This is a genomic window from Helicobacter sp. 13S00482-2 (assembly GCF_002272795.1).
GTDB lineage: Bacteria > Campylobacterota > Campylobacteria > Campylobacterales > Helicobacteraceae > Helicobacter_J.
Map to the genome: position 1 here is coordinate 57672 of NZ_MLAT01000005.1, position 57671 is coordinate 115342.

53 protein-coding genes (2 of these 53 cut by a window edge) are annotated in these 57671 nt (G+C 33.0%); 22 read left to right on the forward strand and 31 right to left on the reverse strand.

The window, feature by feature from the left end:
* From BKH42_RS03685 to BKH42_RS03715, 7 genes are all read left to right on the forward strand, one after another.
* Positions 1 to 1703 carry the end of a hypothetical protein gene (locus tag BKH42_RS03685; RefSeq protein ID WP_095295030.1) on the forward strand. The gene continues 4000 nt to the left of window position 1, outside the view, so the window shows 1703 of its 5703 coding nt (coding positions 4001-5703); the start codon falls outside the window, past its left edge; it ends in the stop codon at positions 1701 to 1703.
* Positions 1682 to 4633, forward strand: coding sequence for a hypothetical protein (locus BKH42_RS03690; protein WP_095295032.1), 2952 nt, complete (start codon positions 1682 to 1684; stop codon positions 4631 to 4633). Before BKH42_RS03685 ends, BKH42_RS03690 begins: the two co-directional genes overlap by 22 nt.
* A gap of 67 nt (positions 4634 to 4700) precedes the next feature.
* Positions 4701 to 5576: a hypothetical protein gene (locus BKH42_RS03695; protein WP_095295033.1), complete on the forward strand. Its 876-nt coding sequence runs from the start codon at positions 4701 to 4703 to the stop codon at positions 5574 to 5576.
* 447 nt (positions 5577 to 6023) lie between these two features.
* Positions 6024 to 6860: a hypothetical protein gene (locus tag BKH42_RS03700; RefSeq protein WP_095295035.1), complete on the forward strand. Its 837-nt coding sequence runs from the start codon at positions 6024 to 6026 to the stop codon at positions 6858 to 6860.
* A gap of 26 nt (positions 6861 to 6886) precedes the next feature.
* Positions 6887 to 7306 (forward strand): DUF805 domain-containing protein, encoded by a 420-nt coding sequence (locus BKH42_RS03705; RefSeq protein ID WP_095295037.1) that lies wholly within the window; start codon positions 6887 to 6889, stop codon positions 7304 to 7306.
* A gap of 266 nt (positions 7307 to 7572) precedes the next feature.
* Positions 7573 to 7776, forward strand: a complete 204-nt coding sequence (locus BKH42_RS09445; RefSeq protein WP_095295039.1) for a hypothetical protein — start codon at positions 7573 to 7575, stop codon at positions 7774 to 7776.
* A gap of 395 nt (positions 7777 to 8171) precedes the next feature.
* The gene (locus BKH42_RS03715; protein WP_095295041.1) at positions 8172 to 8366 is read left to right on the forward strand and encodes a hypothetical protein; all 195 of its coding nucleotides are present in this window, start codon (positions 8172 to 8174) and stop codon (positions 8364 to 8366) included.
* Between the two features lie 28 nt (positions 8367 to 8394).
* On the opposite strand, the gene BKH42_RS03720 is transcribed toward BKH42_RS03715, so the two are convergent.
* The 21 genes from BKH42_RS03720 to nikR form a co-directional block, all read right to left on the reverse strand.
* Positions 8395 to 9786 (reverse strand): phosphomannomutase/phosphoglucomutase, encoded by a 1392-nt coding sequence (locus tag BKH42_RS03720; RefSeq protein WP_095295043.1) that lies wholly within the window; start codon positions 9784 to 9786, stop codon positions 8395 to 8397.
* Between the two features lie 11 nt (positions 9787 to 9797).
* Positions 9798 to 12152 (reverse strand): tetratricopeptide repeat protein, encoded by a 2355-nt coding sequence (locus tag BKH42_RS03725; RefSeq protein WP_095295045.1) that lies wholly within the window; start codon positions 12150 to 12152, stop codon positions 9798 to 9800.
* Positions 12153 to 12170: 18 nt separating this feature from the next.
* A complete protein-coding gene (nuoN, locus tag BKH42_RS03730) occupies positions 12171 to 13664 on the reverse strand; it encodes an NADH-quinone oxidoreductase subunit NuoN (RefSeq protein WP_095295047.1) in 1494 nt (497 codons plus the stop codon).
* Position 13665: 1 nt separating this feature from the next.
* Complete coding sequence (locus BKH42_RS03735; RefSeq protein ID WP_095295049.1) at positions 13666 to 15228, reverse strand: NADH-quinone oxidoreductase subunit M; 1563 nt, start codon at positions 15226 to 15228, stop codon at positions 13666 to 13668.
* Between the two features lie 3 nt (positions 15229 to 15231).
* Positions 15232 to 17103, reverse strand: a complete 1872-nt coding sequence (gene nuoL / locus BKH42_RS03740) for an NADH-quinone oxidoreductase subunit L (protein ID WP_095295051.1) — start codon at positions 17101 to 17103, stop codon at positions 15232 to 15234.
* 2 nt (positions 17104 to 17105) lie between these two features.
* The gene (gene nuoK / locus BKH42_RS03745; RefSeq protein ID WP_095295053.1) at positions 17106 to 17408 is read right to left on the reverse strand and encodes an NADH-quinone oxidoreductase subunit NuoK; all 303 of its coding nucleotides are present in this window, start codon (positions 17406 to 17408) and stop codon (positions 17106 to 17108) included.
* On the reverse strand, positions 17402 to 17983 hold the full coding sequence (locus tag BKH42_RS03750; RefSeq protein WP_095295055.1) for an NADH-quinone oxidoreductase subunit J: 582 nt from the start codon (positions 17981 to 17983) through the stop codon (positions 17402 to 17404). Before BKH42_RS03750 ends, nuoK begins: the two co-directional genes overlap by 7 nt.
* Before the next feature lie 8 nt (positions 17984 to 17991).
* On the reverse strand, positions 17992 to 18576 hold the full coding sequence (gene nuoI / locus BKH42_RS03755) for an NADH-quinone oxidoreductase subunit NuoI (RefSeq protein ID WP_095295057.1): 585 nt from the start codon (positions 18574 to 18576) through the stop codon (positions 17992 to 17994).
* A gap of 10 nt (positions 18577 to 18586) precedes the next feature.
* Complete coding sequence (gene nuoH, locus BKH42_RS03760) at positions 18587 to 19576, reverse strand: NADH-quinone oxidoreductase subunit NuoH (protein WP_095295059.1); 990 nt, start codon at positions 19574 to 19576, stop codon at positions 18587 to 18589.
* On the reverse strand, positions 19573 to 22005 hold the full coding sequence (locus BKH42_RS03765) for an NADH-quinone oxidoreductase subunit G (RefSeq protein WP_095295060.1): 2433 nt from the start codon (positions 22003 to 22005) through the stop codon (positions 19573 to 19575). The genes nuoH and BKH42_RS03765 overlap by 4 nt, the downstream gene beginning before the upstream one ends.
* Positions 21998 to 24286 carry a 2Fe-2S iron-sulfur cluster-binding protein gene (locus BKH42_RS03770; RefSeq protein ID WP_219349827.1) on the reverse strand — a complete coding sequence of 763 codons (2289 nt, stop codon included), beginning with the start codon at positions 24284 to 24286 and terminating at the stop codon, positions 21998 to 22000. The genes BKH42_RS03765 and BKH42_RS03770 overlap by 8 nt, the downstream gene beginning before the upstream one ends.
* Positions 24256 to 26181 carry an FAD-dependent oxidoreductase gene (locus tag BKH42_RS03775; RefSeq protein ID WP_257874255.1) on the reverse strand — a complete coding sequence of 642 codons (1926 nt, stop codon included), beginning with the start codon at positions 26179 to 26181 and terminating at the stop codon, positions 24256 to 24258. The genes BKH42_RS03770 and BKH42_RS03775 overlap by 31 nt, the downstream gene beginning before the upstream one ends.
* Complete coding sequence (locus tag BKH42_RS03780; protein WP_095295065.1) at positions 26181 to 26414, reverse strand: NADH-ubiquinone oxidoreductase subunit E family protein; 234 nt, start codon at positions 26412 to 26414, stop codon at positions 26181 to 26183. The genes BKH42_RS03775 and BKH42_RS03780 overlap by 1 nt, the downstream gene beginning before the upstream one ends.
* Entirely contained in the window at positions 26411 to 27640 is a 1230-nt protein-coding gene (nuoD, locus tag BKH42_RS03785; RefSeq protein WP_095295067.1) for an NADH dehydrogenase (quinone) subunit D, read from the reverse strand. Before nuoD ends, BKH42_RS03780 begins: the two co-directional genes overlap by 4 nt.
* On the reverse strand, positions 27640 to 28437 hold the full coding sequence (locus tag BKH42_RS03790; RefSeq protein WP_095295068.1) for an NADH-quinone oxidoreductase subunit C: 798 nt from the start codon (positions 28435 to 28437) through the stop codon (positions 27640 to 27642). Before BKH42_RS03790 ends, nuoD begins: the two co-directional genes overlap by 1 nt.
* Before the next feature lie 14 nt (positions 28438 to 28451).
* Positions 28452 to 28961 carry an NADH-quinone oxidoreductase subunit B gene (locus tag BKH42_RS03795; RefSeq protein WP_095295069.1) on the reverse strand — a complete coding sequence of 170 codons (510 nt, stop codon included), beginning with the start codon at positions 28959 to 28961 and terminating at the stop codon, positions 28452 to 28454.
* Entirely contained in the window at positions 28943 to 29332 is a 390-nt protein-coding gene (locus BKH42_RS03800; protein WP_095295071.1) for an NAD(P)H-quinone oxidoreductase subunit 3, read from the reverse strand. Before BKH42_RS03800 ends, BKH42_RS03795 begins: the two co-directional genes overlap by 19 nt.
* Positions 29333 to 29498: 166 nt before the next feature.
* A complete protein-coding gene (locus BKH42_RS03805; protein WP_095295074.1) occupies positions 29499 to 30287 on the reverse strand; it encodes a histidinol-phosphatase HisJ in 789 nt (262 codons plus the stop codon).
* Positions 30284 to 30640, reverse strand: a complete 357-nt coding sequence (gene rsfS, locus BKH42_RS03810; protein WP_180673964.1) for a ribosome silencing factor — start codon at positions 30638 to 30640, stop codon at positions 30284 to 30286. The genes BKH42_RS03805 and rsfS overlap by 4 nt, the downstream gene beginning before the upstream one ends.
* Positions 30637 to 31200 (reverse strand): nicotinate (nicotinamide) nucleotide adenylyltransferase, encoded by a 564-nt coding sequence (nadD, locus tag BKH42_RS03815; RefSeq protein WP_095295078.1) that lies wholly within the window; start codon positions 31198 to 31200, stop codon positions 30637 to 30639. Before nadD ends, rsfS begins: the two co-directional genes overlap by 4 nt.
* Complete coding sequence (gene nikR / locus BKH42_RS03820; protein ID WP_095295080.1) at positions 31200 to 31661, reverse strand: nickel-responsive transcriptional regulator NikR; 462 nt, start codon at positions 31659 to 31661, stop codon at positions 31200 to 31202. The genes nadD and nikR overlap by 1 nt, the downstream gene beginning before the upstream one ends.
* Before the next feature lie 396 nt (positions 31662 to 32057).
* Here nikR and exbB point away from each other — a divergent pair, with 396 nt between their 5' ends.
* From exbB to crcB, 6 genes are all read left to right on the forward strand, one after another.
* Positions 32058 to 32495 carry a TonB-system energizer ExbB gene (gene exbB / locus BKH42_RS03825; protein ID WP_095295082.1) on the forward strand — a complete coding sequence of 146 codons (438 nt, stop codon included), beginning with the start codon at positions 32058 to 32060 and terminating at the stop codon, positions 32493 to 32495.
* Positions 32476 to 32856 carry a TonB system transport protein ExbD gene (gene exbD / locus BKH42_RS03830; RefSeq protein WP_095295084.1) on the forward strand — a complete coding sequence of 127 codons (381 nt, stop codon included), beginning with the start codon at positions 32476 to 32478 and terminating at the stop codon, positions 32854 to 32856. Before exbB ends, exbD begins: the two co-directional genes overlap by 20 nt.
* The gene (locus BKH42_RS03835; RefSeq protein WP_095295085.1) at positions 32822 to 33490 is read left to right on the forward strand and encodes an energy transducer TonB; all 669 of its coding nucleotides are present in this window, start codon (positions 32822 to 32824) and stop codon (positions 33488 to 33490) included. The genes exbD and BKH42_RS03835 overlap by 35 nt, the downstream gene beginning before the upstream one ends.
* Positions 33491 to 33580: 90 nt before the next feature.
* Positions 33581 to 34204, forward strand: coding sequence for a phosphatase PAP2 family protein (locus BKH42_RS03840; RefSeq protein WP_095295086.1), 624 nt, complete (start codon positions 33581 to 33583; stop codon positions 34202 to 34204).
* 70 nt (positions 34205 to 34274) lie between these two features.
* Positions 34275 to 34973: a uroporphyrinogen-III synthase gene (locus tag BKH42_RS03845; protein ID WP_095295088.1), complete on the forward strand. Its 699-nt coding sequence runs from the start codon at positions 34275 to 34277 to the stop codon at positions 34971 to 34973.
* A gap of 28 nt (positions 34974 to 35001) precedes the next feature.
* Positions 35002 to 35385 (forward strand): fluoride efflux transporter CrcB, encoded by a 384-nt coding sequence (crcB, locus tag BKH42_RS03850; protein WP_095295090.1) that lies wholly within the window; start codon positions 35002 to 35004, stop codon positions 35383 to 35385.
* Here crcB and BKH42_RS03855 read toward each other — a convergent pair.
* Entirely contained in the window at positions 35382 to 36095 is a 714-nt protein-coding gene (locus tag BKH42_RS03855; RefSeq protein ID WP_095295091.1) for an EI24 domain-containing protein, read from the reverse strand. The genes crcB and BKH42_RS03855 overlap by 4 nt on opposite strands.
* Before the next feature lie 122 nt (positions 36096 to 36217).
* Here BKH42_RS03855 and BKH42_RS03860 point away from each other — a divergent pair, with 122 nt between their 5' ends.
* Genes BKH42_RS03860 through efp form a run of 3 tightly spaced genes read left to right on the forward strand, consistent with a single transcriptional unit; the run spans position 36218 to position 38582 of the window.
* Positions 36218 to 37051 carry a peptidyl-prolyl cis-trans isomerase gene (locus BKH42_RS03860; RefSeq protein WP_095295093.1) on the forward strand — a complete coding sequence of 278 codons (834 nt, stop codon included), beginning with the start codon at positions 36218 to 36220 and terminating at the stop codon, positions 37049 to 37051.
* 28 nt (positions 37052 to 37079) lie between these two features.
* Positions 37080 to 38003 (forward strand): class II fructose-bisphosphate aldolase, encoded by a 924-nt coding sequence (locus tag BKH42_RS03865; RefSeq protein WP_095295095.1) that lies wholly within the window; start codon positions 37080 to 37082, stop codon positions 38001 to 38003.
* A gap of 15 nt (positions 38004 to 38018) precedes the next feature.
* Complete coding sequence (efp, locus tag BKH42_RS03870) at positions 38019 to 38582, forward strand: elongation factor P (protein WP_095295097.1); 564 nt, start codon at positions 38019 to 38021, stop codon at positions 38580 to 38582.
* Between the two features lie 472 nt (positions 38583 to 39054).
* Here the strand turns inward: efp and BKH42_RS03875 are convergent, their stop codons facing one another.
* Both BKH42_RS03875 and BKH42_RS03880 read right to left on the reverse strand, forming a co-directional pair.
* The gene (locus tag BKH42_RS03875; RefSeq protein WP_219349828.1) at positions 39055 to 39693 is read right to left on the reverse strand and encodes a hypothetical protein; all 639 of its coding nucleotides are present in this window, start codon (positions 39691 to 39693) and stop codon (positions 39055 to 39057) included.
* A gap of 250 nt (positions 39694 to 39943) precedes the next feature.
* The gene (locus tag BKH42_RS03880) at positions 39944 to 40618 is read right to left on the reverse strand and encodes a master DNA invertase Mpi family serine-type recombinase (RefSeq protein WP_095295101.1); all 675 of its coding nucleotides are present in this window, start codon (positions 40616 to 40618) and stop codon (positions 39944 to 39946) included.
* Positions 40619 to 40653: 35 nt separating this feature from the next.
* On the opposite strand from BKH42_RS03880, the gene BKH42_RS03885 reads away from it, so the two are divergent.
* Positions 40654 to 41397, forward strand: coding sequence for a TaqI-like C-terminal specificity domain-containing protein (locus BKH42_RS03885; protein ID WP_095295103.1), 744 nt, complete (start codon positions 40654 to 40656; stop codon positions 41395 to 41397).
* Between the two features lie 5 nt (positions 41398 to 41402).
* Here BKH42_RS03885 and BKH42_RS03890 read toward each other — a convergent pair whose 3' ends face one another.
* Both BKH42_RS03890 and tsaD read right to left on the reverse strand, forming a co-directional pair.
* Positions 41403 to 45302, reverse strand: coding sequence for an Eco57I restriction-modification methylase domain-containing protein (locus BKH42_RS03890; protein ID WP_095295105.1), 3900 nt, complete (start codon positions 45300 to 45302; stop codon positions 41403 to 41405).
* Between the two features lie 90 nt (positions 45303 to 45392).
* A complete protein-coding gene (gene tsaD, locus BKH42_RS03895; RefSeq protein ID WP_095295107.1) occupies positions 45393 to 46451 on the reverse strand; it encodes a tRNA (adenosine(37)-N6)-threonylcarbamoyltransferase complex transferase subunit TsaD in 1059 nt (352 codons plus the stop codon).
* Between the two features lie 81 nt (positions 46452 to 46532).
* Here tsaD and BKH42_RS03900 point away from each other — a divergent pair, with 81 nt between their 5' ends.
* From BKH42_RS03900 to ciaB, 4 genes are all read left to right on the forward strand, one after another.
* Positions 46533 to 47531: an agmatine deiminase family protein gene (locus BKH42_RS03900; RefSeq protein WP_095295179.1), complete on the forward strand. Its 999-nt coding sequence runs from the start codon at positions 46533 to 46535 to the stop codon at positions 47529 to 47531.
* A gap of 12 nt (positions 47532 to 47543) precedes the next feature.
* A complete protein-coding gene (hypF, locus tag BKH42_RS03905; protein WP_180673965.1) occupies positions 47544 to 49805 on the forward strand; it encodes a carbamoyltransferase HypF in 2262 nt (753 codons plus the stop codon).
* A gap of 57 nt (positions 49806 to 49862) precedes the next feature.
* Entirely contained in the window at positions 49863 to 50873 is a 1011-nt protein-coding gene (gene hypE / locus BKH42_RS03910) for a hydrogenase expression/formation protein HypE (RefSeq protein ID WP_095295111.1), read from the forward strand.
* A 69-nt stretch (positions 50874 to 50942) separates the two neighbouring features.
* Positions 50943 to 52793 (forward strand): invasion protein CiaB, encoded by a 1851-nt coding sequence (gene ciaB, locus BKH42_RS03915; RefSeq protein WP_095295113.1) that lies wholly within the window; start codon positions 50943 to 50945, stop codon positions 52791 to 52793.
* Positions 52794 to 52828: 35 nt separating this feature from the next.
* On the opposite strand, the gene BKH42_RS03920 is transcribed toward ciaB, so the two are convergent.
* From BKH42_RS03920 to rplI, 5 genes are read right to left on the reverse strand one after another with little or no spacing between them, the layout of a single operon-like run.
* The gene (locus BKH42_RS03920) at positions 52829 to 53824 is read right to left on the reverse strand and encodes a L,D-transpeptidase family protein (RefSeq protein WP_095295115.1); all 996 of its coding nucleotides are present in this window, start codon (positions 53822 to 53824) and stop codon (positions 52829 to 52831) included.
* A gap of 18 nt (positions 53825 to 53842) precedes the next feature.
* Positions 53843 to 54745 (reverse strand): GTPase Era, encoded by a 903-nt coding sequence (gene era, locus BKH42_RS03925; protein ID WP_095295117.1) that lies wholly within the window; start codon positions 54743 to 54745, stop codon positions 53843 to 53845.
* Positions 54745 to 56061 carry an HslU--HslV peptidase ATPase subunit gene (gene hslU / locus BKH42_RS03930; protein WP_095295181.1) on the reverse strand — a complete coding sequence of 439 codons (1317 nt, stop codon included), beginning with the start codon at positions 56059 to 56061 and terminating at the stop codon, positions 54745 to 54747. The genes era and hslU overlap by 1 nt, the downstream gene beginning before the upstream one ends.
* Before the next feature lie 24 nt (positions 56062 to 56085).
* Positions 56086 to 56628 (reverse strand): ATP-dependent protease subunit HslV, encoded by a 543-nt coding sequence (hslV, locus tag BKH42_RS03935; RefSeq protein WP_095295119.1) that lies wholly within the window; start codon positions 56626 to 56628, stop codon positions 56086 to 56088.
* A gap of 5 nt (positions 56629 to 56633) precedes the next feature.
* On the reverse strand, positions 56634 to 57080 hold the full coding sequence (rplI, locus tag BKH42_RS03940) for a 50S ribosomal protein L9 (protein WP_095295121.1): 447 nt from the start codon (positions 57078 to 57080) through the stop codon (positions 56634 to 56636).
* Between the two features lie 55 nt (positions 57081 to 57135).
* Between rplI and BKH42_RS03945 the strand changes: the two genes are divergently transcribed.
* Positions 57136 to 57671: the 5' portion of a SprT family zinc-dependent metalloprotease gene (locus BKH42_RS03945; protein ID WP_095295125.1), read on the forward strand. Its footprint extends 88 nt past the window's final position; 536 of the gene's 624 nt are visible here — the first part of the coding sequence; it begins with the start codon at positions 57136 to 57138; the stop codon falls past the right edge of the window.

Below are 57671 nucleotides of genomic sequence, written 5' to 3' on the forward strand. Positions count from 1 at the left end.
TTTTAATGCCAGAATTTTTTAATACTAATTACAGAACAGAAAATTGGTTTTACTATAAATTTAAAATAGTGCAACCTAAAAGAAAAAACCCTAATTCAATCGCTTGTCATTGTGTGAGCAATTATTGTAGTGGTTTCTGGGATGATATAGGGAAAATTTTTGGAGATTTTGAATTTAAATGTGAGTATCGTTATTATGCCATTAACGCATTAAAACTTTATCAGAATGCTACGGTTGGCTTAAATATATTGTTTCCAACGCCTTCAGATTATGAGATTACTTTTTTTAATAAAGAAAATCTGCCCATTCACACTCAGGAGATCACTAGAAAAGGATTAACTTCAGTTTCAGCTGGGGTGCTCCAAACACTTGCTTTTAATTACAAGATCAGAACTCCAGAACAAAAAGATCTGGATAAAAAAATTGAAGATAAGCAAAAAGAGATCGAAGAAGAAAAAGAACGTATAGCAAAACTACCTCCAATTAAAAAAGTAAAATTAATTCATGATATAAAAAGGTTTGATGAAGAATTTAGAGGAAAAAATCCTCCTGGTGGAGATTGGAATTGTCGTTGTACAGGCAGTTGTGATTGGGGGTGGCTTGTTAAGAGAACTTGGGCTTGTGATAGACAAGAACACCACTATTTTGTTGATTATGATAAAGATCAAGCACAAATTGCTCAAGAGTTAGAAGATATTCAAAAAAGAAATGAAGCAAGAAAGCAGGACTACAAAGATAGATTAAAACAAGCAAATGACAATACAAGAACTTGTAAAAGTAATTTAGAGAACAAATATTCTCTTTGTGAGGCAAACAAGCTTAAGTGGTTTAATGATTCTTTTATTGAGACACATCGTGTCAATAAATATTGGGGAAGCAGTAACTCGCAGCAACAAACCAATCCATATCCAGATAGAGTGATAAGAACAGTGGTTGATTATGAAAGCAAAGAATATGGAAAGATCACTACGATATGGGATCAATATCGTCCTTCTGAAAACTTTTCTATTTCTAATATTGATTGTCAAAAAATTACTGCTACTGGTAAAAATTTGTGCGAGTCAAAGTTTCCTGTTAGTGAACCTATATTTGAGAGCACAAATATTCTAACAAGAACCCATCAAGAAAACAAAGAATTGTATGATAGGTTAAATAATCAGCTCTCACAAAAAATTGACGAAAAAACAATTGGTGCATTGCAGATTGCTTGTGAATTATCGCATGAACCTTTAGCTTGTGAAGCATTTAAAAAAGTACAAAATCCAATTTTGCCTCAAACAAAACTCGGTGAAGTATGTGTCAGTAAATTTGATCCTTCTAAAGTTGGTGATCTGAATTTCAATATTGCAGTGAGCTGTGAACCTTACGATAGTGATCTAAATCGATTAGAGACTGAATTAAAAGATCTTCAAGAGAGTTTGAGAAAAAACTCAAGAAATTGCGTGGGCGATCCATTCTCGCCAGTTGGCGGAGGAACTATTTTTGGCATCAATAGTGTTGATGGTAGTGCTTGTGAACTAGATAGAGGGGAAGAATTTATTACAAAAAATTCCATTTATTCTGTTCGCGTGATTGATAAAGAAACAGGAGCCGTCACTATTAAAAAATTAGAATTTCCTTTGATTTTCCCTAATCGAATTTACTATAGCTATCTTAAAGCTGTTGAAGACAGGAGATACAAATGTTGTACCATCTTAAAATAAAGTTATTTTTAGTATTTCTATTGATGAATGCTATCCAAGCACAAGACACTCAAGAATCTAAATATTATTGCAGGGCTGATAAAAATTATCAAAATTATCAATCAGGTCTTATTAAAGATCTATCTTCGCTAACTGGTTATGATACAAAAGAGGGTTGTGAATCAAATTGTTTTCACACAAAAGCTTGTAAGGTTGTTGAAACAAAAATTGATGTTATAAAAATTGCTAATTCAAAAAATATTAATATCAACTCAATCAATAGTTCTTTGAGTAAAAATTCTGGCAAAATTGTTGGATTTGAATTCATGCTTAGTAAAGAGAATATCACCTTAAGAGATGAAAATCCCTTAAGCATTCTTGAGCTTTTTAAACAATTAAAAACAAAAGAACTTCAAGCTACAAAAGCAAGGGTTCTGATAACCTCTACATCTTTTAAGCTAAGTATCAATAATCAAGACGTGATCGCCATTGATAAGAATTCTTTAATTTCTCCAATAATAACAGCTAAATATATTTATGAAAATGGTAAGTATCGTACTTCTATCACCACTAATTCTTATAATTCTGATGGTAGTTTGAAAAAAAATACTGAAAATAAAGAAGGCAAAATAGATTTTTATAAATTAGTTGGCGTTTCTTTTGATAGTTCTTTTGCAAATATAAATAGTTTTGGAGCTTCCTTTAAGGTGCCTTTAGAAAGAACAGCAGATGGATATTTTGGAGAAAAAATAATCAATTATGAAGGAAGCGCTAGTAATAAAGTCACTATCAATAATAGAGAAATTATTTTTATCACTGAAATCAATGGAAATGATTTGATTAAAGATGTTCATTATATGATTAATTATAATGGTAGTCAATATGAGAATTTTGAAATAAGTCTTTTGATAAAAAATAATGAAAAGCGTTATACCTGTCCTTCAGCAAATCTAGAAAAAAATATTTTTTCTTCAAAAGAAGCTTGTGATAATATTTGCAAGACTTCAGTGTCTTGTCAAATAGAAATACCGAAACCTCCTTTGGAAAATGATTGCACCATAGAGGAGCAACTTTTAGATGGAGTAGGGGATATTGATGGAAAGTATATCTATGAAACAAAGAAAATCATAAAAACTTGTAAAAAGACTCGTAAAAAACAAATTGGGTGTGAGCTTTATGACTATAAAACAACTTTTGCTCCAAATGCTCCAAACTATTTAAAAAATATGCCTCAGCTTGAAACAAATTTGCAAAAAGGAGATTTCTCTAAAGGTGTAGGAGTTTTTGCAAAAGCTTCTGCAGCAGAACAGATTGCTCATATGTTTTCTGGAGAAGAAAATTATTGTGATAGTGGAGTTTTTTTTGACTCACCCAATTGGGTTGAGATTGGCATAAAGTATGGAATAATGATTGGAGGGCCTTTAGTCACTCAAAGCGGTTTTTCTGAAGCTTATAAAGCGGGTTATAAATCAGGCAGTAATGCTATTACTGGTTTTGCTAAAGGGGTTACTGCAGGAGTTTGGAATAATGTAAAAGGAGTTGGACTTGAGATTGTAAAAAATTTTACAAAAGCAGGTTTTGAGACGTTTGGAGAGCAAATAGCCAAAAATGCTGCCATATTTGCTGTTTCTTCGGTGATTAAAAACTCTATTCAGATAAGTAAAGAAATTTATAAAGAAAAAAAATTTGAAGAAAAATTTAAAGATTGGGAAAGAAAATATGGAGCTGCTTATCTTAGTAATGGTGCAAGTGCTGGAGCCAATCAAAAATATATAAAATCTTATGAAGATTTGGGTGGAGCTCATGATGAAGATGATAGGAAGGCAGCAAATTATGCTCAGTGCATGAGCGTGAAATTTAGATTATTCCCCCAAGATATAATGAATTATTATGCAGGACTTTCTCCTGATGATTTAGATGATGAAGAAGAAAAAGATAGGTTGCTCAATCTTTACTATCCTACTAAAAGTTTCGTTGAAATAACTACGAAGGATCTTTACGTTTTAAAAAGTGCAGTAGAAAAAGATAATGCAAATACACTAAAAGAAAAAGAAGCCTATATGAATGCACATTATTCTATCAAAGTTGATGGGAATAAAATATTATTAAAATCCTTAGAGCCTGATGATTATAGGATCGCCGCAGAAACTATTTGTGGGGGTATTGAAACAATTGCTTTTATTCGAAAAAAATATGGTGATAGATTTTTAAATCCAGATTTAGCAAAATTTCCAACAGCAGAGAACTTGCAAAAACAAATAGAAAATCCTCCTCCTCCGCCAACACGAGATGATGACGATGATGATGAGAAAATGGGGCTAAAAGAAATTGCAAAAAAAGCTTTGGATATTACAATACAATCCCTACCTATACCCTATAACTTGATGTTCTCAGTCGTATATGATTACGTAGATTTATTTTCTGAGGGCAATTCCTGTACTGATGAAGACTTTGCGAAAAAACGCAGAAAAAAAGATAGCAAAAGAGGGGAAATGTTTTTCAAAACAAACAAAAGAATAGCCTCAGATCTATGTTTTTTAAAAAAGACAGATGATGATATTTGGCATTATGGGCTATTCCCTTCTTTGAAGAGAGATAGAGACTATTATTGTTGCTATGACCAGAAACTCACGAAAATTTTCGCACAAGGCATCATGAGCCAACTTGGAAAAAATCTAAATAGTGAAAGTTGTTCAAATCTTAGAATAGAGGATATTAATAAAATAAGTTTTACTGAGTGTGAAAATGGGCAAGATCCTCAAAAAGATAAATGCTTCCCAAAAGATAAGTTCAATGAACTCAAAGAAACAATCTTGCAAGGTGGAAATATTGGCAGTGATGAATTACTAGGCAATATCATTAAATCAACTCTTCAATTAAAAGAAAAATTAGAAGATCCTGATCCTATTGATCCAAAGGATATTAGAGATACACAAGGAGGGAACATGTAAAATATATATTATATAGACAAAATTTTTGGTTTCAGTATTTTTTATTCATTTTGCATAAGGAGTTTTTATGAAAAAATTGTTTCTAGGTTTAATAATCGGTTTTTTAGGATTGAATGCATCTGATTTTTACAAAATAACAGATGATAATATTTTTAAGTTAAATAATCAAACATTGCATCAAATTAAGGCACTCAAAGATTTCTCTGATGTTAAGAAAGGCGATTTGGGTGGCTATATTGAAAGTGAAAAATGTTTGTCAGATAAAATATGGTTAGAACAAGGTAGTTATATTTTTAATTGTGGTGATTCTTCTTTTTCCTCTGATGACTCAAGGATTGTGTATTCAAATATCAACCATTCTTCTATTGGAAGTGGAACAATTGTTACTCTTTCAACTTTGGTAGATTCATCTATTCCAGGTGATGGTGATACCATCATTCAAGGATATATTTTCAAAACAAAATTAGAAAAAGGAAGGCTATATGAGAAAATTGTTATTTTGAATGGATACATTATTAATCCCCCAAAAGAAGAGCCTAGCACTATTGATTTTGCTAAAAATTTTACAATAAACGATCTTGTTGGAAAGAATATCTGGTATGTTTTTCAAACTAAAAATATTTTCACCAATTCATTAACATATTGCAAAAGTGCTTGTGAGTTATCCTATAAAAAGGATCCATCAGGAAAAATCAAGGAGATTTCAGGGTATTTTTTAAATGGTTTTGATTTTGATGGTCATTTATTTAATAAATATGAGGTGCAAATAAAAAATGATCTAATTGTTAATATCAAATTCTTTTTTCCATTCAATCAAAGTATGAAAAGATTAAAATCAATTTTGGACGAAGAGCATCAGAAAATAGATGATAACACTTGGAAATATGGTCAAAATTTAAAAATTCAAATTGACAATAAGGGTTTGATTTTTAGTATTAGATGATGTCGAACTGTATTATATTTTGCTAGAGAGAATAACTCTTTGGCAAAATTTAAATTATTCCTAAACCTATGATTCTTCTCTGGATTTAAGATCACTCTTAACTTTTTTATTGTTTAGCATTATCGTAAAACAATCATAATAAATTGTCTATATTTTTATAAATCAACGCAGCAAGATAAAAATGTTACTTTTCTCTACTTACTTTATCTTTTAAAAATATGAATAAAATCTTTATTATTCCTTCGTTAAATATCCCAATTCTATGGATTTAAACAGGAAGCAAACAACCATTTACTCTAAAAAAAATTTTTCATTTTCATAAAAAATACCATTTTAAATATTGACTACCCCCCCCCCCATTAATATATAATCACACTTTTGGTTCCGTAATAGTTTATTTTAATAGCTATTTTTAACCATTAAAAAATTTCAACAAAAAGGACTCAATTGAAAAAGGTAATTCTCTCTGTATTGTTTATTACTATATTTTATCAGATAAGCAATGCTCAAGAAGTTGTAAAAGGTAATAAAAAGGATCTTAAAGAAAAAACCTTAGAGGCGGAAACAAAGGCAAAAGATGATTATTTGGATAAAACTCAGCAAGATGGGATAAAAGTTTTAAAAAGTAACGATAAGGATCAAATTACTGATGAAAATAAGAATTTGATTAATCAAAATCAAATCTCTAGTCAAAATGTAAAAAAAATGAGGAAAGGAAAATTTTATCCTCCAAATAAAGCTGAGAAAGGAAAAATTGTTTTTATGCAAAGGGGGCATACTGGTCTTTTTGTAGGTCCCTTTAAGAGTATTGAGAGCAATGAGGATACAGGTATTGCCTATGGTGCAGAAACTACCTACAAACTTGGAATTGGATATTTTGTCACAGATAAGTTTCGTCTAGAAGCTCTTGCTGGTTTAGGTTTATGGGGCATAAAAGGTTCTGGAAGAGCTACTGGAGGAGTATCCTTTCCTGTTGAGTTAGTAGGATCTTGGAATCTTAGTGATCGTGAATATTGGAAGAAAAATACAGAGCTTTTTGTTAGCTTAGGTTATGATGTAGGTATTGTCGATTTAACAGAACTAGACCCAAGCATTGGTATGAACATAAAAAAAATTACCTTAAATATTGGAGTGACATTTTCAAACAAAACAGGGATACGAGCTAGTTTTTCTCCTTATAATGCCGTTACTTTTGCAGAAAAATATAAAGGAAGCATATTCTATATGCCACCAAAAACCGTAGATGTAATTTCTTTTGGCCTTGCTTTTACTTATAGACCATAATAAATTTTAATTTAAAAGGAGTTTTTATGATAGAAGCATATAAAAGATTTTTTAGGAATTATGTAAATTTTGAAGGTCGTGCCAATAGAGCAGAATATTGGTGGGTTGTGCTTTGTAATGTGATTATTTATTTAGTTTGTATATTTCTAGGATTAATGATAGCTGGTTTTCAGGGTGATGAAATAACTGCCAATCTGGTATTTTCGATGGGTATTGGTATTATATTGATGTGGATTTATGGTTTAGCGACTATTATTCCTAGTATCTCACTTACTGTTCGCAGACTTCATGATATTAATTTATCAGGTTGGCTATGCCTACTTGGTTTGATTCCTTATATAGGAGGTTTGATAGTGTTTATAATGACTTTGATTAAAGGCACAGAAGGGGAAAATAAATATGGAGAGCCTTCTACTTTTGATGCAGAATCAAATATAGCAAACTAGAGGCTAGATACTCTTTAATCTAAGAGGGTTTGCAATCCTCTCAGATGGTTTTATCTCAATTTAACCTAGTCATTAGCAAAACTAATGCTATAATTACAACCAAGATATATCGGAATATCTTTTTCATAATCTACCTCCTTTTATAGACGTAGATTACTCCAAGTAGGTTGCCACCTCTTGGAGCAACCTCAATAAAATTATAATACACTCGCTAATTACTTTCTAGAAACCATTTTAATTATAAAATCGTGGTAGGCATCAATGCAATGATCAATGGCAGAAGAACAGCTAAATCAATGAGTGCATTTGGAGGAGGATTTGAAGGTGTTGGTGGCATAAATTTAGGTTTTGAAATGACAAATCTCGACTGTTTCCAGATAGCAAATGCCTATATTTGTACTATTGATCACATAAGAATTTGTTTTATGAAGTCTTTAATACACTCAATTCATCTTGAGGGGATATATTAATGGTTGTAAAAATGGTTATAAAAGATATATTTTTTCATAATGATTTCTAGTAAAATAGGAGTTTTATAATCTTAAACGAACCCCCACAGCTCCACCATCGTATTTTCCGCACTTTTCTTAAACTTTCATTTTATTTCATTTTAACTCCCAAAGTTTCCTGAATACGAGATTTGTTTGATATAATCATTTTCAATTGAACTCCTAAAATTTCATTTTATTTCATTTAATTTCATTAAAAAAAGGGGACAGATTGGGGACAGAAAAAAATACAAGTAGCTCAAAATATCAATGTATATAAAAATGGATACAAAAATTGCTATAATCTCATGACCTCTTGTTTTGTATCCACTTTTTTTAATATTTGGATCTAAGTTTGTATTTTAAGGTTATTGATTATGGTGTGTAAATTTTGTCCCAAGATCAAAAGATTTGATATTTTTTTTATTATTATTGTTTGCTTGGCAGTTTATGGGGTGGATAAATATCAGAGCTATAAAAAAGAAAAAGAGCATATCAGGGAGTTTGAAAAACTTCAAAAAGACTGCCTTTTTGGCGACAATAAAGCTTGCAAAAAGGTATATGGAAAATGATACTAATCTAGATTTTTCAGAGTAAGAATTATTTTTTTATTTTCTCTATCAATCCTAGTAGGCAATTTTTGTATTTACCCATATTTTCTTTATTTTTTGCTTCAAATCTAGTCACCAAAACAGGTGTTGTATTGCTTGCACGAACAAGTCCCCAACCGTCTTCAAAAATGACTCTAATACCATCGATGCAAATCATATCAATTATTTTTGGGAATTCAGATGGAGGGTTTTTTAGTATTTCCTGGAGTCTTTCTATGATGGTGAATTTTTCATCTTCTGTTGTGATGATTTTTTCTTCAGGTGTGGAATAAACCTCAGGGAGGGATTCAATCAACATTTCAATATCCTCTGGAGTATAGTCCAAGAACAATTCTAATGCTCTGAGCCCAGCATAAATAGCATCATCAAAACCAAAATAGCGATCGTTAAAAAATAAATGCCCACTCATTTCTGCTGCCAAATGAGCATCAAGCTCTTTTAGCTTTACTTTTAGATTGCTATGGCCCGTTTTATACATCACGCTTTGACCAATTTTATTGATTTCATCATACATTATTTGAGAACATTTGACTTCGCCTATAATAACAGGCTTTGTGCCATCTTTTCCTATTTGTTTTGCGAATAAAATAGCGAGTTCATCGCCTTTATAAGAATGATTAGTGCTCAAAAGTGCTATTCTATCAGCGTCTCCATCAAATGCAAGTCCTATTTTAATATTGTTTTTTGACATATGATTTTTGATGTCTATGAGGTTTTTTTCTTCACTTGGATCTGGATGGTGAGCAGGAAAATTTCCATCAGGTTGTGCAAACAAGCTATGATGTTTTATGTTTAGAGCATTTAAAATATCCTCCATCCCTACTGCCCCCACTCCATTTCCATAATCAAGTGCAATTTTATAAGGAAAGTTTTTTAATGATTTGAAATGATCAATCAGATAGTTTTTATAAGCACTCAGTGCATCTATAGAAATAATTTTTCTCGCACTAGATACAATGGGGACAGATAATTTTTCAAGTTCTTTGCCTAATTCCCTGATTGCTGAGCCATAGAAAGGTTTTTTGTCAAGTGTGATTTTAAATCCATTGTATTGTGGAGGATTATGAGATCCTGTGATCATAATAGAATTCGCACTTGATATAGAGTCAATGGTGTTATAAGTTGCAAAATAAGCTACAGGAGTAGGGACAAGCCCTATGAAATAAACTTCTATACCGCTTGCACAAAGCCCATCTTTTAGCCACTCATAGAGCTTGAGCGAATGCACTCTTGCGTCATGCCCTATGATAACATTTCTCTCCCCATTAGATTGGATTTTTTGGCCTAATAAATATCCTATTTTAAAAGTAACTTGTTGTGTTAGATTTTCATTAAAAATGCCTCGAATGTCATATTCTCTGAAAATGCTGTTATCAATCATATCTTAATCCTTTATTGTTCTTTTAATAGTTCTAGACCTTGTGAGCAGAGTTTTTTCCACGCACTTTGAGTTTTTATAGTGGTGCATTCTTCAAAAGATTCTTTTGCTTTTTGGGGAAGTTTTTGGAGATTTTCTACCGATCCTTTTGTGTAGAGTGCTTTTTGTTTTTGTTCGCTATCTAAATCTTTTTTCAAAATCATATCGATATGCGAAATTGCCTCTTCAAAGTTTTTTGTTTGCACTAGCGAATTAATCAGTTCAAACTCTACCCAAGGAGTATATTCATAGATTTTGTATTTATCTTGCAAGGCGATCAAATTTTTGGCATAGATTTGAATGGTTGTATTGTTTTTATTTTGAATTTCCCATTCCAAAAGTTTGGCATAGACTTTCATCATCCTTTTATCGTCTTTAAACCATTCATCAAGTTTGGCATAGATTTTTATTGCCTCATCTTTATTGTTTAGATTTGCAAGATCTGAAAATAAAATAAATGCCACATCATAGAATGAAGTCTCTTTGGTGGATTGTGCCAAAGTGAGTGCATCTGTCGAACTCAAGATTGAAGATTTATAATCTCCCAATGCTTGCAGGTTCTTTGCATCACGATAAAGCCAAGCTAACTTTTCATTGATAGTTTTAGCTTTTTTGACTTCTCCTTTTGAGATGATGGAGGCATTTTCATTTAATGAAGCCTGATACAGACAATCAAATGCTTTTAATTTTTCATCTTCATCAAGATCGTAATCAGAGATCTGCAGAAGATAAATATTGGCACTTTTGCAGTCATTTTTGTGTAAGTATTCTTTGATTAGATTATTGATTGCTTGTTTAAGAATAGGAGAATCTTCACCAATTTTAGCACGTATTTCCAATACTTTGAGATATTGTTTTTCATCAAGAAATAACTGAGCTTTGAATTCGGTGGCTTTTTTACTTTGTTTTGTGTTGGGATATTTCTGAATGATATAATCATAGCGTTTTAGTTTTTCTTCATTGCTTCCACTAACATTAAATAAAATCTCATCATCACGTTTTTGAACAGACTTTACTTTTTCATTTGAATAGTATCTTTTTATATAATCAAGGTTTGCTTGATGTGCTTTATCAAAATCTCCTGCTTTTTGATAAAGCATTCCAAGATCATAACTAATATCTTCTTTTAGTGAATCATCAATGCTTGTCTCAATCAGATATTGAGAAATTTTTGCTGCTAGTGCGTACATTTTATATTTTTCAAAATATTGAATATTTTTATAATTCTTTTTTGCATTATCATTGAAAAATTGAGGATAAGCATTTAAGATTTTATTCACAAGTTCAACTGCATTGGAAGTATTTCCTTTTTCGACCTCGTATTTTGCCCAATTCATAGCTATGATACTTGCACTTTCTAAATCTTTTGCCTGAGTGTAGGCTTGTTGATAATAAATATTCGCTAATCCAAGATGACCATTATTAGTAGCCTCAATCGCTAACCTCATTTTTGAGAGTGGCCCATATTTACTTTCTGGATACTCCTCAATAATCCGATCGTAGTAATGTTTTGCTTCGGAATGATAGCGAATTTCATCATAAGCTTTTGCCAACATATATAAAACCTGAGGTACTGCTGAGTCACTTGAATATTGCCTGATCCAGCTTAGGGAACTTTCAATGATCGTTTCTTGCTGCTTTTCATCCATTTCTGATAGGGCAATGATTTGATACATATAAAGATCTTTTTTAAATATCGTATCAGGATAATTCTTTAATGTGTTGCCAATAATAGTGAGTGCTTTGTAGTACTTTCTATCTTTGATAAGTGATTTTGCCTTTAAATAAGCTTCAAAATCTTCTCCTTCCATATATTTGAGTGGATTATTATCAATATCCAATTCTGTTATATAAGGAGTTTGTGCATCTTCAATTAAAATTGGAAAATTTAATCCATTAGGTGTTTCCTCAGATAAGAAAGGAATCTTTTTTTCATAGCCCACAATTTGCCAAATCTTTGAGATAGGTGATCTTTCTCTAAAAATAAGAGTATTTTCTTTCAGTTTTTCAGGGATAGCAAATAGACGCACTTTTTTCTTTGGTTTTATAAAGAGGTGAAATTTTCCATCAATCATCTCGTAATAAAAGTCAAAAAATATGGTTTTTGTAGGCGTGAAACCTTCTTTTGGGATTGCATCAATCACGCACTCTATGGATATATTTTCTCCATTGTGAGTGGATTTTTGGACACAAGGAAAAGGTTTGTCGTTTTTGATGTTAAGCACGGCAAATTTTTCTGAATTTTCCCTGCCATAATTGATAATTATCTCAAAGGAAAATAAAATATTTGAGACAATTATCGTAAAAAAGAGTATTCTAAAAAGATGCAATCATATCTCCAAAGATAATTAATACACACTATTGGTGATGTATTTTGAAGCAATATCAAGCAAAAACTGCACCATAAAAATAGATAAGCAACAAAGAATAGCTGTCATACCTATAACACCTTTGATGGGATAACTTGTATTTTCTAGGTAGACATCTGCATTTTCAGGTTTAATGACAGGTTCTTTGAGAAACATAAATACGATAAGCTTGAGATAATAATAAGCAGCTATTGCACTATTTAACATCATAATCACTGCTAACCAAATATAACCTGTATTGATAGCAGCACTCACTGCCAACATTTTACCCCAAAACACTGCAAAAGGAGGGATTCCAGCTAAACTAAACATAAAAATTGCAAATAAGATTGCCATCATTGGGTGAAGCCTGACCAAACCTTGAAATTTTGTGTAAGGATGTTCATAGCGAGAGTGCCAAATCTTTTCTTTATTTCTGGTGAGCCATAACATAGAGAATGATCCAATATTTGTGATTAAAAATAAGAACCAATACAGATACATAGCGTTTTGGCTTTGGGTTGTATTGATGAGGATACAGGCTAAGGCAAATCCAGAATGAGATATTGAGCTAAAAGAAAGCATTCGTTTTACATCTTCTTGTATAAAAGCCATTATGTTTGGGAGCGTTATCGTGATGACAACTAAAACATAAAGCAAGTGCTCTACCCATGGGATTCCAGATTTTATGAACACATCAAACAACCGAATAGCTACCGCAAAACCTGCAATTTTTGGGACAATAGAAATGTAGCCAGCTAAAACTGGATTACTTCCTTCATAAACATCTGGCATCCAGGTGTGAAATGGAACCAAGGATACTTTAAACCCAATCGCTCCAATCATAAAGATAAATCCAACTATCAACAATAGAGTTGGTTCAAAATTATTTTGATAAATAAAAGCAATAATATTGTGGATTTCAAGATTTCCAGTGGCTAGGTATAAAAACATAGCTCCAAGTGCATAAAAAGCACTTGCTAAAACTCCCATTATAAAATACTTAATAGCTGCTTCTATACCTGTGTTTTCATCATTAAATGCTATTAATGCACACAGAGATAACGATGCTATTTCAAGACCAACCAAAATCAAAATGAGATTGTCGCTTGAAACCATAAACTGAAAACCAGCAGTCATAAATAGGTATAAAGTATAAAATTCAGGAGTTTGAAATTCTGCATATCTTTGTTTTGAAATTGCCAAGATGATGAAAAATAAACTTGCCACTAAGATAATAATCTGGGTTAAAATGGCTATTCCATCAAGTCTTACTGTGCCAAAAAATCCCAAATCAAATTTATTTAATCCCAAGACAAATGCCAAATCCACAGCTATGAATAGCATACATAAAGCCACATTTAGGCTTCTAGAAAATTTCAATGTGAATGCATTCACTGCTAGAGTGCAAACAGCTCCAAAAATGACTATAAACATCGGAAGTATGGTATGAAATTTGAGTTCCGCAAATGGAATATAAAAATTTTCTAACATTTTAGACCTCCTTTGTCTTGAACGATCGTGCATTTAGGGTATGTTTGAAGTCCATATTCATAACCTTTTGAAGATGTTCTTTTGTATCATTTTTTATAGCCCTATCATTCATAATTTGCAAAAGTTTGTCTGTACTATTTTGTATTGGCAATAATAGTGGCTTAGGATAGATTCCCAAAAATATAACAGTTATTACAAAACAGGTCATTACAATAATTTCTCTAGGATACAAGTCTTTTAGATTTTTATTTTTTGAATTTGTATTTTCTCCAAAAAATATTTTTTTGTATAGGTTGAGCATATAAATGGCTGATATGATGATGCTTGTTCCTGCTAATAGTGTTAAAATCGGATGGTTTTTAAAAAATCCCAAAAGACTAAGAAACTCTCCCACAAATCCAATAGTTAATGGAAGACCCACACTCGCCATCATTACGATACCAAAAACGCTAGAGTAATTTGGCATCACAGAAGCTAGGCCTCCAAATTCTGATATTTTTCTAGTTTGAGTTCTGGAATATAGCATACCTACCAGCATAAATAATGCTCCGATCACAATCCCATGACCTACCATACCAAATGTCGCTCCTCCAAGTCCTTCTAAATTCATGGCAAAAATTCCAATAACGGTGACCCCCATGTGAGAGATTGAACTATATGCAATCACTTGCTTCATATCAGTTTGAGCAAATGCCAACATACCTCCATAGATAATCATAAATAGTGCTAGTATCGCCACAGGAACCATCATAGCAAAGCTTGCATCTGGAAACAGAGGAAGGGAGAAACGCACTAGTGCATAAGTTCCCATTTTTAACAATACCGCTGCTAGTGCCACAGAACCTAGAGTAGGAGCATCTCCATATGCGTGAGGAAGCCAAGTGTGGAATGGAAAAATAGGGATCTTGACCGCTATAGAGATAAAAAATGCTAAAAATAACCAAACTTGAATGTTAAATGGCAGTGCAAGTGCATACCAGTCCATAATATCAAAACTCCAATTGCCCATGGAAATGAAATAAAGATAACCAAAAAATAAAATACCTACAAACATAATCAAAGAAGCCGCAAATGTATAGAGGAAAAATTTCAAAGCCGCATATATTTTCTGACCAGTCCCCCAAGCACCTATCATATACAAAATAGGAATCAGAGATATTTCCCAAAATATATAGAATAAAATCATATTTAAAGATGAGAAGACCCCCATTAAGATGCTTTCTAAAAGCAATAAACACACGACTAGATGATTTTTATCATTTTTTTGATTTAGATAAATGGTTGCTAAAAATATGATGAAACTATTTAGCACCAATAAAAACAATGAGATGCCATCAACTCCAACGTGATAATTGATACCATATAGGGGAATTAGAGCAAAAATATTTTCAAATTGCATATTTGGATTGGTATAGTCAAATCCCACCCATAGACCAATTATTAAAAGAAGTTCAATAAATCCAATTGTTATTCCATAGGGTTTGGCTACATTATTATCCATAACGAATATAAAAATAGAGGCTAGGGCAGGGAAAAAAATTATAATACTGAGTAGATATTCCATAAATTACCTCCAAAATCCAATAATAGCAAAGACAAGCATAGCAAGCACTCCAAAACTCATCAATCGCAAGGATTGAGTTAGATTTCCAGTCTGAAGACACTGCAATGATTTGCTCAAATATAGAAGTATTTTTCCCACACCATCAACCATCGCATCAATAATTTTTATCTCAATTTTTTGCCATAAAAATTCAGAAATCTTGCTATAAGGATACACGAACATTTTTTTATACAATTGCGGTATATAGTATTGATTGATTAGTATTTTATATAAAAAGCTTGTTTGATTTTTTTCCGCACAAGAGCCACGCATATAGCGTATTATTGCATAAAAAGCACATAGCAAACTTACTGTCATAGCGATAGTTATGAGTAATGAGACAGGAGCGTCAAAGTGTTTAATTTCAGGAATGGCTTGAGAAATAAAATAAGAGAATTTTTTTTCAAAAAATCCTGCGATAATAGCAAGAATAACCAAAGGAAACATACTCCAGAGCATAAAAGATTTCGCTTCGTGGGGATGATCAATATTGTGATTTTTGGGAGCAAAAAATACAAGCATCAATAACCTAAAACTATAAAATGCTGTGAAAGCCGCTCCAACAAGCAAGAGTCCCCATAATATATGATGTCCTGAACCAAAGGAAATTTCCAAGATTTTATCTTTGGAGAAAAATCCTGCAAAGGGATATATTCCACACAATGCTACAGACGCTATAATCATAAAAAGAGCTGTGAATTTTAGAGGTTTAAAAAGTCCACCCATTTTTGTGATATCAAGTTTATCTTCCATAGAATGCATAACATTTCCTGCACCTAAAAATAAAAGTGATTTGAAAAAAGCGTGAGTGAAGAGATGAAATAATGCAACCCAATATACTCCTAGACCAGCGGCAACAAACATATATCCAAGTTGTGAGAGAGTAGAGTAGGCAATGATTCTTTTAAGATCTTTGTTTGCCAATGCCATACTTGCTCCAAACACCGCTACAAAAGCCCCTAAACAGGCTATAAAATATCCTACTTGGGGAATAAGATCGTAAATTGGGTGAGCTCTTATTAGTAGATATACTCCCGCTGTGACCATTGTAGCAGCATGAATGAGCGCAGACACTGGAGTGGGGCCTTCCATGGCATTTGCCAACCACGTATGCAATGGGAATTGTGCAGATTTTCCCATTGCTCCAATAAATAGCAATATACCGATTATTGTAATGGAAATATTAGAGAAATTGCCATTTTGCAAAATCAAGAAGACTTCGTTGTATTTTAGTGTCCCAAATACCCAATAGATCATCATAATCCCAAGAAGCATTCCAAGGTCAGCGATTCGATTCATTACAAATGCTTCAATAGAAGCGTTATTCGCACTTTCTTTTTTATACCAAAAGCCAATCAGAAGATAAGAGCAAAGTCCTACTCCTTCCCAACCTATGAACAATCCTAAGAAATTATCACTCATCACTAAAATCATCATAGAAAACACAAACCCACTAAGATAACTGAAGTATCTATTAAAACCTTTATCGTGAGCCATATAGCCAATAGAATAGACGTGCACTAAAAACGAAACCAAGCTCACAATTAAAATCATTGCAGCACTGATAGAATCAAGTCCAAAAGAAAAATGAGATTTAAAATCTCCTAAAATCATCCAATCCATTATTGTGAAATCAATCTTCACGCCGTTGCTAACACTGATGAACAATACTACCGAAGAAGCAAAAGAAAGAAAAATCAAAAACGAATTAAATATTCCAACTTGCAAAGATTTTTCTTTATTTCCCCAAAATGCTCCATAAACAGCTCCTAAAAAAGGAGAAAATATAACTAAAGATAACAGTAAAATATAGTCAAAATCAGATAAAAAACTCATTTTCAACCTTTCATTATGTTGAGGTTATCAATGTCTAGGGTTTTATATTTCTTAAACCACATAATCACTAGTCCAAGCCCAATGGCAATCTCACTTGCAGCGATCGCTATGATAAAAATTGCAAACATTTGGCCATTAATATCGCCTATAAAACTACCAATAGCTACAAAACCTATATTGATGGCATTTAGCATTATCTCTGTGGAAAAAAAGAGCATCAAGATGTTCTTTCGTCTTAAAACTCCTGTTAAACCAATACAGAACATCAAACCAGAAAGTACTAAATAATGTCCAAGACTTAACATAAGTTCTCCTTTGATAGGGTGTTATAATTTTGCGTATTGCTTGGATGCGCATCTGGAAAATGAACTCTTTGTAAGCCTGTGGCTATCCCGCCAATCATGGCAACCAAAAGCATAACTGCAGCCACTTCAAATGGTATGAGATATCTAGTGAATAAAATATATCCTATCAGTTCTATGTTGCTTAGCTTTAATGTGATAGCAAGTGTGGGATCTGTTGCTATATTGTTTAGATTATCTGAAATAATAGGAGCACCAAAGATTAAGGTCAAAATAATAGCTGTACCAAAACTTAGAATGCAGAGTGTTTTTTTGTGTTTATGGTTTTCTATAACATCTTTTGATGTGTCAAAAAACATCATACCAAATGCATACATAACAATCACTGCACCTGCATATACAGCGATTTGTACGACCCCCAAGAAGTCTGCTCCAAGCAAAAAGAAGAATGCGGAAATAAAAATCATTCCACTAGCAAGTGCCGTGAGTGCGTACAAGATATTTTTAGTGGTGATGACAATTAAAAACATTGCCAAGCTTAAAGCAGTGAAAAAATAAAAAGCTATGACTTCAAACATAATATCTCCTAATAATCCAAAGGGGTTTTTTTAATCTTTTCATCAGCATTGATGCTAGGAGAACCAAAACCTTGAAATTCTTCTTGAGTGAGATTTTTTGCATTTTCTTTGTCTTTGAGAAAATCTTCTTTGATTCCAAAATGTGCTCTTTGTTCGCTTACATTTTCAAAACGATCACCCATGACAATAGCGAGTTCAGGACATACCTCAGCACATAATCCACAATAAATACACCTACCTAAATTTATCGTGTAATCATCGATTTTTTTTCTACCATCCTCGCCTTTGTGTGTGATAATCCGAATGCAATTGCTTGTGCATATTTTTTCACACAACCCACAGCCAATGCATCTTTCTTCACCCGATTCTAGAAGACGTTGTAGATTGTGCACGGCACGATATCTAGGGCTTAATGGCAATACTTCAAGCGGATAGTGTACGGTTACTTTTTTGCTAAAAAATTCCTTTAGAGTTAAAAATAACCCTTTAAACAGATCCATTCCACAGGTAGTTTTTACAGAATGTGCAAATTTCTGCGTGGATGATGTTAATTTAGGAGTGGTTGATATCCATTTGTAATTTTGTTTTTCCATCACATTCTCCTTATAACAGTATCACAATGCTTGTGAGAAGTATATTCAAAAGTGCTAAAGGCATCATTATTTTCCAACACATACGCATTAATTGGTCGGGTCTAATGTGTGGAAAAGTTCCTCTTACCCACATTGCCAAAAATACGAAAAAACAAACCTTTAAGATAATTGCAATCCCCCCTGGTATAAACCATATTGGGTTGTAACCACCAAAAAATATGATCGAGATAACAAAACAAAATGCAAATAAGTGAGCATATTCGGCTAAAAAAAACATTCCCCATTTAAGACCACTGTATTCAGTGGCATAACCAGCAACTATTTCAGCTTCGTGTTCTAAGAGATCAAAAGGTGTTCTATTTAGTTCTGCATAACTTGCGATCAAAAATAGCATAAAAGCTAAAGGTTGTTTAAATACGAGCCAACTCAAGATTCCATCGGATTGATAGTTGTTGATTTCTACCATAGATAGGGAGCCCACGACCATTAATGGTGCTAAAATAGTCATAGTGCTCACTACTTCAAAACTCAAGAGTTGTATAGCAGCTCTAGCAGAGCCTATGAGTGAGTATTTGCTACCTGAAGCTAATCCTCCAAGCAAGGGTGCATAAATACCTACAGATCCAGCTGCGAGAAAAAATAGCAACCCTATATTAATATCAGAAATGATAGGATGAACAGTGTATCCAAAGATCGTGAAATTTCCAAAAAATGGTATGGGTGCCATTGATACAAATGCTGACATCATAGCTATGATAGGAGCGAGTGTAAAAATTAATTTATTAGCATTTTGGGGAATAATATCCTCTTTTGTAAAAAGTTTGATGCCATCTGCCAATAATTGGAAGAGTCCATAAGGTCCCACATAGCTAGGCCCAAGTCTGCGTTGAAAAAATGCTAAGATCTTACGTTCAATATAAGTGGCAAACCCACCCAAAAAAGAAAAAACCGCCACGAGAATCAGAATTTTAATCAGTGTCTCTATTACAAATGCACTCATTTACATTCCTTTAAGGTTAAAATTTCAAAAACACTTTGTTCAAAGATATGAGCATTATCTAAACTTGGAGAGATGACGAATATATCTTGATTTAAATCATAATCAATATAAACATTACCAGTAATTTTATCATTATTTTTTTCTAAACATATCTCTTGACCTTCAATCAAATTTAACTTGGCTAGATTTTCCTTAGAAGTGTATATTCCAATTTTTGTTTGTAAATTTTCACTTGCTTGCGTGGTGAGTGAAAATTGAGATTGAGGATATTTGAAATAAGCATTATAAGATTCTGTATCGGGTATTTTGACGGAGATAAGATCAATATCAGAATTTTCTTTATCTTTGAAGTTTAAATTCAAGATATAACCTCTTTTTTCTTCACCATTTGAGCCATAATAATTCTTCAGACAATCATAAGCAATTGTTTTGAATCCAGCTTCTTGTGGTAGTAGATGAGTATAATCAACTAAGCTTTCTCCATCAAAACCAAACCCTTGAGCAATATCACAAATATCATAACCCTTATAACCAATTGCAGATCTAAGTGGCAAGAGCTTATATTCAAAATTCGTGATGGTGCCTTCAAGTTGGTTGAGTGCAGGAAGAATAAAATTGACTTTTTCATTGTTATGATTTTTTGTGTTGATTTTATTAGAATCAATTATATAATCGCCATATGTACGAATACCTATGACGTCAGTATTTTTGTTGGTATCTTCTTGGAGAGTGCAGATAAGCGAAATGCCTACAGAATTGGTGTGAGGGGGGACAAGAATAATCTTTATGGTTGTGTTTTGCTCTAAAAATGACAACATACTAGCAATATTTTTAGCATTCGGGTGCTTGTAAATATCTTGACCAATAACCAAAGTACAGTTGTTTGCTGATAAAAACATTTCTTTTAAACGAACAAATTTATCATAATCCAAGGAGCATTCTTCTAGCAACCCATAGTAATCCAAATCTATGGTTTCTTGAATTTTTTCTATTATTTCTTTTGTTTCTCTAGATGTATTTTCCTCCTCTTGAGGAATTGTCTTTTTTACTTCTTTGGTGATGGTTTTTGAAATCTTTTTTTTGCTAGCATAGATAGGATCTAAAATATTGTTAGGATTAAGATCTTTTATTAGCAACAATGTGCTCAAAATTACCTCATCAGCTTTTGGGGAATATTGGATAGAAAATACATTCCTGCCGAGTCTGTCAATCAGGCTATCACCAATAGGATGTGCATAGATCAAGGAAGTTGATTTGTTGAGCTTAAGAGCATTGTTGATAGCATAGCGTAATAAGGGCATTTCAGTCTTTATGCTTGAGCCTAATGTAATAATAAGATCTGAATTTTTAATATCGCTAAGAGTTGGAAAATGCTTTTGCTTGAGCGTATTGCGAAACTCCTGAAATTTTCTTGTATCCTCACAATAGAGTTCAAAGCCAAGTTTTTTTCGTAAGCTTTCTATGATAAACGCTTCTTCGTTGGTAATATCTCCACCGATTCTGACGGCCTTTGCGTCTTTGATTTTATTTATCGCTTCAGATAGATTTTGACTTCCTTCTGGACTTGAACTTATGTCAAATGCAAATCTTCCTGCACCACATATTGGATTATAGTGAAAATCATTGCTGACCCGATAGATCTTTTGTTTATCATTAAGAACATCTTGATGCTTGACTTGATACTCAATATGACAACCTGCTGGACAGTGTGGGCATGTAGAGCTTATCTTACGTAATTCCCAAGCATTTGAAGTGTAGCTAAAATCCCTATAGCCAAGTGCTCCAACAGGGCATACAGAAATACATTCTCCGCAATCACTACAAGGATTATCTCCAACAAAATCAATCAAGGCTTTTTGTTTTCTGACCCATACACTATAGGGATCTTTTGACATTGTATCTTTAAAATTATCTGGTGAATGCAAGTCAGTTTTAACAGCTTTAAGATTACTCTCTCCAATATTATCTTTACAAGTTGTCACACAACGCTCACAAACGATACAAAGATTTGGATCATAGATAGCCTGTGCCCATTGTTTTGATTTTTTTTCATCATCTTGAACGCTATAATGTTGAGATTGTATTTGATTTTTCAAAGTAAGATCTTGAAGTTCGCATTCACCACTTTTATCACATACTCCGCATTCTAATGGATGATTAACATCATAAGTTTGCATTATTATTTTTCTATCAGCAATAATTTCAGGGGTTTGTGTGAACACCTCAGTCCCATCTTTAGCTTTAGTATTGCAGGTATAAACACGTTTTCCATCAACTTCGGCCATACACATTTTACAAGCGACGGTTGGTGAACAACCATTTAAATAACATAAAGTCGGGATATAGATATTATTTTTCCTTGCGATTTCTAGGATTGTTTGACCTTCTTGAAATTCTAATTGTTTTCCATCTATGATTACCTTAGGCATTTTCACTCCATTTCTTGAGGGTGATTTTTGTATATGGATAGTCTTTATTGTGGATAAAATACCTACCTACATAAAAGAGGGCAACCATTCCTTTTAAATATTCTTCTTCAATAAAATCACAAACAAAATCTTTACCTTCAATGCTGAAAAATACTTTTTGATATTTTTCAAGTTTATTTGCAATTGCAAATTGCTTTGAACCAATTATTTTAGGTTTATCAAAGTTAAAGAAATTTCCAGATTTTTTGGGAAAATACAAAATAGAGCCATTAGATTCAGGCAAGAAATCAATAGCTAAAAGCTCTACATGACCTTCATAGGAAAATTTACCTAGAGTGAGAAAATATCCTCTATGTTCATTTCCATTGTGGTCAAAAAAATTCTCAAGATCATCATAAGCAATACCCTTAAATCCATTTTCTAATGGAAGTTTGTTTGTGATTTCTATGAGTGAGGTCTCTGTCATTTCAAAATGTTGTGCGATATCACAAATATCATAACCTTCATAAGGTAAAGATGCAGATATGGGCAATAGTTGATAATCTGCATTTACAATACTTCCCTCTATTTGAAGCATAGAGGGAAGTATAAAATCAGCATTTAAAATAAAATCAACGTTCTGTTCATACTCTATATTTTCAATCATTTCATTGAGGATAAAATCTCCCTTTGCTTTATAGCCAACAACCCGAGTATTTTCAAAATTATCTTTTGATAGATCGCAAATCCTGGAAATTCCCACAGTGTTCCCAGAAGAAGGAATTGTTATAACTTTCATAGGAGTATATTTTTCTATTAGCCCAAGCATATAAGCAATCTGCTTATATTGAGGGTGAGAAAAAAGTTCTGAACCTATAAAAATAACAGGATTTAGGGCTGATCTAAAAGTATTACCTAAATTAGTAAGCTCTTCTTCGCTAATATTAGATTCAGAACTCAGATAGCCTATATCTAAATTTTCAATAAAATCACTTAAACTAGAATCCACAAGTGTGTCTTTTAAAAAACTATATAACATTAAGGCCACAACACCTAATTCTGTTTGAACTTCATATTGTATATAAGAGTTTTTTTTGAGTCGCTCATCAGGTACGGGATGCAGATAAATATATTTGATTTTTTGTGTTGTAATGGCATTAATAATTTGACTTTTAAGAATAGGGGTTTCATCAAAAATAAAACTAGCTAAGCTTATGCATAAATCAGCTTGTTTCAATGTTTCTTTCATGTTGTATATCTGTGCATTAGAAGTAGATTTAATAATAGAAGTAAATTCAAAATAATTTCGTGCTTCTTCGCAGTATAAAGGAATATTGAGTTTATTTTTAAGTTCATTTAAAATAAAGGCTTCTTCATTGCTTATTTGTGTTCCAATTCTTATGGCAGAGGCATTTTCAAAGGCCTTGATGGCATTTTTAAGTTGATCGCTATCTTTGTAATAGATAGAAGAATTACCAAAATTATGCCGTCCAGAGTGACATAATTGAGAAAATTCCATTATTGTTGTACTCCTGTAGATTTTTTTATTTTTAGAAATATGAGTGGAATCGTTTGTGTTTTTACCCTCATATACGATATAGCAACCCAAAGCACAATTTGTGCAAACGCTAGGAGTTTTTTCAAGCTCCCAAACATTGGATGTATATTGAAATCTTTCTGAAGTCATGGCACCTGTTGGGCAGACGCTGACGCATTCATCACAATCTTCACAGTAACTCTGTGCATTAATGCCAATTTTTGAATCATAGCCACCTGCTATTACTTGAAGATAATTATTTCCCACAATCTGATTGCAGGTTCTAGCACATCGCTCACACATGATACATAGGCTTTCGTCATAAATCTTATTTTTGAATGAAATAAAATCATCTTTTCGTTGTGTTGCACTGAAAGTCTGTATAGGTATCTTTGTTTCTAGTACTTTATCTTGAAGCTCACATTCTCCACTTTTATCGCATACTCCACATTCTAGTGGGTGATTTATACACAAAAATTTCATAATCTCTTGGCGATGTTGCTCTAGTCTTGGTGTGTGAGTATGAACTCTAGTATTCTGAAGTGCGGGACTTTTGCATGAGGCGATGATATTTCCATTTTCTTCTTCCACGATACACATGCGACAAGCACCGACAGGGGCTAATTTTGGAAGATGACATAGGGTTGGAATGTAGATATGATTTCTTCTAGCAACTTCTAAAATACTTTCACCTTCATTAAAAGAAAATTCTTTATTATTGATAAATATACCCATCATAACACCGCCATTGCTATGTAATAACATCGCATACATCTTTGAGCTTCATAAAAAGCTTCTTGATTGCTCAATCCAAAATTAACTTCAATAAAGCTTTTTTTTCGTTCCTGTGGAGATACTTTTTGGCTTTCAGATCTTTTGAGTCCCTTATTCCATCCTCTGACATCTTCACTTTTGTTAAATACGCCGATTTGATGAAGATAATCTTCCATCTTTTCTTCATCACTTAAGGATATTTCATTGTTTTTTAGATAGCGTTTGATGACATTTGCTACTCGTTTTCCTTGGCCTACGGCATTTACAATTGTTAGAGGACCACTCACACAATCGCCACAACCAAATACACCTTTTTTGCTTGTTGCAAAAGTCCCTTCTTGAGTTTGCAGTGTTCCCCATTTTGTGATTTCTATTTCCCATTCTTTTGGTAAATATGAGAAGTCTGGAATCTGCGAAACAGCAGGTATTAAAATATCACATTCAAATCTTGATGGCGGTTTATCTATTTTAATAAGTTCGCCTTTTGGAGAGTCGGGAGTTTTTTTGAGTTCAAAATATCCAACATCTATGGCGGTGATTTTATTGTCTTTAGAAGCAACACCAACAACAGTGGATAAAAATTCAAACTTCACGCCTTCCTCTACACTCTCGTGATATTCTTCTTTTGAGGTATTTTTGATGATAGTTGCTTCATCTCTTCTATAGAGCATTGTGACAGATTTTGCTCCAAGTCTTATGGCAGATCTCACAACATCCATAGAGGTAAAGCCCCCACCTACACAGACAATATTTTTACCTTTTATGTCAGGAATTTCACATAGATTGAATTTTTGAGCTAGATTGACTTCATCCATAAATTTAATCGCAGGAAGATAGCCTTCTAATAGAGGATCTTCATTGCTAAAACCAAGTTTTTTGGAAATTCTAGCCCCCGTTGCTAAGACTATAGCTTGGTGAGATTTTTCCAACTCTAGCATTGATTTTTCATTCATAGGGCTTGAAGTATGAAATCTCACACCAAGTTCTTTGAGCATATCAATATCGTGATTGTAATTTGAAATAGGCATTCGATAATTTGGAACTCCTACTGCTACCTCTCCACCCAAAACAGGCAAGGCTTCATAAACATCTACACCAACTCCTTCAAGAGCTAGATAATAAGCAGTACTCAAGCCTCCTGGTCCTGCACCAATGATGGCAACTTTCTGCGTACATGGATGTTGCGTTATGGATTTTGGATGCTGATAAGGCAAATGCATATCAAATTCATAATCTGCTCCAATTCTTTTGAGCTCCATTATACTTATAGGCTCATCTAAAATTGATCGTCTGCAAGCACTTTCGCAAGGATGAGGGCATACTCTACCACAAACTTGAGCTAAAGGCATTGAACTTCTTGTGGCACTTAAAGAATCTGCAAAAAGCATATCTCTAACCCCTTCAATATAAGCAGGAATATTAACATGAGAAGGACAGGCATCGGTGCAAGGAGCAGTGATTTTAGAAATATATTTTTGAGTATTGCTAGCTTTTTGTGGATTTAAAAAAATCTCTCTTTTGGTTTTAAGCATTTGCAAGATAGGTTTAGGAGTTGTTTTTCCAATCTCACATTTACTAGTATTTTGCATCAAGTGAGCGGTTTCTTCCAATCTATTAATATTTTCAAGAAGATTATCAGGATCATTTTGGATTCTGCATAAAAGATCATACAAGACTCTGCCACCATATTTTCCAGGCGTACATCTTCCACAAGCTTCAGAGTAGCATTGATATTGAAAGGCATAATTTTTGAGCATATCTAAAATATCCGTGTTTTCATCAAAAACTACAACTCCATCCCATCCTATGAAGGACTTCATTTTTTCATTTTGAAGATGATTGGGGAATTCTCCTGCCCCAATTGAATACGGAAGAAAAGGTTGCATCATCTAACCTTTTTTTTCACCACAAGCGTCCAATCAACGTGATTGAATCTAATAGAGTTCATCAGATCATCTCCGCGATTTTTGATAAATTCCGCACTTTTAGAAATATTTTCAAAATCACCAATTTCAAATAAAAATATCCCCACTTCTCCATCAGTAAGTTCAGAGTCAATCAATTCGCCCATACGATCATAAAAATCATTTTTTAAATGCCTGAGATCAAAACGCTTCATCTATCCACCTCTCCAAATACTGCATTGGTTGATCCAATAATTGTTACAACATCAGCGAGATAATGGCCTATGAGAATATCTTGAAGGCATCCTATGTGATAGAAGCTTGGGGTTTTGATTTTAATTCTATGAGGGTAGGGGTTACCTTGAGAGTTAATAAAAAATCCTAGCTCTCCTTTTGGAGATTCTGTAGGAGCATACACCTCGCCTTTGGGAGGACGCATACCCTGTGTTACAAGCACAAAGTGTTGCATTAAGGCATAGTTCTGAGTCATTATATCTTCCTTTGGCGAAGATATATAATCAGGTGCCTTTGCCATAATAATAGAATCAGTTTTTGGGTACATTTCTATGAGTTGTTCTAAAATCTTCACAGACTCCCTTATTTCCTCCATATAGAGCCTATATCTTCCATAACTATCACCGCTATTTGTGATAGGAACGCTAAAATCTAGTTCGTCATATAGCTCATAAGGATCTTCTTTACGTACATCATAAGCCACACCACTAGCACGAAGCATGATTCCACTTAGTCCCCAATTTTTTGCTACTTCTGCTGAGATCGTACCCACATTTTCAAGTCTAGATCGCCAAATTCGATTATTGTCAAGCAATCCCTCTATGAGAGCTACTGTGCTATTAGTTTCTTGGATAAATTTTTTGAGATCTTCAATCCATTTTGGTGGTAAATCAAGAGGCACTCCACCAATTCTAATTGCATTATGGGTCAATCTTGCACCACAATAGTCTTCCATCAAATCAAGGCCATATTCTCTAGTTTTAAAGCAATATAAAAACATCGAGAGTGCACCCACATCCATTCCGTGAACAGCAACAAACATTATGTGAGAAATAATCCTATTGAGTTCTAATAACATTGTTCTAATTACTTGAGCTCTCCTAGGAATTTTGATATCAATAAGCTTTTCCACTGCATGAGCAAATGCATAATTATTGCTTGCAGCAGAAGTGTAATCAAGTCTATCTGTTGTAGGCATAAACTCATTATAAATCATATTTTCAGCTAGTTTTTCTATTCCTCTGTGTAGATAACCAATATCTGGCGTAGCTTTCACTACCTTTTCCCCATCAAGTTCTAAAATCAATCTCAATTGACCGTGAGAGGATGGATGTTGAGGCCCAAAATTTATAATCATTTTATCATCATCTCGTTCAAAAACAATATTTTCAAATTGTGGTTTGAGTTTGGTATAAATTTGTGGCATTAGCGTCTCTCTTTCAAAACTTTAGCTTTAGATGGATCTAAGTTTTTAACAAATAAAGCCTTGGAAGATTTGTTGCTGTTTAATACAGATTGAGTTTGCATACCTTTTTGTGTTTCATGTCCAATCCTGGTAAAATTGAAAGTATCTTTTTCATCCACTCTTGCACTATCTCTTTGCTCAGGGCCTATGATCTGTCTGTATTCTTTGCCAAATATTTTATCAACCTCATACCAAGAGGCGTGTTCATCGCCTTTAAGAGGATATGATTTTAACAATGGGTATCCTACCCAATCTTGAGGCATAAGCAATCTTGTTAAATGAGGATGTCCACTGAATATGATTCCAAACATATCAAAGGTTTCCCTTTCGCTCCAAATAGCACATCTAAACTCTGTGACTATAGAATCAATACTTTCGTTTGGCTTTAAAATACATTTGACTCTGATACGTCTTTTTTCAGAATTATTCACATTGCAAGAAAGAAGCTGATAAAACATTTCAAATTCTCCCTTTAATTCTAGCATATCAATCGCACTCATCTCGTTAAGCACTTCATATCCAAGTTTTTTAAGAATTTTCATTATAGGTAAGAGATCTGTTTTTTGAATCCAAAACACAGCAGTACCTAACTCTATATAGCTATCACAAATATGATACTCATAGCTCAGATGATTATAGATAACTTCATATGGACTACCTATTATGGAAGTTTTTGAAGTTAATTTTGGTTGATAAAATTTATCTGTATGATAAGCCTTCTTTTGAATATCTAAACCAATTTTGTTTTGTCTAACCATAATCATCTATCCTTTTATATCAAACGCTTAGGCGGATTTTTACGAAAAGCTTTTTCGCTTCTTATCTTTTTCTGCAACATCATTAAGGCATATTGAAGCGTTTCTGGACGTGGAGCACAGCCAGGAAGATAAATATCAACAGGAATAATCCTATCCACACCCTGAACGGTAGCATAGGTGTTAAACATACCGCCTGTATTTGCACAACTACCCATAGAAATAACCCATTTTGGTTCGGGCATTTGATCATAAAGTCTTCGTGTGAATTCAGCGTGTTTTTTTGTAACTGTGCCAGCAATAATCATCACATCTGATTGTCTAGGAGAAGCACGAAAAATCGTTCCAAATCTATCGAAATCAAAACGAGATCCACCTGCTGCCATCATTTCTATAGCACAACAAGCAAGACCATAAGTAAGCGGCCAAAGCGAATTGCTCCTTGCCCAATTTAGAAGATTATCAACAGTTGTTAAGGCGATAGGCAATCCTGAGTTTTTTAAATAATTTACTTGATGTTGTGCCACGATAATGCTCCTCTTTTCCAAGCGTAAACAAAACCAATTATCAGGAATCCAACAAAACTTAACATTTCCATAAATCCAAATATGCCTAGAGATTTAAAATCTATAGCCCAAGGAAACATAAAAACAATCTCAACATCAAATAAAATAAAAAGCATTGCCATGATATAAAACTGATGAGAGACCCTGTTTTGTTGCTTAATAGGCAAGGGCCCACATTCATATGCAGATAGCTTTAGCTTATCATTTTTTTTATCCGCTAGTTTTCGACTGATAAAACGTTGAATTCTCAAGGTTGCATTGAAGGCTAAAAAGGTAAATACAAAAATTATAAACACCCCAAAATAAGGATGTAAAAGTAAGGCGTTTTCCATTCTGTAATTCCTAAAAATTGAAAGTTTGTTCGTTGATTGAATTGTAGTCTTAAAATGATTAAAAATAAACAAAGAAAATTTAATCTGTCAAAAAAAGGAGATTTTTGTTACAAATAGTAACAAAAAAATAGTGTTAATTTTTTACTATTTATTAGAATTAAGAATATTAAATTTCAACCATATGGGGTATTTTTTTCTTAAAATATACAGCCTTTTTATAGCCTATATTTTTCGCAATTTTTAAACATTCTTCATATCCAAATCCAACTTGATCTACACTGTGTGCATCGCTTCCAAATGTGATGGGTATTTCCATTTTTTTTGCAATTTTTAGAATTTCAATACTTGGGTATTGTTCTTTTATGGGTTTATGAAAACCTGATGCATTGATTTCAAGAACCATCTTATTATCCCTAATGTTTTCAAGTGTCTTTTGTATATTTTGGTATAATTTCTGATTTGGACTATGATTAAAAATTTTGAGCAAATCAAAATGTCCAACTATTTGAAAGAGATTACTTTGTGCCATTTTGGCAATTGCTTTGAGATATTTTTCCCAACATTCTTCCAAGTTTCGTTTGGCATATTCTGCCATAAATTCAGGATTATCAAATCCCCATTCATCCAAGAAGTGCACAGAACCAATCAGATAATCAAAAGGATACTCAAGAATTCTTTTTTCTATTAAATTTTCTCTATTGCAAATAAAATCAACTTCTAGCCCCATTAAGATCAATATTTTATCTTGGTATTTGTTTTGAGCATTACTTATCATCTGAGAATATGTAACTAATTCCTCAGATTTCATTCTGTATTTTGAATCAAAATCCATGGGGGAATGACAGGAAAACCCATAAACATCAACCCCGAGTTCTATTGCTTTTGTTATATACTCATCTACACTACCTTGTGCATGATTGCATAAGATAGTGTGGTTGTGTAGATCTATCCTCATATTTGCAATGATTCTTGTTTTTTTATTTTAGTTAAAAACTCTTCCAAATTAAATTTTTTACGATGATTTTCAGTAAAAATATGAATCATTATATCGCCCAAGTCTGCTATAATCCAATCCTCACTTTCTTCATCAGTGCTATAAAATACCTCTCCTAATGATTTGAGTTCAGTTTTTAACATATCCAATAGTGCATAAGAATGTTTTCCTGCCATTGCTGTAGCGATGATTACGCAATCTACAATATAGTCTTTACCTTCAAGATCAAAAATATCAATATTTTCAGCCTTTTTCTGGTCGAGTAATTCTGTGATGATTTTTGTCCTCTTGGATAGATTTTTTGTTTGGGTCAATTTAACTCCTTGTATGATTTGATAACTTCAGATTTGATTGTCTCAGGGAGATCATTTGGCAGATGACCTAGCGAAAGTCCTTCTCTGATTTGAGTGGATGAGATTTTATACTTTACTTCTGGTAGGGAAATTTTGTATAAATCTTTATTATCTGTATTGTATCCATATCTTTCAATCAATACGAATTCTACTAAATTTCTGAGTTCTTCATATCGTTCCCATTTATGGAGGTTAAATAGATTATCTTCGCCAATAATAAAAAATATTTTTTTTGGGTGCAATTGGTCTTTTAATGCTAACACACTCTGAATGCTAGGTATAGGTTTTTTTTGAATTATTTCCATATCGCTGACTTCTACTTTTGATAGATTTGCATTCAATCTTTTCATCCATTCATATCGTTTGCTTTCATGGAACAAACAAGGATTTTTTAGAGGGTTTTGATAGGCAACAATAACGATAAGTTTGTCAATATCAAGTTTCTGCAGAGCAACTTGAATGGTCTGGATATGAGCAATATGAGGTGGATCAAAGCTCCCACCATAGACAGCAATATTCATTATTCATCTTTTTCAAAACTTGAGGCTTTTGTAAGTTTTGAAAATTTCACTCCCCGCAATCCACCAATCTCTAAAGAAAGTTTTTGAACTTGGATTGGAGAACCTCTCAGAATAATAGTTTCTAAACAATTACAAGAATCAATATGGACATGAGTATTACACAAAATACTAACAGAACTATTATGCTGAATATCTATCATTCTTTGATTGAGTTCTCTTTGATGATGGTCATATACAATTACAAGTACAGCAATATAATCATTTTCGCACGAGGAATTATTTTGAGCATCCCAACTATCCTCTACTAATTTTTCACGTATCATATCTCTAACTAATTCCGATCTAGACGAATAGCCATTTTTAATGATACGAGTGTCTAGTTCATTTAGAAGATTTTCTTGGAGAGATACTGAAAATCTTATCGTGCAGTCATTTTCTTTTGTATGTGTTTTTAGTTGCATCTTTATAACTTTTTAAAAAAATCTAAAATCCAATACATTCATATGGGAGGTTTTATCAAAAGTTTTTTGATATTACAAATTAGCTCTAGTTTTCTCCACCACATAATCTTGCATACATCGTGCGTAATTCTACCACTTATTAACTAATTTTAAAACTTATTGTTTGTAAAAGAGTATGAAATTGGCTTTGCTCCCAAAATATACTTCAACATTCCGTATCCATAATCTGTGAATTTCTGCAAGATTTTCTTGATATTGTGTTCTTTAATCAAGTTGATCTACTTCTTCTAGGGTTTTGTGTCATAAAGCGTATTTTCTTTATCAAAAATAATGTTTAATATTGACAATTATTATTAAAGTGCTAGAATATCATATTAAAAAACGCAGGATAAGTAGATGGAGTTTTTAAAGTTGCATATTGATCATATGGTATTTGTGGTGCTTGGAGTGATGGGGTTTTTGACCATTTGGTTCACGGTTGAGCGAATTATGTTTTATTCCAAAGTGAAAGTTGATACTTACCAAGATATCGATATTCTTGAAGAACATCTTACAAAAAACCTTACAACTCTTTACATTATATATTCGAATGCCCCTTACGTAGGACTTCTAGGGACTGTTGTTGGTATCATGATAACTTTTTATGATATGGGCGTGAGTGGCGGCATGGATGCTAAGACAATTATGGTTGGATTATCTCTGGCTCTCAAAGCTACCGCACTCGGACTAGTCGTAGCGATCCCTACATTGGTAATTTATAATGCTCTAGTGCGAAAAGTAGATACAATTATGAATCGTTTCAAGGTGAGAAAAAATGAAAATCAGAAGAGGTGAAGGTTTAAACATTGTTCCTTTCATAGACATCATGCTTGTCTTGTTGGCGATAGTTTTGAGTGTATCTACTTTTATCGCACAAGGTAAGATAGAAATTGATTTGCCTCAAGCAGATTCTGCTCAAAAGAAAAACGATGATAAGAAAGTTTCTATTGTTGTTGATGCTAACAATGTGATTTATTTGGATGACAAGCCTGTTTCCATTGAGGAGTTGAAAGACTTGATTCATAATACGGACTCCAAGACTCTAATTGAGCTAAAAAGCGATAAGGATTCTAAATTTGAGACTTTTGTAAAAATTATAGATTTGCTGAAGGAAAATAACCATGAAAATTTTGCAATTTCTACGAAGACAAATTGAATCTCCTAATAAAGTAGGTTTTATTGTTGCATTCACGATCTATGCAATTGCAATTACGATCATTTTCGGATCATTTAAAAGCACAGAACTCAAACAAGATGGGCAGAGTAAGCTCACGATGAGTTTGGCGAGTATTAATACTCAAGCACCACAGAAAACACATTCTACTTCTGCTCCTAAACCCAAACCCAAGCCTAAACCTAAACCTAAAAAAACAAAACCAATAGAAAAAAAGCAGGTTGAGCCTGAACAAGAAGTCAAACAGATTCAAGAGGAAAAAGATGAAGAAAAACAAGAGAGTTCAAATACTACCTCTGAAGGCTCACAATCTGAATCATTAGCATATAATCAGGGTATTAGTGATGAATTTTTAGCCAAGATACAAATGGCAATTAGTAAAAAAAATAAATATCCTCGAATTGCTAGAATTAGGGGTTTAGAAGGGGAGGTTTTAGTAGAGTTTATTTTAAACATAGATGGCACCATGCAAGGACTTAAAATTATTCAAAGTACTGCTGGAGATATTCTCAATGACAGTGCCATTAAGGCAATCAAAAGTGCTTCTAAAGATTTCCCTTTTCCTACCCAAAGGGTCAGAATAAAAATTCCAATTGCTTATACTCTAAAATCTTAAGCAATCGACTTTTGGATTCAAGATTTATGCTAAAATTCCCTGTTTGTAGTTCGCTTTTGAGCTAGTTGCAATTTTAGTGGGAGAATTTTTATGTATCGAGCTTATTTTATTATGGGTTTTCTTGGTCTTTTGATTTTTTGTTTTGAAACTTTTTCTATTGTTTTTGGATCTGAATGGATTGGACTGTTTGATTCATTTTTTATTGCAAATATTAGAGATGCTATTGAGGTGGATTTTAAGATTGAAATGATGAAGATTTTGAGTAAAATCGGATCTTTTGAAACAATACTTATAGTTAGCTTTATACTAATGTTGGCAATGTTTTTAAAAAGAAAATTTATACTTGGTGCATGGTTTGGTGTGAGTATAGCATTAAGCGTGGTTATTTTAAAGATATTAAAAGAGATTGTTGCCCGTGATCGCCCAAATGAGAATTGGCTTAGCAGTGCTTCTGGTTTTAGTTATCCAAGTGGGCATTCTTTAGCTATCAGTCTTTTTTGTTCGTTGCTATTTTTATTGATAATCTCATCAAAAATAAAAATTTTTTGGAAAACTTTCATGGGTATTTTGGGAGCATTGTTGATATTTTTGATTATGTATTCGCGTGTTTATTTGGGCGTTCATTATCCAAGTGATGTTTTGGGTGGTTTTTTACTTGGCTTGACATTAGCATTTTTTTCAACAGGAATTTATGTTAGATTTTTTAAAGATTAGGTTGTTTGTATATTTTGTGATAATTACTTTTTGATTTTTGGTATCAGATTAAAACCTACGGAGATACAAAATGCGTGAGATTGTTCTTATAAGCTCAAAACAGAGCTTAAACATAAAAACACTTGTAGTTAATGAAATCAATCTTTTTTCTCTTAAAAAAGCTATTTTGGATCAGTATCCTGATTTGATGAAAATTAATCAAAATGTTGATGCATTGATTTTTACTTCAAAAAATGCTTTCAAAGCACTTTTGAAAAGCATAGAACAAGATCCAGAATTAGAAATTTTTAAGAATATTCCAGCTTTTGTTATTGGAGAAGGAACCGCACAAAGATTACGAACTGAGGGTTTTAAGGTTGAATATGTAGGGATAGATTCTCATGGATCGGGGTTTTCAAGTGAAATCATTCCATTGCTAAGAAATAGAAAGCCTTTATATTTTAGGGCTAAAAAAATTGTTTCAGGATTGGATGTTAAATTGCTAGATGCTAAGATCAAACTCAAACAAATCTTTGCTTATGAAAATAGAACAATTATTCTTGATAAAACTTTCAAACCAAGCCCTAAATCCATTTTGATTTTTACTGCCCCTAGTCATTATCTAGCATTTAAACAAAATTTTGGTTGGGATGGAAGTTATTATGCCATTGCTATTGGCATGACAACTTTTAGTGTTTTTGATCAAGATGTGGAAGCGTTTGTGAGCCCCAATCAGAATATTGATAGCTGTATAGAGTTTGCCAAAGAATTAGCATCGAAGTTACCCTGAGGATAAAGAGATCAAAAAGAGGAATTAAATGAATTTTATTTTAGTTTTTATTGGTGGGGGAATAGGGAGTTTGTTGCGCTATGCCCTGGGGAGATTTTTTTCTACAAAGTTTTTTGCTTTAGGTTACTTTCCTTTTGGCACATTATGTGTAAATCTTTTAGGTAGTTTTCTTATCGGGTTTGTTGGATATTTTGTGGCAAATAAGTTATTTAGCGATGATTTCAGGATTTTTTTTATTATTGGTATTCTAGGTGGTTTTACCACCTTTTCTTCTTTTGGTTTAGAAGTTTTTAATATGCTTGAGCATAAAGATTATCTAAAAATGATCCTGTATGTTCTTGGAACAAATTTCTTTGGAATCATTCTTGTATCAGGAGGATGGTGGTTATCAAAGACAATCCAAGGTCTCTAACAATTTCCTTCAATTTTTTTATCTAATATATACCTTGCAATTATTATAGTTTGTAAGAGTGTTACAAAAAAATTAAAAATTGGAATCAAAGAAAAAAGATATGAGATTAAGGTGATCTGATAGTTTTTTATTTTATTTTTTGAGAGAAATAAATCATACTGTGATTGACTTAATATTGAACTTCCAATGTCAAATAGCATTGTATTTTTGAAAAATAAAAAATGTGGGATTAAAATCGCAAAAAAGCCCACAAATGGAATGAAAAATAATGGACTAAGAATAATTACAAACAAAACAAACCAACCAAGACATTTCAAAAAATAAAGAATTGATGTTTTGATACCTCCAAATGAATGAATAGAAATATCTAGATAATATTTTTTTCGTAAATAGCTTATTACGATAGGTGTGTAGAATATTGAAATAAACATATTCCCGATAATTGTTAAAATAATGATAAAAAATCCAAGCAAGACATACAGAAAAACTTTGATAAAAAATCCACCAATACTTGCAAAAAATCCTGAATCATTTGATAAGTTTTGCCAACTTTTGGGCAGGAAATATTCCATCCCTGCCAAAATCTGATCGCTAAAATACAAAAGCAAAAGACTCCAAAGCACTACTCCTATGATTGTAGGCATTAGATTTAATATGAGCATCTTAAGGCTGAAGAAATCTTCCCAACTTTTTTTGATGTTTTGAAACATATTTTTCCTTCAGTTTTTAATTATCCTAGAAATTTAGCTTTTATTGACTTTATTTAAGTTTAAAGGGTAATATTACGAAATGTGTTGCTTTTAAGCACCAAAAATTAAAAACGGAGATTTAAATGAAAAAAAGCATAGTAAGTATTATCCTTGCGAGTTCTTTGTGTGTAGGTTTTTTAGGAGCTAAGACTTTAGCTACAGTTGATGGAGTAAATATTACAGAAAAAGATTTTGATGTTATCAAACAAAGAGTTCCAAATTTTAATTTTGATACTCTCAAGCCCGATCAAAAGAAAGCTTTAATAGAACAAGCTATCAATAATATTTTGATTGAAAAACAAGCCAAGAAAGAAAAGTTAGAAGATACACCTGATTATAAGGCGGCTTTGGATAATTTTAAAAAGCAACTTTTAGTTGAGATATGGGAAAAAAAACAAGCTGAAGTTATTCGAAAAACTAAGATTCCAGATGCAGAGTTGAAGAAATATTATGATGATAATAAACAACAGTTTGTTCAGCAAGAAGCACAAGCTAGACATATTTTGGTAAAAACAGAAGATGAAGCTAAAAAAATCATTTCAGAGCTTAACAAAACTCCTAAAGCGAAAATTCAAGCTAAATTCATTGAGTTGGCAAATAAAGATTCTATTGATCCAAACACAAAAAACACTCAAAATGGTGGAGATCTAGGAACTTTCCAAAAAAATCAAGTGGTTCCTGAGTTTTCAAAAGCAGCTTTTGAGTTAAAGCCTGGAACATATACAAAAACTCCAGTGAAAACAGAGTTTGGATATCATATTGTTTATCTCATTAAGAAAAATGATCCTGTTACCTATACTTTTGATCAAGCAAAAGCAACGATTGAAGGTATGCTAAAAGAGAAAAAATTCCAAGCAGACATGAAGCAAAAAATTGATGATTTGAGAAAAAAAGCTAAAGTTACAATCGCTCAATAGTTTGAAACAACCTATTTAAAGGGAACTTATGTTGGTTATAGGGAATGAAATTTTACACAAAGCGCATCAAAATGGATATGGAGTAGGTGCTTTTAACTTTGTGAATTTTGAGATGCTGAGTGCTATTTTTGAATCAGCAAATGAGGCAAACTCTCCCATTATTGTTCAAGCTAGTGAAGGTGCCATCAAATATATGGGGATTGATATGGTTGTGGGGATGACTCAGATTATGTCAAAACGCTATCCCCATATCCCCGTTTCCCTTCATCTAGATCACGGAACCACTTTTGAGAGCTGTAAAAACGCTATACAGGCTGGTTTTACTTCTGTAATGATTGATGCATCTCATCATATCTTTGAAGAGAATTTAGAGCTTACCACAAAAGTGGTGCAATACGCTCATCAGCACGGTGTAAGCGTTGAAGCAGAGCTAGGCAGATTGATGGGCATAGAAGATAATATCTCTGTGGATGAAAAAGATGCTGTTTTGGTCAATCCAAAAGAAGCAGAAATTTTTGTGAGAGAATCCAAGGTAGATTACCTAGCTCCCGCTATTGGGACAAGTCATGGGGCGTTTAAGTTTAAGGGCGAACCAAAGCTTGATTTTGAAAGGCTTCAAGAAGTCAAAAGACTTACAAATATACCATTAGTCTTACACGGTGCTAGTGCGATTCCAGAATATGTTCGAGATGCTTTTTTAAAAACAGGAGGGGATCTTAAGGGTAGCAAGGGTGTTCCTTTTGATTTTCTTCAGGAAGCCATCAAAGGTGGTATCAATAAAGTGAATACAGATACTGATTTGAGGATTGCTTTTATGGCAGAAGTTCGCAGGGTTGCAAATGAAGATAAAACTCAATTTGACTTGAGAAAGTTTTTTGCTCCAGGCATGGATGCTATCAAAAAAGTGATGGTTGAGCGTATGACTTTGCTCGGCAGTGCGAATAAAATATAAAGGAGAGAATTATTTATGGCTATAGGAATGAGTGAGCTAAAAAAGGGATTAAAGATTGAAATAGAAGGTATTCCTTATAAGATTATTGAGTATCAACACGTTAAGCCTGGCAAGGGAGCTGCTTTTGTTCGTGCAAAAATAAAGTCTTTTTTTGATGGCAAGGTGATAGAGAAAACGTTTCACGCAGGTGATAAATGCGAGGAACCAAATTTAATCGAAAAGACCATGCAATACCTTTATCACGATGGCGATACTTATCAATTTATGGACACAGAAAACTATGAACAGATTGCCTTGAATGATAATCAAGTTGGAGATGTCTCCAAATGGATGTTAGATGGTATGAGTGTTCAGATTTTATTTCATAACAATAAGGCCATATCTGTAGATGTGCCTCAGATTGTTGAGCTAAAAATCATAGAGACTCCCCCCAATTTTAAAGGCGATACATCAAGTTCAAGCAAAAAACCTGCAACTTTAGAGACTGGTGTCGTCATTCAGATTCCTTTCCATGTACTTGAAGGTGAAACAATCAGAGTAAATACTGAAACCGCTGAGTATGTAGAGAAAGTCAAGTAACTCTATCGCCAAATTTGGTGGTAGAGTCTTGCATTGGCTTTGTGGCTTCTCTTCTTTTTTATTTATTCCTCTTGCTTTAGATTTTGATTCTAGGCATTTCACTTCCTCTTGTTGAAAAACTTCTCTCTATCGTATCTTTCCCTTTAATAAAATCACTATAAAAACCAAAAAACTAAAATCCCACTCAAGACATTTAAAAAATAGCTTTAGATAGAAACAGTGAAAAGATAGATTTAAGTCAAGAATATAAACATCTATCTCTTTTTGTTTTTTGAATGTTCTTCAGAGCTTTGTATTGCTCTATGCTTTTTGCTTAGCAAAATTTCTTTGTTGTTTAAAGAGAGTGTATTTATCACCCCTGATTTCTTGCCATAGATATTCTAGCAACGTTTCATTTTCTTTTGCTAGATCAAAAAAGTAATGAAGAGAATATAGAAATTCAGAGAAAATAAAAACCCTTTCTAATTTATTTTTAGTTTTTACGTAAATATCTCTCAGAGTTTAATATAAATTTAATCCAACTATCATCAGTACTTTTGAAAAAATCTTCAGTCATTTCAATATATCTAGTTTTAGTTCCAGTTCTATGTTTTTCAATTTTTTGAATTTCATTCTTAAGACTTTCCCCATTTAAGGTTTTTACCAAAAGATCTTTTATTACAAATCTTATCATGTAGTCTTTCTTTTCATTTTTAAAATCTTGTAAGGTGAGCAAAATATAGAGAATCATCCAAACTTTCAATCCTTTATAATAAAAAATATTTCTCTTATTCGCAATTTCTATCAGCTCATAAAACTTGCAATACTCAAATTTCGTATTTCCTAAAAGTTTTTTACACAAGACATAAACTTTTCTTTGATTTTCTTGGATTAGATATTCTTTAATAATCTCATCGTTATTAAAATCATAACTTGGAAAATCTTTAGCTTTCTTAGGATCAGATAACTCACAATTAGAGGATTGATTAAGGTGATCAAATCTTGCTTTTTGTGTGAGGCTACTAATTCCGTATAGATGTAGTTTTTTTCTGCAATTTGGGCAAATAGGATAAATCAATCCCTTTTCATATTCAGATTGATACTTTTTACTAAATTCTTCGGGAGTCATCATATTATTATTTTTTTATTTGTTATATCTTCCAGCATTAGTTCAAATCATCAAGTATATATTTAATTAATTTTATTACTAAATTATATCAGTAATTTTTTAATAAATTAATCAAAAAATAATATAAAATATTTTAAATAATTTAATTATATTTTCTTTTTTTTAGTGCTTTGTGATTCCATATAATAGGGATGATTACTATGCTTAAAATAATATTAGCGATGGCTAGATTATTCATCTTCTCTCCTTTGTTTTAAAAATCCATATCAAATTTTTTGGTGCATTTATGGTTTGAAAATCCTAGACTCCTGCCCTTAAAATAATGCACATTTCCTGTCCTTATTAGCCATCGCCTCAATGTGTCTCTATGCACACCTAGTTTTTTAGCCACATAGCTTTGAGAGTAGCCTTTATCAAGCCACTGTATGATTTTGTCTCTAGCATAATAACAAGGGTGTAATTCTATGCGTGTCTTGCTCCCTATCTTCCTGCCTAAGATAACGCCTTCTGCTACTCTTCTAGCTAAGCCTTCTTTGGTTCTTTGAGAGATGAGATTTCGTTCTATCTCAGCACTTAAAGAAAAGGCAAAGGCTAATACTTTTGAATTGATATTATCAGAAAGCTCAAAGCGTTCTTTGATGCTATAAATGAGGATTCCTCTTGATATGCAAGTGTTTAGAAGACTCATCACTTGCAAAAGACTCCTACCAAGTCTAGAGAGTTCTGAGACAATAAGCGTGTCACCTTTTTTTAGCTTTTTCATCAGATCACCTAGTTTTCTATTTTTTACAGCTATGGTGCCACTCATTGTCTCTTCCACCCAGCTATCAACTTGTAAGTTGTTAGATTCACAATAGTTTTTGATTTCAAAACGTTGATTCTCTACAGTTTGCTTTTCTGTAGAAACTCTGATGTAGCTATATGTCATTTTAAATCCTTAAATTTTTGAATAATGTTACAAGAATGGAGTGTTTATTTTCGTTTTTCAAGCTCATAGAGGAGACATATATCAGAGCCAAAGAAGATGAGGAATATATCATCTATCTAAATGAAAGAGAGCGAACTGAACAAATCATTCGCCCAATTTTACGAGGCAGGGATATTAAACGCTATAGCTATGAATGGGCAGGGAAATGGGTGATAGGAACATTCCCTACACTAAAACTTAATATCGATGAATATCTAAGTCTAAAAAATTACCTTGAATCTTTTATGCCAAAAATAGCCCAAAGCGGAGAAAAGGGTTGTAGAAAAAAGACTTCTAATAAATGGTTTGAAACTCAAGACAATATCGCATATTGGAACGAATTCAATAGGCAGAAGATTGTGTATCCCAATATGACGAAATTTTTACCTTTCGTTTATGACGATAAGGGATTTTTAGCCAATCAAAAATGCTTTATTCTAACGGGAGAAAATATTGCTTTTTTGAGTGCATTCTTGAATTCTTCATTGTTTAAATTTTGTTTCAGTGACTCATTTCCTCGATTGGGTGTGGAGGGTAGAGAATTGAGTAAAATATTTTTTGAAAAAATCCCTGTTATAAAAATCACATCTAATATAAATAATAAATTTGCGTTAGCCATAGATGACATACAAAGAGAATACACAGAATCAAAGGCTATTGATATAGATAGAATGATTTTTGATCTGTATAATCTAACCGAACAAGAGCGAGAATTCATAGGTTTTATAGAAATTAAATAATGATTTTATGATCTCTCAACAAAAGCTATTTCATCATCTGATAACTCATAAAGTTCATAAACAAGTTGATTGATCTGCTGATCTAATAGGGAAATATCAGAATCGATACTTTGTTCTTTGAGTGCTAGGATTTCATCTGTCATTAAAGTAATTTTATCAATTATGCTTTGATTTTTCTCATTTACTTTTGGAACAGGGATTTTTTCTATATACTGTTTTATCCACCTAAAAGCACCTTCTCCCAAACTAGAAGCCATAAACTGAATATAAAAATAAGTCAATTTTGAATTCAGAATGGCTAAATGATATTTACTTGCATTGGGTATAAAATAACAGGTTTGGTTAATAAAGATTCCATCATTACTATAAACAAAACATGGATCTTTAGTCATTTCTGCCCATACAATCTTCTGCCTATTGAATTCGTTCCAATATGCGATATTGTCTTGAGTTTCAAACCATTTATTAGAAGTCTTTTTTCTACAACCCTTTTCTCCGCTTTGGGCTATTTTTGGCATAAAAGATTCAAGGTAATTTTTTAGACTTAGATATTCATCGATATTAAGTTTTAGTGTAGGGAATGTTCCTATCACCCATTTCCCTGCCCATTCATAGCTATAGCGTTTAATATCCCTGCCTCGTAAAATTGGGCGAATGATTTGTTCAGTTCGCTCTCTTTCATTTAGATAGATGATATATTCCTCATCTTCTTTGGCTCTGATATATGTCTCCTCTATGAGCTTGAAAGGCAATTTAGAAGCATCTGTATTGTCACAATTATCCAGTATTTCGTCTTTTTTATCTGTGTCAATGATAAAAGCTTCGTTATAACCTGTTAAGATCCCCCGATAGATATTTATATCCCAATCTTTTAATGGCACTCCGATAGATTCTATCTTTTTCTTTAAGGCCATCACTTCGCTATCTCCAAATGTAAAGGCCTCGCTGCTGAGCGTATCAGTGCTTATAATCTGAGGGGTTACATTGGATATATCTGTTCCATCTTCTGGCTTAGTAGTGATAGGAATATATCTAAAATCAGCTTTTGAAGATTTTGTCTTTTGAAATTCTAGTATAGAGGTATCCACAGTAGCACTATCGAACACCTTCACACCGTTAAACTCCACATAGGTTTCTAGCTTGGTTTTCCCTAATATAAAGCTTCGAAGGGCTTTGCCATATCCTGCTCTTGTCCATTTGTTGCTTGTGATAAAACTTAGTCTTCCTTTTTCTTTTAGAACTTTGTAGCCTTGTTCGAAAAAATAAGTGAATATATCGCTTGTTCCACTAAAGATCTCAAAATGAATACTTAAGTGTGGCTTGATCTCTTTGATCCTCTCTTGACGGATATATGGTGGATTGCCGATCACCAGATCAAAGCCTATGAAATCTCCATTTTCATCTAACACCTCAGGGAATTCAAATCGCCACTCAAAGCTATTTGAATTTTTTAATGATTCTAGGTATTCAAAGTCGCTCTTGATAGAATCTAAAAGCTTTTGAGCTTGTTTGTCTAGGTCATCGGGGTTTTCTTTTGGCTTAAGGTCGCTAGAATCTCCAAATAGGATTGTTTGAAATTTGATAGGATTGCTTGCGGGTTTGCCTTGCTCATCATAAAGACTATCATCGATAATTTTCTGGATCCCTAGTCCAAAATTCGAATCACCAAACCTCATCTCCCATTTGAAAATATTTTCTCCATATTTACCTACAAACTTCCTCACAGATTCTTCTAAACTCTGGGTTCTTTTATCCCACTTGATAAAGTGATTTTTGAGCATTGTTTTGATATCACTTATCTTATTAGTGATGACTTGCTTGTCTTTAAGAGCTTCTTTGTAGAGATTCACTTGAGTTTTATAGTCTTCTATAGCGGTTTTTAGATTCTGAGTGAATTGATTTGTGAGTCCTATAGTTAGCTTGGAGTTGATAGGGAAATTCGACAGTAGAGAGTTTCCTGTTTTGATATTGATGTCAATATTGGGGAGAGTTTGAAGGTAACGATGCTCTATGTCTTCATAATAGCTGTATTTAAGAAGTTCTATCCAGAGTCTTAATTTGGTGATTTCGCAAGAGTTTGGATTGATATCCACACCAAAAAGACAGTTTTCTATGATGTCCTTTTTTGTATAAAACATCGCTTTTTGAATGACGTGAGATTCTATTTTTTCATGAGAAGGAATGGTGTAGTTATGAATCTCTCCACTAGAGTCCTTGATAATCACTTCATCATTTTTGAGCTTTAGGTCGATATCTCTGAGTCTGCGATTTTCTTCATCACATAAAATCCCTAGTTTGTATTTAATATAGATGAGTTCATTTAGGCTTGAGACTAGGAAATGCCCACTTCCTACAGCAGGATCGCAAATAGTGATGCTATGGAAGATTTTACTAGCTTCTTGTAAGTCATCAATTTTATTATAGAGTTCGTCCAATGTTTTACAACTCCAATTTTTAGCTGCGTTGAATTTATCTATCACAAGCTTTGTGATAGACTCCCTGCACATATAGCTAGTGATAAAACTAGGAGTATAAAAGCTCCCTTCTTTATAGCCATTTAGTTTCTCAAATACAAGCCCTAGTACAGCTGAGTTGATTAGCTTATCGAAGTTTATCTTTGTGTGATTTTCTATATCTTTTGGTGTGGTGGTGAAATCGTAAGAATGCAAAAATGCAAAGAGGTATTCTAATAAGGGGAGGGAGTCTTTGTTTTTATACTGCGAATCTTTCTTTAAAATAGAAGATTTGTGCAGTTCTAGGGGTTTTGAATCTAGCGATCTGATTTGTTTATTTTTGCCACCATTTGTTTCTTTCTCTAGAAGTGTTTTTTCAAATAAACTTGAATTCAGATATGGTATTTCTTCAAGTCCTTTTGGTATATCACTTCTATTTGTCTCCTTTATAGCCAGGACATCAAAAAAGAGTTGATTGAAAATCTTAAAATCAGGAATGATTTCTAGATCTAAAAAAGGCTTTTTGATATGATTGAAAGAAAGTAGCATCGATTCTAGGAGTCTTAAAAATAAGATACGATTATTCCAGGTAGTGAGCAATGAAAATATCTCTTCAAAGTCCTTTTCTCTATCAAAACCTAGATTTTTCGTGATGGAATCTAATAGCGTGTTGGAGGTCGTTGAAGGAATGATGATAACCTTCCCACTCTCTAGTTTTTCGCATAATCCTAAGATATACAGAAGTTCATCATAAAAACCCTGATTGAGTGTGTTGCTATCGATAAACATCTTTTGCTTGAGTAGGGTAGTAGGGCTTAAGATGGCATAGATGAGGGGAATATCTTCATCGGTAGTGTCTGCGAGATTGAAATACACATAAGGGATTTGAGCATCTAAGGTTTTAAGATGGTAGGCAATATCTTCATAGAATTTTTCTGTTCGTGTATCATTGCCTTCTTTTAGTTCGGTATTTTTGAAGGATTTAAGAATGGCTTTGTCTTTAGCAAAACAATGATGATATTCTTTTGCATCAATGATATAAAAAGAATTGAGATTGCATAAAATGATATGCCTGATAGCGTTGTTATTATTTGTGATACTTTCTCTTAGATAATATAAAATCGACTCACAAAATGCCTTTGATTCTAGCGTGTCTTCACCTGCTGGAAATTCTGATTTATTTTTGAGAGATTTTGCCTCAATAATGACTTTGGCTTCATTGTCTTCATATATCGCTGCATCGATTCTGCCTTTGGTGTTGATGTCGTATTTGAAGCTTTGAGTGAGAAAACTATTGATAGCATTTTTTTGATGCTCTTCGGTTTCTTCTGTATTGGTTTGCTGGAGTTTTGATATGTGGGATTTGAATTCGTCTATCTGTTTTTGTGAAGGATTGATTTGAGAGCTCAGATCTCCTAGAAAATCTTGTAATGAAAGCCTAGTGTATTTCATAAATATCTGCCTATATTAAAGGTGTCATTTTGTGAGGCAGATTATAATAGAATGAAGTTTAATGTTTATTTAAATTTAATTTAAATAAACCTATATAAATTCCCCTTGGGTGCTTTTTGGGGAACTCTGCAAGGTCACTATATCAGCAAACTCTTTACGATTGTATTTATCTAATGCAGCCCTACCTATCATCGCTGCATTATCAGAGCAAAACTCTAGGGGTGCGAGTAATAGTTTAGCTCCAAAGGTATCACAAAGATCATGGATTTTATCTCTAAGAAAGATATTCGCACTCGCTCCTCCTACGATAGAAAAATGCTTGATGAAATCCCCATTCTCTTTTTTTGTCTTAAAATATTTTTTAAGCTGAGTGAGGAGATGATCACAAGCGGTTTTTTGAAATTCATAGCAAATTTTTCCTCTAAAATCATCGCTTTGAATATTGATTCCTTGTTCTTGTGCTTCTAATACCTTTAGGCGAACAGCATTTTTAAGACCTGAAAAACTAAAGGCTAGATCTTTAGAGTGTTTTAAGGGAAGGGGGAAATTAAATGTTGATTGGGGTTTAGAGTCTTGGGCATGAAGCTTTGCCATTTTTTCCACAATAGGACCTCCAGGATAGCCTAATAAAAGCATTTTTGCGACTTTGTCAAAACTTTCTCCAAAACTATCATCCATACTCTTTGCTATGATGGACATTTGTGTGGGGGATTTGGCCTCTATGATGAGAGTATGCCCACCTGAAACGAGCAAAACTGATAGAGGAAAAATACTCTGTATTTGATTTATAAAAAGGGAATAAATATGCCCTTTGAGATGATTGACAGAAATAATCGGGAGTTTGAGTGAAAAAGCTAGAGCTTTTGCCATCATCAGCCCTTCAATTAGGGTGATATTTAGGCCTGGCTCTGTAGTGACAGCAATTGCCTTTAGTGGCGAAAAGGAATCATTCAAGAACTTTTTAGCTTCATAGAGAATTTTTGGAAGTTCTTCTGCATGGAGTCTTGATGCAATTTCTGGCACTACACCACCATAAGTGCTATGAGTAGCTTCTTGAGAGATTTTTCTATGAAAAAGCAGTTTGCCACTAGAGATTTCAGTGATAGCAATAGAGCTATCATCACAGCTACTTTCAATACTTAAAATCATATTTTTCCATTTCAACTTAGTGATAAAATCCATTTTTAAAGGATTTTTTTGATAAATTATAACCAAAAACTAGAGGATAAAATGAAAAGACTCAAAGCAGAATGGGAAAAACAAAGTGCAGTGATTTTGGCATTCCCGCATAAAAATAGTGATTGGGAGGATTGTATCAGTGAAGCTAGAGATAATTTTTTATCCATCATCAGAGAGATAACACGTTTTCAAAAAGTCATTTTATGTGTTGATATAGATGATGATGAGGGAATGGAAATATTGCAAAAATCAAATTTAAATCATATTGAGTTTGTGAAAATACCAACCAATGATACTTGGGCGAGAGATTTTGGACCTATCAGTGTCGTAGAAAATGGCAAAGTGGAGCTTTTGAACTTCGGATTTAATGGCTGGGGGCTAAAATTTCCCGCCAATAAAGACAATCAAATCAATCAAAAGCTTTTTGAAATGGGTGTTTTAAATACTTCACCTAAGAATATGCCTATCATATTGGAAGGGGGTAGCATTGATACAGATGGAGCAGGGAGATTGCTCACAAACACACAATGTTTGCTAGAAGCTAATAGAAATCCTCACTTGTCAAAAGAAGAGATTGAATTATTTTTAAAGCGATCACTAGGTGTGGATGAGATCTTATGGTTACATTCAGGTTATCTTGCAGGAGATGATACTGATAGTCATATTGATACACTAGCTAGATTTATAAATCCCACCACCATTGTTTATATGCAATGTGAAGATAAAAGCGATGAACATTATGTGGAACTTAAAAAAATGGAAGAAGAACTAATGGATTTAAGAACAAAAGATGACCAACCTTATACGCTTATTCCCCTTCCTTTGCCTGATCCAATCTTTTGGGATAAAGAGAGGCTTCCAGCGAGTTATGTGAATTTTCTATTTATCAATGGAGCTGTTTTGGTGCCAACTTATAGGGATAAAAGAGATGAAGAAGTTTTGAAGACTTTTGAAAAAATTTGTCCTTCTTTAGAGGTGATTGGAATTGATTGCTCTACGCTTATAAGACAGCATGGAAGCCTTCATTGCGTGACAATGCAAATTTATTAGCAGGTAATAATATTGAGTGCTAGATATAGTAAAATTATTATCGAGGGTTTGGTGCAGGGGGTTGGATTTCGTCCTTTTGTCTATAATCTAGCAACTCAAATGGGACTAAAGGGCTCGGTTAGAAATATTGGGGGTAGTGTTGAGATAATAGCAAATATGGCTAGTTGTGATGAATTTATTTCAGAGCTAAAAGCTAAATGCCCTATTCATTCTCATATTTCCAAAATCACCATGAGCGAGTACAAGACAAAAAACGTTTATAAAGATTTTAAGATTATCAAAAGCACATCTCAAAAAATATCCCTAGAGAGTTCTATGCCTAAAGACATTGCAATATGTGAAGAATGCCTAAATGAAATTAGAGATCCTAAAAATAGACGCTATGAATACGCTTTTAGCACTTGTATAAACTGTGGTCCCAGATATACCATCATTGATTTTCTTCCTTATGATAGGAATAATACTTCAATGAAGACCTTTAGAATGTGTGCAAAATGTCAGAAGGAGTATGGCGATTGCAATGATCGTAGATTTCACGCACAACCTAACTCTTGTCCTGATTGTCCCATCACTTTGAAGTTTTACCCATCTGGAAATTTAAACGCTCAAGCACTCAGAGATGTTATTGTAGCTATTAAGGCTGGGAAGATTATCGCTATAAAGGGAGTTGGAGGATTTGCTTTGATATGTGATGGAAGAAATGATGAGGCTATTTCAACTCTTAGAAGTAGGAAAAATAGACCCACAAAGCCTTTTGCCCTGATGGTAAAAGATATCTATATGGCATCAAAAATTGCAGATCTTGATCCTTTGGAGATAATGGCTTTAAGCTCTAGTGTTGCCCCTATTGTTTTGAGTACAAAAAAAACAAATGATTTGCATTCAAAATTTATCGCTCCCAATGTCCGTACAATAGGGCTTATACTCCCTTATAGCGGGATACATCATTTGATAATGCAAGAGCTTGATTTTCCTATTGTTTTCACTAGTGCAAATCTAAGTGGTGAACCTATTATTGCTTCTTTGAACGAATTAAAAGAAAAAATGAGCAGTATCGTTGATGGAGTGCTAGATTATGATAGAGAAATTATCCACCCTATTGATGATAGCATAATGCAGTTAGTAGCTGGGGAAATGAGAGTCTTGCGATTAGCTAGGGGACTTGCTCCATTAAATATAGACTTAGGGAAAAATTTAAACACAAAAACTGCCATAGGAATGGGAGCTGAACAAAAAATTACCCTCACTTATGCTATCAGAAATAAATATCTCATCTCTCCATATCTTGGAGATCTTGATAATATCGATAGCATAAAAAGATATGAAGAAACCATGAATTTTTTTAATCAACTCTATCTAGAATATCCAGATATACTCATCAGTGACATGCATAAGAATTATCACTCAAGTAAAATAAGTGCTAAAAAATCTCTAGAGTTGTCTTGCATAAATGAGAAAGTTCCTCATCATCATGCACATTTTTACGCTATTTTTGCAGAGTCAATGAAGCAAAATAATGCTATCACCCAATCAAGCAAGGCACTAGGAATCATTTGGGATGGGACAGGGCTTGGAAAAGATGGGAAGATTTGGGGAGGGGAATTTTTTATAGGAAATTTAAAAGAGATTTCTCGGATAGGTCATTTTAAAGAATTTAAATTACTTGGAGGAGAGGGGGCTATCAAGGATATTTATAAGATAGGATATGCATTGGCATTGCAATGTGAAGCTAAAGAATTAATAAGAAGATATGAAAATAAACTTGGGAATGAAGCAAAAATGCTTCATCAAATGTTTGATAAAAAAATCAATACATTTCAAACAACTTCAGTTGGTAGGCTTTTTGATGGAGTAGCAAGTTTGTGTGGGCTACTAGATAAAAATAGTTTTGAAGGTGAAGCAGGAATGATTCTTGAATCTCTTTGCAAAAAATATCCCAAAAAAGAATCTTATGATTTTAGCATCATTGATGGAGTGGTTGATTTTTCTAAGATGATTTTGCAGATTCAAGAAGATATTTTGAGCTTTGATATACCAAAAGTAGCTAGAAATTTTATCTATACTTTGGCAAATATTGCACTTGCTTTTGCAAAAAAATATCCTCATTATCCTATTGTTTTTAGTGGTGGGGTATTTCAAAATAAAATCTTATGTGATGATATAAAAGAACTTTTTGATACCCATAAGAGAGATTTTTATATGCATAAACTCCTTCCTTCAAATGATATGTGCATTTCATTTGGTCAGGCTGTTTATTCACAATATAATCTTTAAATTTCCCAACTATGGGGAATTGTGATAAGATTCCAAAATAATAAGATAAGGAATAAAATGACAAAAAAAATCACTTTGGCTCAGGGAAATGGAGGCATGGAAACAAATGAACTTATTGAAAAAATTTTTAAAAAACATTTAGGAGAGTTTTTATGTGCAGATGGAGAAGATGCGGGAAAATTTTTGAGTAATACTAAAGAGTATTGCATAAGTACGGATTCTTATGTCATTAATCCCATATTCTTTCCTGGTGGAGATATTGGCAAACTTAGTATTTGCGGGAGCTCTAATGATGTGGCCATGATGGGTGCAAAACCAAAATATATTAGTATTGGATTTATTCTTGAAGAAGGATTTGGGATTGAAGATTTAGAGAGAATATTACTCAGTATCAAAAAAGAACTAGAGCATACTTCCTTGAAGATCATTTCAGCTGATACAAAAGTGCTTCCTAGTGGTAATGTTGATAAGATTTTTATCAACACAACAGCTATTGGAGAGATTAAAAAAGAGGGAATTTCTTCTAAAAATCTAAAAGATGGAGATTGTATTATTCTCAGTGGCAACATTGGAAGACACGGATCTATGATTTTTTGCGCTAGAAGCGAGATTGATTTGCATTCAAATTTGCAAAGTGATTGCAAGCAACTTTATGTGATACTAGAGCAAATATTTCAGAGTGATATTTGCATACACGCTCTTAGGGATGCGACTAGGGGAGGGTTGGCCGCTGTGATGAATGAGTGGGCAAATGCCTCGAAAGTAAATATCGTTTTGGAGGAAAAGTCCATTTTAATTTCAAAAGAAGTTAAAGGAGTGTGCGAAATATTAGGTCTTGAACCTTATATTTTAGCTAATGAAGGTGTTTGTGTTTTTAGTGTTCCTGCTATAGAGGCACACAGAGTTTGTCAAATTCTAAACTCCCACCCAGAAGGAGGAGAAGCTAGTATCATAGGAAGGGTTGAAGGAAAAGATATTTCCACTCCTAAAGTGATACTTAAAAACGAATGGGGAACAAAAAGATATCTTGAATATCCACAAGGTGAGATATTGCCCCGAATTTGCTAGTATAGATTTTTTGTATTTAGGATTTATGCCAATAATTGTAAGATTTTAAAAATATTTTGGAGAATTAAAATGAATAAAAACCCTGCTGAACAATTTCAGATAGATTTGCAAGTTTTCTACACTCTTTTACAAGATCAAAGCAAAGATATTAATAGTATGTATAAGATTTTTGATTCAAATTCTAAAACCGATTCTAAATATTTACCAATCCTAGAACGGCTGTGTGATAGGATTGGATTAACGCCAAATAAAGAGGCTTTGATGGCTTTATGTGATAGGGTAGCAAATCTAAAAGAAGGCCCTATCATACAAGTTCTAAAAAAATATGAAAAGAGCAAATCAGAAATTTTAATTGCAAAAAGATTTTTACTCAATTTTGTGAGTGACTTCTATAGTAAAAAACATCAAAAATTATTATCTGAGATTCAAAAGAGAAGATTATTTAATGAGTTTTATCGTGAAATTCTTTTGGGTGTTCATCAAATCGGAATTGCAATGAATCAGTTCTTTGAAAGTTGGCAAAATATGCTTATTGATGGGATCAATAAAGATATGAAAAAAAAGTATGGAGATGAAAAAGCCCTCAAACTTCTTTCTGCTAGTATCGATAAAGAAAAGATTAAAGATGTACTCATTTCTTCAGATAGGAGCTATTCAATTCCTAAAAAATTAGGAGATAAATTCATTTCCATTCCATATGCTATCGCTTTTGATATTGAAATTGAAGGGGTTTTGAAAGCTATTTCCAAACTCATTTCAAATTTAAAAAAATTAGAAGATGATATTTATCACAAAAAAGATGCTTATATTAATTATTTTAATGCCTTGAAAAATGCATTTGGGCAAACACAAGCTGATAAGCTAATAGAAACTTGGCGTGAAGTCGATAGATGCTGGATGCAGATAGATACTCCTTTTCAGATAGGGCATCCTCTTGAATATTATGAAGACAGATACAGACATGCCGTAGCTCCTGAATGGGATTTGAGAATCAGTAATCCTGATAAACTCTCTGATAATAGAATTTCTTGCAGTATTGAAAAAATGTTTTTAAATCTTGCAGATGAACTCAAAGCCTCAGAAACTTTGGTGAGTTTTGTTCAAAGTGCCTTAAAAGATGTGAAAATATATAATGGTTTGCCTGCATTGTTTTATGGTGCGGATATGAATGGATTATTTTCAGCTCAAGTTGTTCCAAATGATGAAGTTATATCTAAAAAGTTTGGAAAAAAAATCTTTGCTTTTCCTGATAAAATCATTCAATCAGCTAGAACAAAACCAAAGATGAAGCTTAGCTATGAAACTTTTGAAGAAGATTATCTTCAAGAAGCTAGAAAAATATTATTTGAAGATGAAAAGCTATGGTATTTGGTGTATGACATCACTACAAATGGACATGAATTTGGTCATATTTTATGGATGGAAGAAGACACGCAAAGAAATATGAACATTGATGGAGAGTTTAAAAATATCGAAGAATTTAAGGCTACTTGTGGAGGCTTAATTGCATTTTTTCAATCCCCATATACCGAGATTGAATTTGAAGCAGTAATGAGCGATACTATTCGTAGGGGAGTTTCTTTGATGGCTTGGAGAGAGCAAGAAGAAGTTTTGCCCTATTATTGCGAAGGTTTGATTCATCTGTATGGAGCATTTGAGAGTGGAGTTTTGGAATTTTCTTTAGATCAAAAACCAACCCTAAAAGTGAATAAGCAAAAATATGAATATCTCAAAAATTGGTATATCCAAACTTATATGTCTCTAGCAAAACACTATATGGAAAAACTCCCAGCAGGAGAGTGGCTAGATAATTTCATACAAAGAAATGCAAAGACATATCACTCAAGTCAATCTCATAGCTATGAATTCATACAACGGTACTGGGAAAGATACCGCGAAATAGGTCAAGAAGTGCTATAGACTTCTTGAGTGAATATTTTTTACGAAATACTAGATTATTTTTCACTTAAAATCGATATTTTTCCTGCTTCTAATACGATATATAGCTCCTTGATGCTCGTGGAAGTATAAGTTGGTTTATTGTTTTTAAAAGCAGAGTAATCTTGGGAAAAACTAATTTTAAAGATATTTTTTCCTTCTTCGTTAGGATATGGAGAGATATTTATATTAGAGAATAATATATTTTTCTCTTCTTTTTTATCAAACACACGTTTTTTGTAGTCTTTAAAAGCATTGATTTTCATTCCATCATAACGGATAAAGTCATTTCCATAAAAAGATAAATAGTCTTCTAAGTCATTCTTTATCCACGAATCTCTCCATTTATATAAATCACTCAATATGTTCGCAAGTTCTTCTTTTGTAGCAGGTTTGAAACTTTGTTCATAGCTTATGAGGATAGTTTTCTTTTTGCCAATGATTTTATCATACTGATTGAGAGTATTATTTTCTACAGCAATGCAACCTTTTGTATTTAACTCCTGACGATTTCCATTGAGTGGGAGTCCGTGAATCCATATACCATATCCCGTTTTTTTCCGAACTTTATCATAAGTGTTAGGATAGCTTGTGACCAAAGCTAATGGTCCATAGTATTGATTTAGACCGCTAAGTCTTGTAGTGATATCATAAACACCTATTGGAGTTGTGAGATCTCCTTCTACTTTTTTGTTCCCCTTGCCAGATCCAATCAACACACTTGTTTGATTGACTTTGGTAAGTTTTCCATTATTGTTTTCATACAAAGCTAAATCAGGAATAGATTTATCGGCAACAAATATAAAATCTACGTTTTCATAATACCCATAATCCGTGTCTTTATTTTGCAATACCCCCATCCAGAAATCTTTTTGAGTCAGATAATTTTCTAACATTGATTTTGTGGCTTCTATGCCTTTGGTTCGATATGTCTGGATAATATCGACAGCTTGATTATCCATTCCATAAAGCATACAAGATGCCACTAAGCTAATACTCAAAATAAACCTCATACTTCCAACTCCTTGCTTTCAATCTTTAAAATCATATCCAAATTTCTTCAGATTTTCTTTTTCTTTGCTCCAGGATTTCTGGACAAAAACATTCAATTCTAAAAAAATCTTTTTTTCGCCTATTTTTTCCATTTTTTCTCGAGCTTGTTTGCCTATTCGCTTGATGGTTTGAGCATTTTTGCCTATGACCATACTTTTTTGACTTTCTTTTTCTACGAAAATTTTTGCAAATATCTTATCAAGATGGGGGGTTTCGATAAATTTTTCAATTCTAACATCACTTTCATAAGGAATCTCATCGCTGAGATTATTAAAAACACTTTCACGAATAACTTCTTTGTAGATTTGCTTTAGGTTTTCATCGGTGATGATTTCTGTATCAAAAAATGGAGGAGAAGATGGAAGATGTTTGCTCACTTCTTCTAATAGTTTTTCAAGGTTAATAGATCTCTGAGTGCTTATGGGCAAAAGAGATAGAAATCTATCATCATATTTTTGATATTCAGAGATTTTTTTTAACACCTCTTCATTGCTTGCGGTGTCAGTTTTACTTAATACCAAAATATGAGGTTTATCGCTCAATGTTAAAAATTCTTCATAATGTTTTAGATTGTCGTGTATTGAAGCCATAAAAACACATAAATCGCAATCTGAAATCGCACGAAGTGCTTCTTTGAGCATAAATTGATTCAGGAGTTTTTCTTGGTGGTGCAAACCAGGAGTATCTACAAAAATAATCTGAGAATTAACACCATTTTTATCCATAAAAGGAATGATAATATTCATTTTTTTTCTTGTAGCATTTGCCTTGTGTGATACTAAGGCAATTTCTTGTTTCAATAGCTTATTTAAAAGTGTGCTTTTGCCACAATTTGGACGGCCTACAACTGCAACAAAACCTGATCTAAAATTATCTTGCATTAAAGAATATACCTTGCTAAATCAACATTTTCTACCAAATCCTGTAATTTTTCATTTACAAGTTCTTTGGTGATACGTACAGTTTGATTTTGATATTCATCGGCATTAAAGCTGATATCCTCTATGACTCGCTCAAGAGTAGTATGCAGTCTTCTAGCGCCAATATCTTCTGTTTTTTGATTAGCATTATAAGAGAGTCTTGCAAGTTCTCTGAGTGAATTTTCATCAAATTCGATGGTCACATCTTCAGTTTTCAATAGTGCTTGATATTGTCTAATAATGGAACTTTTGGTTTGTGTTAGAATTTGATACATTGCCTCTTCATCAAGACTGTTTAATTCCACACGCAATGGAAATCTACCCTGTAATTCAGGGATTAAATCGCTAGGTTTGCTTAGATGAAATGCTCCTGCAGCGATAAATAGAATATGATCAGTTTTGATTTGTCCATATTTTGTATTTACCACGCTTCCTTCCACTATGGGGAGTAAGTCCCTTTGAACTCCTTCCTTGCTTGGATCTTGTCTAGAGCTATCTTTTGAACTAACCGCAACCTTATCAATTTCATCAATAAAAATCACACCAGCCTCTTGGGCTCTTTGTAGACCTTCAAACTTGATCGCTTCATTATCAAGTACTGCTTCAGAAGCATCTTGTTTAAGGACTTCCTTTGCCTCCTTGATGGTCATTTCTTTTTTAATTTTTTCTTGTTCTCTGTTAAGGACTTTGATAATACTTTCTTGAACATTAATGATTTCAGGAGGCATTCCACTATCAGGAGACATCATTTTTCGATTGATTTCAATTTCTATTTTTAAATTATCAACCTCTCCATCTTTGATCTTTTTTTTCATTTTTTCAAAACTATTTTCATATTCTTGTTTTTTAGAATCACTCACCCCACTTGGAAGGGGAGGGAGTAGTTTTTGTGCTATTTTTTCTAAGATAAAATCCTCAATCTTTTGCTTTGATTTTTCTCTGTGCTCGTTTTCGACTAGATTCACACTAGCTAAAACCAAATCCCTTACCATTGATTCCACATCTCTGCCAACAAAACCAACTTCGGTATATTTACTTGCTTCCACCTTTACAAAAGGAAGTCCCATTATTTTTGCCATACGCCTTGCTATCTCTGTTTTTCCAACACCAGTAGAACCTATCATTAGTATATTTTTAGGTGTCACTTCTTCTTGAATTTCTGCTTTAAGCTGAAGTCTTCTATAGCGATTTCTAAGAGCTATAGCTACAGATTTTTTGGCTTCTTTTTGACCGATAATGTACTCATCTAAATAAGCAACAATTTCCTTAGGAGTCATATTTAAGCGATTTTTTCGTTTCATCTAAAGCTCCAAGATTTTGATATTTGTATTTGTATAAATGCATAATTCCCCAGCAATCTTTAAGGATTCTTCCACAAGAGTTTTTGGTTTTAAAGAAGCAAATTTATCCAATGCTCTAGCTGAGCTGAGTGCATAATTCCCACCACTTCCAATGGCCGCTATTTTTCCATCTTCTGGTTCCACCACATCTCCAGTACCACTTAAAATATAAATATGTTCTTTATTTAAAACGATCATCATCGCCTCAAGCTTACGTAAATATTTATCCTTACGCCATTCTTTACTAAAATCAAGAACGCTTCTTACCAAATCACCCTTTCTACTTTCCAATATACGTTCAAACATATCAAACAATGAAAATGCATCTGCCGTACTTCCTGCAAAGCCACTCAAAATTTGCCCATTATATAGAGCACGAATTTTTGTTGCATTTGCTTTTAGTACACAATTTCCAAAAGTAACCTGCCCATCTCCTCCAATCACAGCATACTTTTTTCCCTCAAATTCGCCCTTATAACCCAAAATAGTAGTAGCTTCAAACATTTCGATTACTCTGCGATGACATCAATCTTGAAAATACCTGAAATTCCATAGCCTAGCTTTGCTTCTATTTCATAAATTCCAGTGCTTTTGATAGGAGATTTTAATTCAATATCTTTTTTATCCACAGATATGCGATGAGAATTTTCAAGAGCTTCTGCTATTTCATCTTTTGTGATGGCACCAAACAAAGACCCATTCGCACCAACTTTTCTAACAATACTCAATGTTAATTCGTTCAAACTTTTTGCAAGTTGCTTTCTTTCAGCCATCTGCAATGCTTGGAGTTCTTCTTTTTTTCTTTGATCTGCTTTGTATTTATTTATAACTTCGTTAGTAGCGTGTTTTGCTTTTCCTTTGGCGATCAAAAAATTTTGGCCATAGCCATCCTTTACCTCATGTATTTCCCCGATTTTGCCAAGGCCTTTTACATCCTCCATCAGTAAAATTTTCATTTTGATCCTTTTTTTGGTAAGATTGTCCAAATTTTAGCGAAAAAGAGTAAGGCTTATGGAATTTTTGGATACAAACCATCGAATAATAATTAAAAAAAGTTTTGTCAAAAATGCCAGAATAACACTCAAATCACCAGGAGAAATCCACGTTAGTGTGCCATATTTTTACACTCAAGCAAATATCTCAGATCTTTTAGTTACTCACCGCTCTTGGATAGAAAAACATCTTGCAATGTTAGTAAAAAATAATCTTGAGACAAAAAACATATTAGATCAACATATTGGAGAGATTTTAATATTTGGTTTTTGGGAAAAAATAGATAAAAAACCAATTAAATCGCATCTCAAGAAAACATTATTGGAATATTTAAATATCACAGTTAATGAAAAAGCAAAACAAATGGGAGTTGAATATAAACAAATAAGCGTCAGGGAAAATAAAAGCAGACTAGGGAGTTGCTCTTATGAAAACAATCTAGGGTTTTCTCTTGCTTTAATATGTGCTCCAAAAGAGTTGATTGATTATGTAATTATTCACGAACTAGCACATATCAGATACAAAGATCACTCCAAGAGTTTTTGGCAATATGT

Coding starts and splice junctions, on each gene's coding strand:
- BKH42_RS03690 (WP_095295032.1), top strand. CDS start 1,682: ATGTTGTACCATCTTAAAATAAAGTTATTTTTAGTATTTCTATTGATG.
- BKH42_RS03695 (WP_095295033.1), top strand. CDS start 4,701: ATGAAAAAATTGTTTCTAGGTTTAATAATCGGTTTTTTAGGATTGAAT.
- BKH42_RS03705 (WP_095295037.1), top strand. CDS start 6,887: ATGATAGAAGCATATAAAAGATTTTTTAGGAATTATGTAAATTTTGAA.
- BKH42_RS09445 (WP_095295039.1), top strand. CDS start 7,573: ATGATCAATGGCAGAAGAACAGCTAAATCAATGAGTGCATTTGGAGGA.
- BKH42_RS03715 (WP_095295041.1), top strand. CDS start 8,172: ATGGTGTGTAAATTTTGTCCCAAGATCAAAAGATTTGATATTTTTTTT.
- BKH42_RS03720 (WP_095295043.1), bottom strand. CDS start 9,786: ATGATTGATAACAGCATTTTCAGAGAATATGACATTCGAGGCATTTTT.
- nuoN (WP_095295047.1), bottom strand. CDS start 13,664: ATGTTAGAAAATTTTTATATTCCATTTGCGGAACTCAAATTTCATACC.
- BKH42_RS03735 (WP_095295049.1), bottom strand. CDS start 15,228: ATGGAATATCTACTCAGTATTATAATTTTTTTCCCTGCCCTAGCCTCT.
- nuoL (WP_095295051.1), bottom strand. CDS start 17,103: ATGAGTTTTTTATCTGATTTTGACTATATTTTACTGTTATCTTTAGTT.
- nuoK (WP_095295053.1), bottom strand. CDS start 17,408: ATGTTAAGTCTTGGACATTATTTAGTACTTTCTGGTTTGATGTTCTGT.
- BKH42_RS03750 (WP_095295055.1), bottom strand. CDS start 17,983: ATGTTTGAAGTCATAGCTTTTTATTTTTTCACTGCTTTAAGCTTGGCA.
- nuoI (WP_095295057.1), bottom strand. CDS start 18,576: ATGGAAAAACAAAATTACAAATGGATATCAACCACTCCTAAATTAACA.
- nuoH (WP_095295059.1), bottom strand. CDS start 19,576: ATGAGTGCATTTGTAATAGAGACACTGATTAAAATTCTGATTCTCGTG.
- BKH42_RS03765 (WP_095295060.1), bottom strand. CDS start 22,005: ATGCCTAAGGTAATCATAGATGGAAAACAATTAGAATTTCAAGAAGGT.
- BKH42_RS03770 (WP_219349827.1), bottom strand. CDS start 24,286: ATGTTATTACATAGCAATGGCGGTGTTATGATGGGTATATTTATCAAT.
- BKH42_RS03775 (WP_257874255.1), bottom strand. CDS start 26,181: ATGCAACCTTTTCTTCCGTATTCAATTGGGGCAGGAGAATTCCCCAAT.
- BKH42_RS03780 (WP_095295065.1), bottom strand. CDS start 26,414: ATGAAGCGTTTTGATCTCAGGCATTTAAAAAATGATTTTTATGATCGT.
- nuoD (WP_095295067.1), bottom strand. CDS start 27,640: ATGCCACAAATTTATACCAAACTCAAACCACAATTTGAAAATATTGTT.
- BKH42_RS03790 (WP_095295068.1), bottom strand. CDS start 28,437: ATGGTTAGACAAAACAAAATTGGTTTAGATATTCAAAAGAAGGCTTAT.
- BKH42_RS03800 (WP_095295071.1), bottom strand. CDS start 29,332: ATGGAAAACGCCTTACTTTTACATCCTTATTTTGGGGTGTTTATAATT.
- BKH42_RS03805 (WP_095295074.1), bottom strand. CDS start 30,287: ATGAGGATAGATCTACACAACCACACTATCTTATGCAATCATGCACAA.
- nadD (WP_095295078.1), bottom strand. CDS start 31,200: ATGAATATTGCTGTCTATGGTGGGAGCTTTGATCCACCTCATATTGCT.
- nikR (WP_095295080.1), bottom strand. CDS start 31,661: ATGCAACTAAAAACACATACAAAAGAAAATGACTGCACGATAAGATTT.
- exbB (WP_095295082.1), top strand. CDS start 32,058: ATGGAGTTTTTAAAGTTGCATATTGATCATATGGTATTTGTGGTGCTT.
- exbD (WP_095295084.1), top strand. CDS start 32,476: ATGAAAATCAGAAGAGGTGAAGGTTTAAACATTGTTCCTTTCATAGAC.
- BKH42_RS03835 (WP_095295085.1), top strand. CDS start 32,822: ATGAAAATTTTGCAATTTCTACGAAGACAAATTGAATCTCCTAATAAA.
- BKH42_RS03840 (WP_095295086.1), top strand. CDS start 33,581: ATGTATCGAGCTTATTTTATTATGGGTTTTCTTGGTCTTTTGATTTTT.
- BKH42_RS03845 (WP_095295088.1), top strand. CDS start 34,275: ATGCGTGAGATTGTTCTTATAAGCTCAAAACAGAGCTTAAACATAAAA.
- crcB (WP_095295090.1), top strand. CDS start 35,002: ATGAATTTTATTTTAGTTTTTATTGGTGGGGGAATAGGGAGTTTGTTG.
- BKH42_RS03855 (WP_095295091.1), bottom strand. CDS start 36,095: ATGTTTCAAAACATCAAAAAAAGTTGGGAAGATTTCTTCAGCCTTAAG.
- BKH42_RS03860 (WP_095295093.1), top strand. CDS start 36,218: ATGAAAAAAAGCATAGTAAGTATTATCCTTGCGAGTTCTTTGTGTGTA.
- BKH42_RS03865 (WP_095295095.1), top strand. CDS start 37,080: ATGTTGGTTATAGGGAATGAAATTTTACACAAAGCGCATCAAAATGGA.
- efp (WP_095295097.1), top strand. CDS start 38,019: ATGGCTATAGGAATGAGTGAGCTAAAAAAGGGATTAAAGATTGAAATA.
- BKH42_RS03875 (WP_219349828.1), bottom strand. CDS start 39,693: ATGATGACTCCCGAAGAATTTAGTAAAAAGTATCAATCTGAATATGAA.
- BKH42_RS03880 (WP_095295101.1), bottom strand. CDS start 40,618: ATGACATATAGCTACATCAGAGTTTCTACAGAAAAGCAAACTGTAGAG.
- BKH42_RS03885 (WP_095295103.1), top strand. CDS start 40,654: ATGGAGTGTTTATTTTCGTTTTTCAAGCTCATAGAGGAGACATATATC.
- BKH42_RS03890 (WP_095295105.1), bottom strand. CDS start 45,302: ATGAAATACACTAGGCTTTCATTACAAGATTTTCTAGGAGATCTGAGC.
- tsaD (WP_095295107.1), bottom strand. CDS start 46,451: ATGATTTTAAGTATTGAAAGTAGCTGTGATGATAGCTCTATTGCTATC.
- BKH42_RS03900 (WP_095295179.1), top strand. CDS start 46,533: ATGAAAAGACTCAAAGCAGAATGGGAAAAACAAAGTGCAGTGATTTTG.
- hypE (WP_095295111.1), top strand. CDS start 49,863: ATGACAAAAAAAATCACTTTGGCTCAGGGAAATGGAGGCATGGAAACA.
- ciaB (WP_095295113.1), top strand. CDS start 50,943: ATGAATAAAAACCCTGCTGAACAATTTCAGATAGATTTGCAAGTTTTC.
- BKH42_RS03920 (WP_095295115.1), bottom strand. CDS start 53,824: ATGAGGTTTATTTTGAGTATTAGCTTAGTGGCATCTTGTATGCTTTAT.
- era (WP_095295117.1), bottom strand. CDS start 54,745: ATGCAAGATAATTTTAGATCAGGTTTTGTTGCAGTTGTAGGCCGTCCA.
- hslU (WP_095295181.1), bottom strand. CDS start 56,061: ATGACTCCTAAGGAAATTGTTGCTTATTTAGATGAGTACATTATCGGT.
- hslV (WP_095295119.1), bottom strand. CDS start 56,628: ATGTTTGAAGCTACTACTATTTTGGGTTATAAGGGCGAATTTGAGGGA.
- rplI (WP_095295121.1), bottom strand. CDS start 57,080: ATGAAAATTTTACTGATGGAGGATGTAAAAGGCCTTGGCAAAATCGGG.